This is a genomic window from Ancylobacter sp. 3268 (assembly GCF_031456575.1).
In the GTDB taxonomy this organism is placed as follows: domain Bacteria; phylum Pseudomonadota; class Alphaproteobacteria; order Rhizobiales; family Xanthobacteraceae; genus Ancylobacter.
Genome location: NZ_JAVDUX010000022.1, coordinates 1 through 57,295, shown reverse-complemented (window position 1 = coordinate 57,295; position 57,295 = coordinate 1). Strand labels below are relative to the sequence as shown.

General features: G+C 63.3%; 50 protein-coding genes and 4 pseudogenes (1 of these 54 cut by a window edge). 24 read left to right on the top strand and 30 right to left on the bottom strand.

The window, feature by feature from the left end:
• The 7 genes from J2X65_RS24135 to J2X65_RS24105 all read right to left on the bottom strand — a co-directional run.
• Positions 1 to 861, bottom strand: partial view of an Ldh family oxidoreductase gene (locus tag J2X65_RS24135; RefSeq protein ID WP_310207091.1) — the 5' portion only. 195 nt of this gene lie to the left of the window's left edge; 861 of the gene's 1,056 nt are visible here — the first part of the coding sequence; its start codon is at positions 859 to 861; its stop codon lies beyond the left edge, outside the window.
• An 8-nt stretch (positions 862 to 869) separates the two neighbouring features.
• Positions 870 to 2,366, bottom strand: a complete 1,497-nt coding sequence (locus J2X65_RS24130) for a tripartite tricarboxylate transporter permease (RefSeq protein ID WP_310207089.1) — start codon at positions 2,364 to 2,366, stop codon at positions 870 to 872.
• Between the two features lie 6 nt (positions 2,367 to 2,372).
• Positions 2,373 to 2,864, bottom strand: coding sequence for a tripartite tricarboxylate transporter TctB family protein (locus J2X65_RS24125; RefSeq protein WP_310207086.1), 492 nt, complete (start codon positions 2,862 to 2,864; stop codon positions 2,373 to 2,375).
• A gap of 21 nt (positions 2,865 to 2,885) precedes the next feature.
• Complete coding sequence (locus J2X65_RS24120) at positions 2,886 to 3,863, bottom strand: tripartite tricarboxylate transporter substrate-binding protein (protein ID WP_310207083.1); 978 nt, start codon at positions 3,861 to 3,863, stop codon at positions 2,886 to 2,888.
• Between the two features lie 84 nt (positions 3,864 to 3,947).
• A complete protein-coding gene (locus tag J2X65_RS24115; protein ID WP_310207079.1) occupies positions 3,948 to 4,364 on the bottom strand; it encodes a cupin domain-containing protein in 417 nt (138 codons plus the stop codon).
• A 1-nt stretch (position 4,365) separates the two neighbouring features.
• Entirely contained in the window at positions 4,366 to 5,742 is a 1,377-nt protein-coding gene (locus tag J2X65_RS24110; protein ID WP_310207077.1) for an NAD-dependent succinate-semialdehyde dehydrogenase, read from the bottom strand.
• Positions 5,743 to 5,771: 29 nt separating this feature from the next.
• Entirely contained in the window at positions 5,772 to 6,857 is a 1,086-nt protein-coding gene (locus J2X65_RS24105; protein WP_404977791.1) for an isocitrate/isopropylmalate dehydrogenase family protein, read from the bottom strand.
• Between the two features lie 146 nt (positions 6,858 to 7,003).
• Here J2X65_RS24105 and J2X65_RS24100 point away from each other — a divergent pair, with 146 nt between their 5' ends.
• On the top strand, positions 7,004 to 7,939 hold the full coding sequence (locus J2X65_RS24100) for a GntR family transcriptional regulator (protein WP_310207073.1): 936 nt from the start codon (positions 7,004 to 7,006) through the stop codon (positions 7,937 to 7,939).
• A 120-nt stretch (positions 7,940 to 8,059) separates the two neighbouring features.
• Here J2X65_RS24100 and J2X65_RS24095 read toward each other — a convergent pair whose 3' ends face one another.
• Positions 8,060 to 8,962, bottom strand: a complete 903-nt coding sequence (locus tag J2X65_RS24095) for an AraC family transcriptional regulator (RefSeq protein WP_310207069.1) — start codon at positions 8,960 to 8,962, stop codon at positions 8,060 to 8,062.
• Positions 8,963 to 9,297: 335 nt separating this feature from the next.
• Here J2X65_RS24095 and J2X65_RS24090 point away from each other — a divergent pair, with 335 nt between their 5' ends.
• Positions 9,298 to 10,719 carry an aminotransferase class III-fold pyridoxal phosphate-dependent enzyme gene (locus tag J2X65_RS24090; protein ID WP_310207066.1) on the top strand — a complete coding sequence of 474 codons (1,422 nt, stop codon included), beginning with the start codon at positions 9,298 to 9,300 and terminating at the stop codon, positions 10,717 to 10,719.
• Between the two features lie 10 nt (positions 10,720 to 10,729).
• On the opposite strand, the gene J2X65_RS24085 is transcribed toward J2X65_RS24090, so the two are convergent.
• Positions 10,730 to 11,176: a helix-turn-helix domain-containing protein gene (locus J2X65_RS24085; RefSeq protein WP_310207063.1), complete on the bottom strand. Its 447-nt coding sequence runs from the start codon at positions 11,174 to 11,176 to the stop codon at positions 10,730 to 10,732.
• Between the two features lie 68 nt (positions 11,177 to 11,244).
• On the opposite strand from J2X65_RS24085, the gene J2X65_RS24080 reads away from it, so the two are divergent.
• Entirely contained in the window at positions 11,245 to 12,189 is a 945-nt protein-coding gene (locus tag J2X65_RS24080) for an aromatic alcohol reductase (RefSeq protein WP_310207058.1), read from the top strand.
• A gap of 369 nt (positions 12,190 to 12,558) precedes the next feature.
• On the opposite strand, the gene J2X65_RS24075 is transcribed toward J2X65_RS24080, so the two are convergent.
• On the bottom strand, positions 12,559 to 13,587 hold the full coding sequence (locus J2X65_RS24075) for an IS110 family transposase (protein ID WP_310207055.1): 1,029 nt from the start codon (positions 13,585 to 13,587) through the stop codon (positions 12,559 to 12,561).
• 148 nt (positions 13,588 to 13,735) lie between these two features.
• Between J2X65_RS24075 and J2X65_RS24070 the strand changes: the two are divergent.
• A pseudogene (locus tag J2X65_RS24070) lies at positions 13,736 to 13,834 on the top strand (LysR family transcriptional regulator); the annotation flags it as partial.
• 66 nt (positions 13,835 to 13,900) lie between these two features.
• Complete coding sequence (locus J2X65_RS24065; protein WP_310207053.1) at positions 13,901 to 14,536, top strand: LysR substrate-binding domain-containing protein; 636 nt, start codon at positions 13,901 to 13,903, stop codon at positions 14,534 to 14,536.
• 275 nt (positions 14,537 to 14,811) lie between these two features.
• Here the strand turns inward: J2X65_RS24065 and J2X65_RS24060 are convergent, their stop codons facing one another.
• The gene (locus J2X65_RS24060; protein WP_310207049.1) at positions 14,812 to 15,672 is read right to left on the bottom strand and encodes a LysR family transcriptional regulator; all 861 of its coding nucleotides are present in this window, start codon (positions 15,670 to 15,672) and stop codon (positions 14,812 to 14,814) included.
• 167 nt (positions 15,673 to 15,839) lie between these two features.
• Here J2X65_RS24060 and J2X65_RS24055 point away from each other — a divergent pair, with 167 nt between their 5' ends.
• The 3 genes from J2X65_RS24055 to J2X65_RS24045 all read left to right on the top strand — a co-directional run bounded on the left by J2X65_RS24055 (position 15,840) and on the right by J2X65_RS24045 (position 18,199).
• A complete protein-coding gene (locus tag J2X65_RS24055) occupies positions 15,840 to 16,664 on the top strand; it encodes an oxidoreductase (protein WP_310207045.1) in 825 nt (274 codons plus the stop codon).
• A 50-nt stretch (positions 16,665 to 16,714) separates the two neighbouring features.
• Positions 16,715 to 17,563, top strand: a complete 849-nt coding sequence (locus J2X65_RS24050; RefSeq protein WP_310207042.1) for an alpha/beta hydrolase — start codon at positions 16,715 to 16,717, stop codon at positions 17,561 to 17,563.
• Between the two features lie 105 nt (positions 17,564 to 17,668).
• The gene (locus J2X65_RS24045) at positions 17,669 to 18,199 is read left to right on the top strand and encodes a VOC family protein (RefSeq protein ID WP_310207039.1); all 531 of its coding nucleotides are present in this window, start codon (positions 17,669 to 17,671) and stop codon (positions 18,197 to 18,199) included.
• Positions 18,200 to 18,514: 315 nt separating this feature from the next.
• On the opposite strand, the gene J2X65_RS24040 is transcribed toward J2X65_RS24045, so the two are convergent.
• A complete protein-coding gene (locus J2X65_RS24040) occupies positions 18,515 to 18,889 on the bottom strand; it encodes a VOC family protein (RefSeq protein ID WP_310207036.1) in 375 nt (124 codons plus the stop codon).
• Positions 18,890 to 18,996: 107 nt separating this feature from the next.
• Between J2X65_RS24040 and J2X65_RS24035 the strand changes: the two genes are divergently transcribed.
• From J2X65_RS24035 to J2X65_RS24020, 4 genes and pseudogenes are all read left to right on the top strand, one after another.
• Complete coding sequence (locus J2X65_RS24035; RefSeq protein ID WP_310207032.1) at positions 18,997 to 19,551, top strand: TetR/AcrR family transcriptional regulator; 555 nt, start codon at positions 18,997 to 18,999, stop codon at positions 19,549 to 19,551.
• Positions 19,552 to 19,562: 11 nt separating this feature from the next.
• A pseudogene (locus J2X65_RS24030) lies at positions 19,563 to 19,838 on the top strand (IS3 family transposase); the annotation flags it as partial.
• A gap of 69 nt (positions 19,839 to 19,907) precedes the next feature.
• Positions 19,908 to 20,894 (top strand): amidohydrolase family protein, encoded by a 987-nt coding sequence (locus tag J2X65_RS24025; RefSeq protein ID WP_310207029.1) that lies wholly within the window; start codon positions 19,908 to 19,910, stop codon positions 20,892 to 20,894.
• Positions 20,895 to 21,340: 446 nt separating this feature from the next.
• Positions 21,341 to 21,705, top strand: a pseudogene (locus tag J2X65_RS24020) (thiamine pyrophosphate-dependent enzyme); the annotation flags it as partial.
• 429 nt (positions 21,706 to 22,134) lie between these two features.
• Here the strand turns inward: J2X65_RS24020 and J2X65_RS24015 are convergent.
• Entirely contained in the window at positions 22,135 to 23,028 is an 894-nt protein-coding gene (locus J2X65_RS24015) for a LysR substrate-binding domain-containing protein (protein WP_310207027.1), read from the bottom strand.
• 104 nt (positions 23,029 to 23,132) lie between these two features.
• Between J2X65_RS24015 and J2X65_RS24010 the strand changes: the two genes are divergently transcribed.
• From J2X65_RS24010 to J2X65_RS24000, 3 genes are read left to right on the top strand one after another with little or no spacing between them, the layout of a single operon-like run.
• A complete protein-coding gene (locus tag J2X65_RS24010; protein WP_310207024.1) occupies positions 23,133 to 24,002 on the top strand; it encodes an NmrA/HSCARG family protein in 870 nt (289 codons plus the stop codon).
• Between the two features lie 35 nt (positions 24,003 to 24,037).
• Positions 24,038 to 24,511 (top strand): AtaL-like protein, encoded by a 474-nt coding sequence (locus J2X65_RS24005; RefSeq protein ID WP_310207021.1) that lies wholly within the window; start codon positions 24,038 to 24,040, stop codon positions 24,509 to 24,511.
• 32 nt (positions 24,512 to 24,543) lie between these two features.
• A complete protein-coding gene (locus tag J2X65_RS24000) occupies positions 24,544 to 25,611 on the top strand; it encodes an alkene reductase (RefSeq protein ID WP_310207019.1) in 1,068 nt (355 codons plus the stop codon).
• Between the two features lie 298 nt (positions 25,612 to 25,909).
• Here J2X65_RS24000 and J2X65_RS23995 read toward each other — a convergent pair whose 3' ends face one another.
• Positions 25,910 to 26,302, bottom strand: coding sequence for a helix-turn-helix domain-containing protein (locus tag J2X65_RS23995; protein ID WP_310204654.1), 393 nt, complete (start codon positions 26,300 to 26,302; stop codon positions 25,910 to 25,912).
• Positions 26,303 to 26,383: 81 nt separating this feature from the next.
• On the opposite strand from J2X65_RS23995, the gene J2X65_RS23990 reads away from it, so the two are divergent.
• Positions 26,384 to 27,115 (top strand): SDR family oxidoreductase, encoded by a 732-nt coding sequence (locus J2X65_RS23990; RefSeq protein ID WP_310207016.1) that lies wholly within the window; start codon positions 26,384 to 26,386, stop codon positions 27,113 to 27,115.
• A 396-nt stretch (positions 27,116 to 27,511) separates the two neighbouring features.
• On the opposite strand, the gene J2X65_RS23985 is transcribed toward J2X65_RS23990, so the two are convergent.
• From J2X65_RS23985 to J2X65_RS23935, 11 genes are all read right to left on the bottom strand, one after another.
• The gene (locus J2X65_RS23985; RefSeq protein ID WP_310207013.1) at positions 27,512 to 28,711 is read right to left on the bottom strand and encodes a lipase family protein; all 1,200 of its coding nucleotides are present in this window, start codon (positions 28,709 to 28,711) and stop codon (positions 27,512 to 27,514) included.
• 198 nt (positions 28,712 to 28,909) lie between these two features.
• Complete coding sequence (locus J2X65_RS23980) at positions 28,910 to 30,163, bottom strand: HlyD family secretion protein (protein WP_310207010.1); 1,254 nt, start codon at positions 30,161 to 30,163, stop codon at positions 28,910 to 28,912.
• 10 nt (positions 30,164 to 30,173) lie between these two features.
• Positions 30,174 to 30,368, bottom strand: coding sequence for a DUF1656 domain-containing protein (locus J2X65_RS23975; RefSeq protein WP_310207007.1), 195 nt, complete (start codon positions 30,366 to 30,368; stop codon positions 30,174 to 30,176).
• A 5-nt stretch (positions 30,369 to 30,373) separates the two neighbouring features.
• On the bottom strand, positions 30,374 to 32,008 hold the full coding sequence (locus J2X65_RS23970) for an FUSC family protein (protein WP_310207005.1): 1,635 nt from the start codon (positions 32,006 to 32,008) through the stop codon (positions 30,374 to 30,376).
• Positions 32,009 to 32,746: 738 nt separating this feature from the next.
• Positions 32,747 to 33,778: a cytochrome d ubiquinol oxidase subunit II gene (locus J2X65_RS23965; protein WP_310207002.1), complete on the bottom strand. Its 1,032-nt coding sequence runs from the start codon at positions 33,776 to 33,778 to the stop codon at positions 32,747 to 32,749.
• Positions 33,775 to 35,196, bottom strand: coding sequence for a cytochrome ubiquinol oxidase subunit I (locus J2X65_RS23960; protein ID WP_310206999.1), 1,422 nt, complete (start codon positions 35,194 to 35,196; stop codon positions 33,775 to 33,777). Before J2X65_RS23960 ends, J2X65_RS23965 begins: the two co-directional genes overlap by 4 nt.
• 1 nt (position 35,197) lies before the next feature.
• Positions 35,198 to 37,498, bottom strand: coding sequence for an FdhF/YdeP family oxidoreductase (locus J2X65_RS23955; protein ID WP_310206996.1), 2,301 nt, complete (start codon positions 37,496 to 37,498; stop codon positions 35,198 to 35,200).
• Between the two features lie 43 nt (positions 37,499 to 37,541).
• The gene (locus tag J2X65_RS23950) at positions 37,542 to 38,789 is read right to left on the bottom strand and encodes a cupin domain-containing protein (RefSeq protein WP_310206993.1); all 1,248 of its coding nucleotides are present in this window, start codon (positions 38,787 to 38,789) and stop codon (positions 37,542 to 37,544) included.
• A gap of 505 nt (positions 38,790 to 39,294) precedes the next feature.
• Positions 39,295 to 40,500, bottom strand: a complete 1,206-nt coding sequence (locus J2X65_RS23945) for an alpha/beta fold hydrolase (protein ID WP_310206990.1) — start codon at positions 40,498 to 40,500, stop codon at positions 39,295 to 39,297.
• Between the two features lie 136 nt (positions 40,501 to 40,636).
• Positions 40,637 to 41,488, bottom strand: a complete 852-nt coding sequence (locus J2X65_RS23940) for an MBL fold metallo-hydrolase (protein WP_310206987.1) — start codon at positions 41,486 to 41,488, stop codon at positions 40,637 to 40,639.
• Positions 41,489 to 41,542: 54 nt separating this feature from the next.
• The gene (locus J2X65_RS23935; RefSeq protein ID WP_310206985.1) at positions 41,543 to 42,136 is read right to left on the bottom strand and encodes a carboxymuconolactone decarboxylase family protein; all 594 of its coding nucleotides are present in this window, start codon (positions 42,134 to 42,136) and stop codon (positions 41,543 to 41,545) included.
• Between the two features lie 368 nt (positions 42,137 to 42,504).
• On the opposite strand from J2X65_RS23935, the pseudogene J2X65_RS23930 reads away from it, so the two are divergent.
• Together J2X65_RS23930 and J2X65_RS23925 are read left to right on the top strand one after the other, a co-directional pair.
• A pseudogene (locus tag J2X65_RS23930) lies at positions 42,505 to 42,708 on the top strand (LysR family transcriptional regulator); the annotation flags it as partial.
• Positions 42,709 to 42,747: 39 nt separating this feature from the next.
• Entirely contained in the window at positions 42,748 to 43,407 is a 660-nt protein-coding gene (locus tag J2X65_RS23925; protein ID WP_310207138.1) for a LysR substrate-binding domain-containing protein, read from the top strand.
• 74 nt (positions 43,408 to 43,481) lie between these two features.
• Here J2X65_RS23925 and J2X65_RS23920 read toward each other — a convergent pair whose 3' ends face one another.
• From J2X65_RS23920 to J2X65_RS23910, 3 genes are read right to left on the bottom strand one after another with little or no spacing between them, the layout of a single operon-like run.
• Positions 43,482 to 43,694 carry a 4-oxalocrotonate tautomerase family protein gene (locus tag J2X65_RS23920; protein WP_310206982.1) on the bottom strand — a complete coding sequence of 71 codons (213 nt, stop codon included), beginning with the start codon at positions 43,692 to 43,694 and terminating at the stop codon, positions 43,482 to 43,484.
• 28 nt (positions 43,695 to 43,722) lie between these two features.
• Entirely contained in the window at positions 43,723 to 44,625 is a 903-nt protein-coding gene (locus tag J2X65_RS23915) for an SDR family oxidoreductase (protein ID WP_310206979.1), read from the bottom strand.
• 9 nt (positions 44,626 to 44,634) lie between these two features.
• Positions 44,635 to 45,372: an SDR family oxidoreductase gene (locus tag J2X65_RS23910; RefSeq protein ID WP_310206977.1), complete on the bottom strand. Its 738-nt coding sequence runs from the start codon at positions 45,370 to 45,372 to the stop codon at positions 44,635 to 44,637.
• A 105-nt stretch (positions 45,373 to 45,477) separates the two neighbouring features.
• Between J2X65_RS23910 and J2X65_RS23905 the strand changes: the two genes are divergently transcribed.
• The 6 genes from J2X65_RS23905 (at position 45,478) to J2X65_RS23880 (ending at position 54,577) form a co-directional block, all read left to right on the top strand.
• Positions 45,478 to 46,428: a LysR family transcriptional regulator gene (locus J2X65_RS23905; RefSeq protein ID WP_310206974.1), complete on the top strand. Its 951-nt coding sequence runs from the start codon at positions 45,478 to 45,480 to the stop codon at positions 46,426 to 46,428.
• Positions 46,429 to 46,847: 419 nt separating this feature from the next.
• Positions 46,848 to 47,033: a hypothetical protein gene (locus J2X65_RS23900; protein WP_310206971.1), complete on the top strand. Its 186-nt coding sequence runs from the start codon at positions 46,848 to 46,850 to the stop codon at positions 47,031 to 47,033.
• Positions 47,034 to 47,251: 218 nt separating this feature from the next.
• On the top strand, positions 47,252 to 48,211 hold the full coding sequence (locus tag J2X65_RS23895) for a DUF3991 and toprim domain-containing protein (protein WP_310206969.1): 960 nt from the start codon (positions 47,252 to 47,254) through the stop codon (positions 48,209 to 48,211).
• Between the two features lie 142 nt (positions 48,212 to 48,353).
• Positions 48,354 to 48,965: a DUF1419 domain-containing protein gene (locus J2X65_RS23890; protein WP_310206966.1), complete on the top strand. Its 612-nt coding sequence runs from the start codon at positions 48,354 to 48,356 to the stop codon at positions 48,963 to 48,965.
• A gap of 10 nt (positions 48,966 to 48,975) precedes the next feature.
• Complete coding sequence (locus J2X65_RS23885; RefSeq protein WP_310206964.1) at positions 48,976 to 49,374, top strand: DUF3085 domain-containing protein; 399 nt, start codon at positions 48,976 to 48,978, stop codon at positions 49,372 to 49,374.
• Between the two features lie 100 nt (positions 49,375 to 49,474).
• Complete coding sequence (locus J2X65_RS23880) at positions 49,475 to 54,577, top strand: lactate dehydrogenase (protein ID WP_310206962.1); 5,103 nt, start codon at positions 49,475 to 49,477, stop codon at positions 54,575 to 54,577.
• Positions 54,578 to 54,652: 75 nt separating this feature from the next.
• On the opposite strand, the gene J2X65_RS23875 is transcribed toward J2X65_RS23880, so the two are convergent.
• Positions 54,653 to 55,096 carry a hypothetical protein gene (locus J2X65_RS23875; protein WP_310206959.1) on the bottom strand — a complete coding sequence of 148 codons (444 nt, stop codon included), beginning with the start codon at positions 55,094 to 55,096 and terminating at the stop codon, positions 54,653 to 54,655.
• A 121-nt stretch (positions 55,097 to 55,217) separates the two neighbouring features.
• Entirely contained in the window at positions 55,218 to 57,092 is a 1,875-nt protein-coding gene (locus tag J2X65_RS23870; protein ID WP_310206956.1) for an ATP-binding protein, read from the bottom strand.
• Positions 57,093 to 57,295: the final 203 nt, after the last annotated feature.

Below are 57,295 nucleotides of genomic sequence, written 5' to 3'. Positions count from 1 at the left end.
GCGCTCGCCGAAGGCCTCCAACGACTGGAACGCCGCGATGTTGAGCGCGATGATGAAATGGCCGGTGCCGCCGCGCTTTTCCGCCTGATACGGGCCAGTGACGGCGGTGCCGAACGCACTGCCGCTGAGCACGCCGGAGAGCATGTCCATCATCACCGCGATGGCATAGCCCTTGTGCTCGGCCATCGGCAGGGTCACGCCTGCGAGCGCCTCCTCGGGGTCCGTTGTGGGTTCGCCCGCCGCGTTGATGGCCCACCCTTGCGGGATCGCCAGCTTCTTCTGGCGGGCGAGGTAGATCTTGCCGCGGGCCACCCCGGTATTGGCGATGTCGAGCACCATCGGGGCGTGCTGGCCAGCAGGGGCGGCCCAGGACCAGGGATTGGTGCCGACCGTCTTCACGCGTCCGCCCCACGGCGCCATGGCCGGGCTGGCATTGGTCGACAGGAAACCGACGCAGCCCTCTCGTGCCGCCTCCAGCGTGAAGTACATCGCCGTGCCGAAGTGATTTGAGTTGCGCAGGGCAACGGCGCCGACGCCGTGAAGTCTGGCGCGCCGGATCGCATCCTTCATGCCGAAAGCCGTGACGACCTGACCCATGGCGTCCCGGCCGTCGACGACGGCGACCGCGCCGGCATCGACGACAAGCTCCGGCCGGGCGTCGGTCTTCACCACCCCCGATTTCAGCCGCGCCACATACCATGGCAGCCGCATCACGCCGTGGGACTGGTGGCCCCAGAGATCAGCTTGAACCAAGGTGTCAGCGCAGAGTTCGGCGTCCGCCCGGTTCAGGCCGGCCGCCCCGTAGATCGCCGTCGAGAAGTCGAGAAGCTCGGCGGCCTTGATGGTGTGGGAATTGGGCATGGCAGGTCTCAAGCCGTGATGTGTTTCGCCCGGCGCCGGCGCAGCAGCACGGGCACGACGACGAGGAGAAGGGCGGTCAGCAGCAATCCCAGCGAGATCGGATGGGTGACGAAGACCGAGAGGTCGCCCTGGCTGATCGCCAGCGCCCGGCGGAACTGCTGCTCCGCCATCGGGCCGAGGATCAGGCCGACGATGCAGGGCGCGACGGGAATGTCGAGCACGCGCATGCCGAAGCCGATCAGCCCGATGACCCAGAGGATCACGAGGTCGACCAGATTGTTGTTGAGCGTGTAGGCGCCCATGGTCGCGAAGATCAGGATGCCGGCATAGAGCCAGGGACGCGGGATCGCGAGCAGTTTCACCCACACGCCGGCCATGGGCAGGTTGAGCACCAGCAGCAGGACGTTGCCGATATAGAGGCTGGCGATCAGGCCCCAGACGAGGCTTGAGTTGTTTTCGAACAGCAGGGGGCCGGGCTGAAGGCCATATTGCTGGAAGGCGGCGAGCATGATGGCGGCGGTGGCCGAGGTCGGCAGGCCGAGCGACAGCAGCGGCGCCAGCACGCCGGCGGCCGAAGCGTTGTTGGCCGCCTCGGGGCCGGCGACGGCCTCGATCGCGCCGTGGCCGAACTCTTCCGGGTGCTTGGAGAGCCGCTTTTCGGTCAGATAGGACAGGAAGGTCGGAATCTCGCTGCCGCCGGCAGGCAATGCCCCGATGGGAAAGCCGATCAGCGTGCCGCGCAGCCATGGCTTCCACGAGCGTGCCCAGTCCTCCCGGCTCATCCATTTGGAGCCCTTGAGATCGTACAACTCCTCAGGCTCGTAACGATGCCGCGCGGCGTTGTAGAGCGTCTCGCCGACCGCGAAGAGGCCGACCGCCACCACGACCACGTCAATGCCATCGAGCAGTTCGGGCACGCCGAGCGCGAAGCGCGCCTGCCCGGTTTGCAGGTCGATGCCCACGAGGCCGAGCGCGAGCCCGAAGAACAGGCTGGCGAGCCCACGCGGCAGGGAGTCGCCCAGCACCGCGGTGACGGTCGTCAACGCCAGCACCATGAGGGCGAAATATTCCGCGGGTCCGAAAGCGAGCGCGACGCGTACCATCAGCGGGGCGACGAAAGTCAGCGCGACCGTCGCGATGGTGCCGGCGACGAAGGACCCGATCGCCGCGGTCGCCAGCGCCTGCGCGCCGCGCCCCTTGCGCGCCATGGCATGGCCGTCGAGCGCCGTGACGATGGACGCGCTTTCGCCGGGCGTGTTCAGCAGGATCGAGGTGGTCGATCCGCCATACATCGCCCCGTAGAAAATGCCGGCGAACATGATGAAGGCGCTGGTGGGATCGAGATTGTAGGTGACGGGCAGCAGCAGCGCGACGGTAAGCGCCGGACCGATGCCGGGCAGGACGCCGATCGCGGTGCCGAGCGTCACGCCGATCGCCGACCACATGAGGTTGTAAGGCGTAAGCGCCACGGAGAAGCCGTGGAGCAGGGCGCTGAGCGTATCCATGATGATCTACTTCCGAATGGCGTCGAGCAGCGGCTCGAAAAGCGAGCCAATAGGAAGCTCAAGATCGAGACCCAGGTCGAACACCAGAAGGGTGAGCGCCGTCAGCGCCACTCCGATCAGGATGTTCGCGAGATAGCGGCGGCTGCCGAAGGCGCGCGCCGTCATGACGAACAGCAGCGTGCCCGCAACGATCCAGCCGAGCGTTTCCAGCAACACGATCTGCAGCAGCAGGCCGCTCGCCACCAGCGAGAAGGCGGGCCAGTCGATCTCGATGCCTTCGGCGTCGACCGGTCCGGTGGTGACGGCCTCAAGCTGGAGCCAGAGGCCGACCAGGATCAGTCCCGCGGCGATCAGGCCGGGGAACAGGCGGGGGCCAACCGTCGTCGCGGCCCCCACCACGGGCATCGTCCAGGTTTCAAAGGCGATGAAGACGCCGAGCGCCAGTACCGCCAGGCCGAAGGCGACTTCACCAAGCCGCAGGCCCTTGTCCGTCGTCATCGCCTGCACTCCTTGATCGGACTACTGGGTGAGGCCGACGTCTTTGAGCGCCGTCGCCACGCGGACCTGCTCCTGCTTCAGGAAGCTCGCGAACTCGGCGGGCGGAAGGTAGGTGTCGACCCAGCCGCGCTTCTGCAGTACCGCCTTCCATTCCTCGGTCTTGACCATCGCAGCGATCATCTCGGCGAGCGACTTCTTCTCCTCCTCCGAGGTGGACGCATGAACCGCGAGGCCGCGCCAGTTCATGATGGCGAGATCGACCCCGCCTTCCTTCAGCGTGGGGACATTGACGCCCGGCGTGCGCTCGCCTGACGAGATCGCGAGGGCGCGGAGCTTGCCCGCCTCGATCTGGCTGCGGAACTCCTCGAAACCGCTGATGCCCACGGTGGCATGGCCGCCAAGCGTGGAGGCGAGCACTTCGCCGCCGCCGGCATGGACAACGTAGTTGACCTTGGTCGGGTCGACACCCACGGCCTTGGCGATCAGGCCCACCATCACATGGTCTATGCCGCCGATGGAACCGCCCGCCCACGACACCGCCTGCGGATTGGCCTTCAGCTTGGCGACGAGATCCGCAAGCGTCTTGATGTCCGAACTTTCGGGAACAACGATGACGTTGGCTTCGCTCATCAGGCGCGCAAGCGGCACCACCTGATCGAGATTCACCGCCGACTTGGTGGTGATGATGCCGCCGACCAGCGCGAAGCCGAACACCAGAATGCTCGGCGCGCGCTTGCGGCTGGTGATGAACTGCGACAGGCCGACCGTGCCGCCGCCGCCGGCGACGTTCTGGACCTGAACGCCGGAGGCCAGCTTCTTCTCCTGAAGCACGGCCTGAATGCTGCGCGCGAGCTGGTCGTAGCCGCTGCCGGGGGCGCTGGGCGCGAGCAGCTCGAGCCCTTTCACCTCATCGGCGAGAAGTGGCGGCATGCCGATGGTCAGCGTCGAGACGGCGGCAGCGGTGAGAAAAGTGAACTGGCGGCGATCGAGAATGGTCATTGTTCCCTCCCAGGGAATATGTATTTGTTCAGATTGGCGTTTTGTTAGTTGGGAGGCCGGTTGGACCGGCCTCTTTCAGCGCGCCTATTTGGCGTCGTGTTCCGCGTCGATGGCGCGGGTATCGCCGGTCGCGGCGATGGTGCGGGTCGCGTCCACGGATGCGTAGGTCCAGAAGATCTTCATCGGCTCGGTTGCCGAGGCGTTGCGGAAATTGTGCGGCACGTTGGCCGCGATCCAGGTAGTCTCCTGCGGACCGAGATGGTGCTCGACGCCGTCGAGCGTGGCGATGGCATGGCCTTCCAGCACCATCACGCTCTCTTCGCAGTTGTGGGTGTGGATCGGGATCGAGGCGCCGCCTTCGAAAGCGGTGATGCCGTTGATCAGGCTGGTCGAGCCGATGCGGCGTGTGACGAGCGGCACGGTGCGTGCGCCGCCGCCGCGCTCGCGGGGCTTGATCTCGGAGGGACGCAGCACCGCGCCGGTCGGATGAGCATCGGTCATTTCAGGCTGCCTTCACGGGACCGACCCAGAGGGTCTTGAGGTTCACAAATTCGCGGATGCCGTACGAGCCGAGCTCCCGGCCATAGCCGGACCGCTTGATGCCGCCGAAGGGCAGGCGGGGATCGGACGCGACCATGCCGTTGATGAAGACGGCGCCGGCGTCGATGCGTCGCGCAAGACGTTGCGCCTTCTCGACATCGCCGGTCCAGAGCGCCGCGCCGAGGCCGAACTCGGTGTCGTTGGCGAGGCGGATCGCTTCGTCCGGTCCGTCGACGCGGATGATGGCGGCGACCGGGCCGAAGGTTTCCTCACGGAAAGCCGCCATCTCCGGCGTGACATTGTCGAGGACGGTGGCCGGATAATAGAAGCCGGGACCCTCGACGATCTGGCCGCCCATCCTGAGGGTGGCGCCGGCGGTGACGCTGCGCTCGACCTGATCGTGAAGCGTGGCGCGCAGATTGGCGCGCGCCATCGGGCCGATGGACACGCCCTGCTGCAGCGGATCGCCCATCCTGAGCGCCGCGGCATGGCGGCAGAGCGCCTCGACGAAGCTGTCCGCCACCGCCTTGTCGACGATGAAGCGCTTGGCGTTCACGCAGCTCTGCCCGACATTCACATAACGCGCCTTCACCGCCATGGCGGCGGCGGCCTCGACGTCGGCGTCGGCGAGCACGATGAAGGGATCGGAGCCGCCGAGTTCCAGCACCTGCTTCTTCAAAGCCTTGCCGGCCTGCGCCGCGACGATCGCGCCGACTTCGGTCGAGCCGGTCAAGGTGACGGCGGCGATGCGGTCATCCGCGATGAGGCCCGCGACGGATCCCGGCTCGATGAGCAGCGTACGGAACAAACCCTTGGGGCAACCCGCCTCGCGCATGACCTCTTCGATGGCCAGCGCGCAGCGCGGCACATTATTGGCATGCTTGAGGATGGCGCCGTTTCCCGCCGCCAGCGCCGGCGCCGCGAAACGGAAGAACTGCCAGAACGGGTAGTTCCACGGCATGATCGCCAGCACGACGCCGAGCGGGTCGAACACGACGGCGCTGTGAGAGGCGGACGAGGCGATGATCTCATCGGCGAGGAAGACCGGCGCTTCATCGGCGTAGAAGTCGCAGTTCCACGCGCACTTCTCGATCTCGCCTTCCGCCTCGACCAGCGGCTTGCCCATCTCCTCGGTGATCATCCGGGAATAGGTGGACTTGTTTGCCCGCAGCACGCTCGCCATGCGTCGCAACAGACCGACGCGTTCGAGAATGGGCACCTGCCGCCATGCCGCCTGTGCGGTCGCGGCGCCGGCCAGCGCGTCTTCCACGTCCTGCGCGGTGTGGAGCGGATAGCGCGCCAGCTCAGTGCCATCGGCGGGGTTGATCGATACGAGCATTTTGGAACCGTCAGTTTGAGCGTTGGAACTCAGGCGGCCTGTCCAGCGGCCGACGAGCGCGCAATGGCCGCGCAGACGGCATCGGTGAAGGCTTCCGTGGAAAGCGCGCCGCCAAGATCGGCGGTACGCGTCGCCGGATTGGTCAGGACTTTGCCGACCGCCTGTTCGAAGGCCGCCGCAGCGTCGATCAGCGCCGTGTCGCCATCGCGGCGCCCGCGCCAGTCCAGCAGCATGGCTGCGGAGAGCATGAGCGAGGTCGGGTTGGCGATGCCGCGGCCGGCAATGTCCGGCGCCGATCCGTGCTGCGCCTGCGCCACGCAGATGCCGTCGCCGACGCTGATCGAGCCGCCAAGGCCGAGGCTGCCGCAAAGCTCCGAGGCCTCATCCGACAGGATGTCGCCGAACATGTTGGTGGTGACGATGAGGTCGAAGCGGTCCGGCGTGCGGATGAGGTGAGCGGCGGTGGCGTCGACGATCAGTTCTTCGAGCGCGACGTCCGGATAGTCCGCCGCGACCTTGCGTACTTCCCGCAGGAACAGGCCGTCGGAAAGCTTCAATACGTTCGCCTTGTGAACCGCCGTGACTTTCTTCCGCCGCCCACGGGCCAGCTCGAACGCGGCGCGGGCGACCTGCCCGGAAGCGCGTGCGGTGATCTTGCGCACCGAGAGCGCCATGTTCTCGTCCGGCATGAACTCGCCGGTGCCGGCCACCATGTTGCGGTCGGAGTAGAACCCCTCGGTATTCTCGCGCACGATGATGAGGTCCATCGGCCGCCGAAGAATGCTGAGATCGCTGAGGGAGCGGCAGGGGCGGATATTCGCGAACAGCTCGAAGCGGGTGCGCAGTTCGCCGGAAGGGTTTATGCCGCCTTCCTGCCGCGACGGGTACTCGTAGTGCGAGACCGGGCCGAGAAGGACACCGTCAGCCGCGCGGACACCTTCCAGTACAGCTTCCGGCAGCGTCGTGCCCTGCTCGCGCAGCGACTTCAGGCCGATGTCGGCCTCAGTCCAGCGGATGTCGATACTGCAACAATCGTTCAGCACATTGAGCGCGCGAAGTGTCGCGGCCGTGATCTCCGGGCCGATTCCATCACCCGGCAAAACGAGCAGCTGCACGGTCATTCCTCCCAAACGGAATGGTTTTTTATGTTGTTGAAATACCCAATAGAGCCAAGTTTGGTACTTTGCAAGCCACAAATACCAAATTGGATTTGTGTCGCCGACGGTCTGTGTCAAAAGGAACTTCGAGGGATTCCATGCCGATGCAGATCACGCCTCTGACCCAGCAACTGGCGGCACAGATCGCCGAGCACATTCGCGCCGAGCGTCTGGAAGAGGGCTCGCAGCTCACCGAGCGCGGGCTGGGAGAGTTGTTCAAGGTCTCGCGCTCGCCGGTGCGGGCCGCGCTCAAATTGCTGGAGAAGTCGGGGATCGTGCGCCCCGGCGAGCGCGGTGGCTTCGTGATCGCCCGGCTCGACGCGGAGACCTTCCGCAATCTCGATCACGTTCCAAACTATGACGACGACCAGATCTATCTCGATATCGCGGACGACCGCGTCTCAGGCCGGTTGCCCGACCGCGTGACAGAGAATGAACTGCTGCGGCGCTACAAGCTCACGCGGGCGCGTCTGACCCACATTCTGCGCCGCATGGCGAATGAGGGATGGATCGAGCGGCTTCCCGGCCATGGCTGGGAATTCCTTCCGGTGCTGACCTCGCTCCAAGCCTATGAGGACAGCTACCGATTCCGGCTACTGATCGAGCCGGCGGCCATCCTTGAGCCGCGATTCCTTCTCAACCGCCCGATACTGGAGCATTGCCGCGACCAGCAGCGATGGCTGGTCGACGGCGCGATCTATGAAGTGTCGGACGCCCGACTGTTCGAGCTCAATAGCGGGCTGCACGAAGCCATTGTCGAATGCAGCCGCAACAGTTTCTTCATCGACGCGCTCAAGCGGATCGACCGGCTCCGCCGCCTCATCGATTATCGGCAGATGCTCGATCGTGACAGCGCACGCGGTCGATGCCAGGAGCATCTCATGCTGATCGACCTGCTGCTGGCCGGCAAGCGAGAGGAGGCGGCGGCGTTTATGAAGCAGCATCTCGAAGAGCTCAGCACGCTGAAGGTGCGTGCCCGCAATACGCGTCCGAACTCGGAAAAGCGCATGGCGGTACGAAGCGGGTCGATCTCGTCCTAGGCCGATCAGCAGTAAGCGCCGTGATCTGACCCCAAAAACTGGAGCCACCGTTCCGCTCTCGGTCCCGCTGCGGACGTCATAGCGTCCGCTGTCCTCTTGTCAGAGTCCAGGTTCAGGTCATCACGTCGCCTCGTCACCTTCACTCGATTGGTCCTGCGTACGGGCGCAGGAGCGCACGCTGCGAGGTGAGGTGCCGTATCGCCTGCGAAAACTCCGCTCGAAGGTGCTGAGGTCGTTGAAGCCCCATCGAAACGCCACCTCTGTGATGCTGCGCGGGGAAAGCGTCGTCAACTCGCCATAGCACCGCTCAAGCCGCCGGTCGCGGATCCAGTTCCAGAACGTCTGTCCCGTTTCTTGGAATACGCGATGCAGCGTTCGAACTGACATGCCGGCTTCCGCGGCAACCTTGGCCGGGGTGAGCTCGGGATCGTCGAGCGACAGGGTGGCGATCGCTTTCAGATTCTCCAGCGTCCGGCCCCGGCCTCCATCCGCGAAGGGCTCGTCCGCTGCGGTTCCAAGCTGGACGATCAATTCGGCCAGGCTGCGTTGCAGAGCGACGCCATCGGCCATGGACAGGTGCGGATGTGAACGGAAGACAGCCTGGATGAGCGAAACCACGCAGGCGCCTATGCCGGACGCACCCGTAAAAACGCGATCGAGCGCGACAACCCGGCCGGCGGCCAGCGCCTCGACCAGCATCCATGGAACGTGAATGCCGATGGTTTTGCTGCCGGGCGAGGACGCGTGGTATTCGAGAAGCTCTTCCGAACGCAGAAAAACGAGATCTCCGGGGCCGACCGCGTGGTGATACTCGTCACTGACGATGGTGAGATGCCCCTCGACGATATATTCCAGGGAGTGCCCTGCTTTCCCGCACTTCTGATGTATTGAATAGCGGTGAAGCGGCGAATTGCATTGGTGGACGGAACAGCTCAGTCGGCCAAGTTCGAAGGCCATCGAGTAGGCGTCCAGAAGTTCAGCCTCCTTGATGTCGGCGATGACGTGTCGGTTCGGGGTGATCAAACTGTAGTAGGCGCCGAGTGCGGCGGCGTATTGTGATCAACGCCCGCTTTCCGGCATGCCTTGGGTGGTAAAGTCGAGCATTCGTGCGCCGCTGCAGAAGTGGAAGACCTAAGCATTCCATAGTGCCTTCCCTCTAACAACCCGAAGTCCGGCCTGCGGCGATCGTGGCACCGAACGCCGCAAACGGTGTCGCGCATTGCGGAGATCCTGGTGCGCCTCACACGCTAGGGTGCTTGCGAAGCAATGATCGCCGAACGCGGCCGGCTCCGAACCTCCGCGCCCGAACGGTTCGGAGGCATCGAGGCCGGCGGGCTGCCCGCATGCAGGAATTTGCCATGATGATTGGGACCGCAAGCCATCCAGCCAGCGCCTTCGTGGCACCGCGTGATCGTGTCGCCCGGATCAATGAGCGGGAGATCAACGTCTTCCGGCAGCGGACCCGCGCGTCGAACGCGCTGCGGGAACGCGCGCTTTCGGTCATGCCGACTGCGGTGCCAAGTTCATGGATGGCAGGCTACTATTCGCACCCCCAGCTGTTTGCCGATCACGGCGTCGGCGCCAGCTTCTTCGACGCTGATGGCAATCGCTATGTCGACATGAACGTCTCGGACCTGTCGATGACGGTGGGTTTTGGCGTACCGGAGATCGAGGAGGCACTCGCCCGCCAGTATCGCAAAGGCGCTCATTTCCTGCTGCCGACCGAAGACGCAATCGCCGTTGCTGAGCTGCTGTCGGCATTGACCGGCCCGCCGGCGTGGCAGTTCACCGTTTCCGCCTCAGGCGCCAATACCGACATCATGCGCATAGCCCGTCACATGACCGGCCGCCGCAAGCTGCTGGTCTTCGAAGGCAAATATCACGGCCATCTCGAGGAAACGCTCGTCTTGGCTCAGGACGGCGTCAACATCCCGGAATATCAGGGCCTGTCGGGACGGCGCGCCGAGGACACGATCATTCTGCCGTTCAACGATCTGGACGCCGTCCGGCGCGTGCTGGTGGAACGTGAGGTCGCGCTGGCGCTCACGGAGCCGGCGATGACGAACTGTACGCTGGTGATGCCGGATCCGGGCTATCTCGAAGGCTTGCGCCGGCTCACACGCGAGACGGGCACGATGCTGTGCATCGACGAAGCCCACACCTTCTCCTTCGCCTATGGCGGCCTCACCCGGGAGTGGCAGCTCGAAAGCGACTTCATGACTTTGGGCAAGGGGTTCGGTTCCGGCGTTGCCTTTGCGGGCTATGGCATGACACGCGACGTGGCGGATCATGTCGAGCGGCATCTCGACATCCTCCATCGCCGATCCGGCATCGGGCTCGGAGGCACGCTCTATGGTAGCGCTCTGGCCATGGCGGTCGCGCGCGTCATGCTGGAGCGCGTGCTCACGGTCTCCGCCCATGACCGGATATCGACGCTCGGAGCGCGCATGGCGGACGGGATCGACGCCATCTGCCGCGACCTAGGCTTACCATGCAGGGCGTTTCGCCTCGGGCCGCGGTCCGGGCTCTGCCTGTCACCGGATCTACCGCGCAACGACATCCAGGCGCGCGCCTCGATGGATCTCGACATGCTCGATGCGCGACGGGTTTTCATGGCCAACCGGGGATACTGGGACTGTATCGTCAGCGCCGGCCCACAGGCCTCCTTTGCTCATACGGCCGAGAACATCGACGGTTACGTCGCGGTGATGGCGGAGTTCATGCACGAACTCGTCCGTGGCGAACAGACGTCGCGCGAAGCCAACAGGACCAGCAACTGAGCCGGGCACGTCAGGCTCGTTTCGGCTTCTCGCCGATGTGCTTTTGGTCGAACGCCTCTCGCGCCGCTCGAAAGCCGTCCACGTTCTCGACGATCCATGTCCAGAGCGGGACCATTCGGACCAGGAGTTCCAGCCCGGTCTCGGACAGCGCATATTCGACGTGCGGGACGGCCTCTTCAAAGTCGTGGCGGATCACCAGCCCGTCACGCTCCAGGTGACGAAGCGTTCGCGTCAGCATTCGTTGCGTGACGCCATGCATCCGCCGCCCGATCTCTGCGTGTCGCAGCTGGCCATAGACGCCAAGCGTGTGAATGACGCCGAGCGACCAGCGATTGCCGGCATGCGCCAGCACCTCGCGCCGCACCCCGTCGTCGTCATCCCTGAGGCCGTCGCAGACGGTCTGGGAATATTTCAGGACGTCGTCCCGGCTTAGCGATCTGACTGCGGTATCACCCATGTACCCTTCTTTCGCACTCGTCGATGAGTTGCCAGATGAACCCGGCAACCAATTGAGCGAGTCAGACTATGAACGATGCCGTCTCCACCGTGAAATCACGGAACATCCTCGTACTGGGCGCCGGCGAGCTCGGGATGCCGGTCCTGCGCAATCTCGCGCGTCGGGCCAACGGCATCGACGGGGCCAAGATCAGCGTCCTGTTGCGCCAAAGCGCCATTATGTCCGGTGACCCCGCCAAGCAGCGCGACGTCTCCGAAATTCGCACGGCGGGTATAGAGATCGTTCTCGGAGATCTCGTCAGCGACTCGATCGACGATCTGGCCGCTCTGTTCTCACGCTACGACACGGTGATCGGCTGCGCGGGCTATGCGGCGGGTATCGACACGCCGATGAAGCTCGCCAGGGCGGCGCTGCAATCCGGCATCCCGCGCTACTTCCCGTGGCAGTTCGGCGTCGATTTCGAAGCGATCGGCCGCGGTGGTCCGCAGGACATCTTCGATGCGCAGCTCGATGTCCGCGAACTGCTGCGTTCGCAGGACGAGACCGAGTGGGTCGTCATCTCCACCGGCATGTTCATGAGCTATCTGTTCGAACCGGAGTTTGGCGTCGTCGATTTGGAGAACAGCGAGGTCAACGCGCTCGGCAGCCTCGACAACGCCGTGACGCTGACCACGCCCGACGACATCGGTATGCTGACCGCCGAAATCGTGTTTTTCGAGCCGACGATTCGCAACGAGATCGTCTTCCTCGCCGGCGACACCGTCACCTATGGCGAAGTCGCGGACAAGCTGGAGGCGGCACTGGGGCGCCGCTTCAAGCGGTCGGTGTGGAGCGTACCCTTTCTGATGGACGAGTTGGCGAGCGATCCAAAGAACATGATGCGCAAGTATCGTGCCGCCTTCGCGATCGGTCGCGGTATGTCTTGGCCGAAGGCGGGCACGTTCAACGAGCGCCGGGGCATCCCGGTGACCGACGTCGCGGCTCTGATCGATGCCGATCTGCGAGCCGGCTAGCGCAGCGATTAGTCCTCGAGCGGGGGCCATGGTGAGCCGCTCGAAGTGGCACCGATGCACGAGGGGCGAAGCGATGCGTTCAAACGTCCGTTTGTTGTTCTCGCGCCAAGTTCCGCTTCTCTAATCGGGCAGTTGGGTCAAGCTCGGATTGAACTTCTGTGCCGGGGTCTCGTTCACGCGGGTCACGCTTCTCTTCGCAGTCTGGTGGCTTCTTCTGTCGAGCGAAGCCGCTGCACGCATGCATCGGATTGGGTCTGGAGAGCCTCGCTTTTGGACGCGCTTGAGGGCGCAGCAGAACTTTGCGGCTTCATCCATCCCGTCGTCCGCGTGGGACGATCCCGGCCAGGATCGGTGAGAGCTGTGGTCAGTTCATGCTGCAGCCTCCGATCCCAAGCGGAAGTCGGTACCATCGGCCCACATGCGATGGAGCACGACAGCGATCTTGCGCGCGACCGCCACAATGGCGCGCCGACGACCCTTCGTCTTCATCAGCCCCACACCCCAAGCCTTCAGACGCGACCAAGTGATCGAGCGCATCAGCATGGCGTTCGCGGCCGCGTAGAGCGTCGCCCGGACGTCGGCGTCACCGGCATGCGAGATCCGGCCTGGGTTGTCCGTCTCGCCAGACTGGAAGCGTCGAGGCGTCAGCCCGAAGTGAGCCCCGACCGTCCTCGAACTCTTGAAGCGGGCAGGATCGTCCACGGCGGCCTTGAAGCTGAGGGCGGTGATCTCGCCGACGCCCGGCACGGTCATGAAGCGCCGGCAGATCGCGTCTTCGCGGGCGGCCCGCTTCACCCGCCGATCGAGCTCGATGAAAGTCTCGAACAGCATCGCTCGCGCCTCCAACATCGGGAGAAGCGCATGGCTGAGCGCAGGATCGGACTCGATCGTCTCGCGTACTGCGGCGTCGAAAGCCCCTCGGGAGAGCCGCAGAGGCAGGACGACGCCAAAGATCCGCAACAGGCCGCGGATCTCGTTCTCGAGGTCGATGCACTTGCGCTGCATCACCTTGCGGCTGGTCAGCAGCGCTCGCATGTGGTGGCTCTCGACGCTCTTCACATGCACCCGGCTGTACCATCCTGACCTGAGGATCTGGGCGATGCCGCGGGCGTCATGCTTGTCCGTCTTGTTACGCATGGCTGAAAGCGCCGCCGCGACCTGACGCGCCTCCATGCAGACGACATCGTAGCCAGCCTCGACCAGCCCGTAGGTGATCGGCTGCGTCAGCGCCCCGGCCTCAAACCCGACCTGGTGGATCGGCTGACCAAAACCCGCGAGGCAAGGAAGAACATTGGGCGCATCGGAGCGCACCGAGCGCTCGAAGCAAATCTTCCCGTCATGGTCGATGATACAGACCGCCACCGAGCGCAGCGATACATCCAGCGCAGCGTAGAACATAACGTCTCCCTTCGTCTCGAACCTGTCGAGACACTACTGGGAGCTTGCCCCCTCACGGGTCCGCCCGATTACGCATGCTATTGGCGCACATTGGCATGAATTCACTCACGTAACTTTCCGGAAATTATGAGCAGAAAAGGAGCTCGGCGTCACGCACGGCGCGGTCAGCCGGCAGATCAGGCTGCTGGAGGAATGGCTCGGTCCACCGGCCCTGTTCCGGCGCCTGAGCCACGGGGTTGTCCTAACGGCGGAGGGGCGCGCGCTGCTCGCTGAAATCCAGCCCGCGCTTGAGCGCATCGCCGAGGCGGCTGCGTTGCACGGTCGCAAAGCCAGCGGCACCGTGGTGCTCAGGGTCAACGCGCTCGCCACCTTCAGCCTGCGCTGGCTGGTGCCGAAACTCGGCCTGCTACGGGAGGCCCATCCCGAAATCGAGATCGAGCTGACGACCGGCAACGAGCCGGTGGATGGGCTGGCCGATGACTACGACCTGATCATCCGCGGCGGACCGGACGCCTTCCACGGCTTCGAGGCGCGTCTGCTGCTGCCGGAAAGGCGGCTCCCCGCCTGCAGCCCCGCGCTATTGCGACGCCAGCCGCTCAACGAGGTGGAGGACCTCGCGCGCCACACGCTTCTGCATGTCGCCAGCATGCCGCGGCTCTGGCGCGACTGGCTGGCGAAGGCCGGGCATGGCTCGCTTGAGCCGACGGCCACGCTGACGCTGGACCACTTCTACCTCTCGATCCAGGCCGCCGTGGACGGCCTCGGCGTGGTGATGGCGCCGTCCGCCCTGATCGAGGACGACCTACGCGCGGGTCGGCTGATGACACCCTTTCCGCACATCTCGCTACCCTCGCGCAGCTATTTCGCCTATACGCCACTCGATTCGCCGCTGCGCGCCGCCAGCGAGCGAGTATGCACGTGGATCGAAGGCTTCGACGGTGCGTCGTGAGCTGGCACGTTGGAACGACACTCACCTGCGACAAAGATGGCCACGCGTGCACATCGACTGCCGACCCATGAAAGTGCTCCACGTGGATCACCACTGGCGAGCGTTGTCTCGTCAGCATGTCGGAGCTTACCTGAAAGCTGGGTAGGCTTAACAGGTATCGCGACGTCCATTCCTCTCTCGGGGACAGGTGGTGCCGGCACAAGGCCGAGCGCGGTCGAAGCCAGCGCCGATCTTGGAGTTACTCCGGGCACCGTAAGTCATTTCCGGTCCGCATATCATGCCATCGCGTCCACCAGATGGTCCGCCACCGTCGAGATGAACGCGCGAAGACGCTTAAGACCCCGTAGGTCCCGGTGGTATCCCATCCAGATGTCTCGCGCCGGCGGCGGCGTCGGCAGGTCCAGTCTGCGGATGCCCGGGATTTGATTGCCGACCACGCGGGGCAGCACGGCGATGCCGATGCCTTGCCTGCACATGCGCCCCTGAACGTTGCGGTTGTTTGATCGCAGGACCGGTCTCGCGTTGGGGAAACTCTCGATGAGCCAAGCGATGTCAGGGAAATGGCCTGTGGATGTTTCATGTGTGATCAGCCGGAAACCGGTCCCGTCGCCAAATTTGGGATCAACTGCCTCCTCGGCGATGTAGACGCCGTATTCGAGCCTGAAGAGCCGCCGCTGAACGACATCGGCAGTGTCGAACGGAACGATACGAAAAGCGACGTCGGCCTCCCGTTGGGCAAGGCTGACCCGGCGCGTGCCGGTCAGGATCTCGACGTCGACATTGGGGTAGGCTTTCGAGAAATCCGCCAGGATAGGAGGCAGGACATAGGCTCCGAACCAGTCCGCCGATGAAATTCGCAGACTGCCTTTGAGATTCTGCTCCTGCCCCGCAAGCCGGCGTTCCATGGCTAGCGCGCCTTCTTCCATCTGCTCGGCCAGCGCGATGATCCCGTGGCCCTCCTCGGTCAGGACAAGACCGTCCGCCGTGCGCTGGAAGAGCGTGTGACCGATTGCCTGCTCAAATGCACGAAGGCGCCTGCCGACGGTCGGATGGCTTGTCCGAAGAGAACGAGCCGCGCTGCCGAGCGTGCCGGATCGCGCAACAGCGAGGAAGATCCTGACGTCACTCCATTCCATCGCGAACCCCGCACAAAACTGAACGACGAGAATACATTTCTGTCGCTTAAAGAACAAATCTAAGCACCTAGATTCCCGCTGTCGTCTAGGGCGCGTCCTTCAGGGGATTGCGCCACCCTCATGAGGGACGGCTTGGCGTCGTCTGCAAGCAAACCGGAGAAGAAGCAATGAAAACCTGGCTCATCACAGGCTGCTCAAGCGGCTTCGGCCGGCGGCTCGCACTCGCTGCAGCACAGCGCGGCGACCGGGTTATAGCGACCGCCCGCAATGTCAGAACGATCGAGAAGATGGCCGAGCCTTTCGGCGGCCGCATGATCACTTTGCCACTCGACGTGACCGATGCGGCGGCAGCTCAGGCAGTGGTCGCGAAGGCGGTCGAGACTTTTGGCGGCTTTGACGTGCTCGTGAACAATGCCGGCTACGCACTGTTCGGCGCGATCGAGGAAGGCACGCCCGAAGAATATCGGCCGATGTTCGAGGTGAACGTCTTCGGTCTGGTCGAAACAACCAGAGCCGCGCTACCCGTCCTGCGACGTTCGGGCGGAACGATCGTCAACATGTCGTCCGGTGCGGGTATCGAGGGCCGTGGCGGCGGGGGCTATTACCACGCCGCCAAGTTTGCCGTGGAAGGGATTTCCGAAGCGCTCGCCGGCGAGCTGAAGCCGTTCGGCATTCGCGTGCTGATCGTCGAACCCGGGCCTTTTCGCACCGATTTCCTTGGTCGATCGATCATGATGGCGGCCAACGAGATGCCGGAATATGCCGCGACGTCGCGCAGGCATTATCGTGAAACGAACGACGGCAATCAGGCGGGCGATCCCGACAAGGCGATCGCGGTGATCCTGCAGGCGATCGACGCCGAGGATGCCCCGCTGCACCTGCCGCTTGGCCCGGCAGCGCACGCGATCGCCGAACGGAAGCTGGCTGCCTTCCGCAGCGACATCGACGCCTGGCGCGACATCACGATCGCCACCGATTTCGACCAGCCCTGAGCGCTGTCCACGCGCTCTATCTGACGCCAACATCTGACTGGAAAGCGATCATGATCGCGACTTTGAACGGGTTTACCCAGCAGCTAGTGCCGGTGAATGGCATCAAGATCAACGCCGTCACCGGAGGCTCAGGTCCGCCGATCCTCTTGCTCCACGGCTGGCCGGAAACATGGTGGGAATGGCACCATGTGATGCCGCTGCTGGCCGAGCATTTCAGCGTGGTGGCTATCGATCTGCGCGGCGCAGGTTTTTCCGACTGCCCGCAGGGCGGTTATGACAAGGCGACGATGGCGCGCGACGCGCACGAAGTCATGGTTGCGCTCGGGCATGGACGCTATGCCGTGTGCGGACACGACATCGGCGGCATGGTGGCGTTGCCCCAGGCGGCACTTTATCGAGATGCTGTCACGCATCTTGCTGTCCTCGACGTTCCACTTCCTGGCTGGACGCAATGGGAGTCGACGACAGCAAGGATCTGGCACTTCAGTTTTCATATGAACCGGGACCTACCCGAGCGCCTGATCCATGGCCGTGAATATGACTATGTTTCGGCCTTCATGGCTGAGCGGTTCTACGATCACAGCACTTTCAATCCGGCGGACATCGCGGTCTACGCGAAAGCGATGGCACTTCCCGGCCGCACCCGTGGCGGCATGGAATGGTATCGAGCCCTCGCGGCCGACCACGCCGCCGCGCTCGAGTATAAGAAGCAACCTCTCAAGATACCCGTGCTTGGCATGGGTGGCGACCAGCGCTTCGGTGCGCAGATGATACCGATGCTCAAGGAGTTTGCCACCAACGTGACGGGCGGCTCGATTGCGCTGTGCAGCCACTATGTCGCTGACGAGCGGCCGAATGAACTCGCAGCCACTCTGATCGATTTCCTCAAGGCCAATTGAAACTCTGCGCCCGCGCCGTCGTGGGCCGGGCGGATCACGAGCTTGCGGGCGAGTTGCGCCCGCACCCGTAGCGTTCGATCAATCAAACAAGAAAGGAAGACTATCATGACCGCACCTATCATTCGCGGCGTCAATCATATCGGCATCACGGTGCCCGACATCGAAGCGGCAAAATCGTTCCTAGTGGAAGCTTTCGGCGGCCAGGTGATCTATCAGTCCTTCGGACCGCAGGACCCTCCGCGACAGGGGCCCGAATTCGAGCAGGCCACCGGCGCTTTTCTCGGAACGGTCGTCCGCGCGCAGGCCATGGTCAAAATTGGAACCGGGCCTGACATCGAGCTCTTTGAAATGCACGGACCCGAACAAGCGCAGCCCGTTCGAGCGAGCGACTTCGGCATTACGCACTTCGGTGTCTACACCGACGACATCGACGCATCGGTAGAGCGCTTCGAAAAGGCCGGAGGTACCGCTCTTACCGCACCGCGCGCTATTCCCTACGCAACCGAAAAAGGTCCTGGAAACAAAGTCTGCTATTGCCGCATGCCATGGGGCACGACGATGGAATTCATCAGCACGCCGGACCGCATGGCTTATCATGACCAGACGGATCTGCGCAGGTGGCAGGACGAGGACTGAGCAGGACAAAAACGCCGGCTGCCGCTATTGGTATTAGTACCGAAACAGCGCGACTATTATCTGAAACAATTGCTGACTATCGGTAGAAGGACGCGCTGCACAAGCGCGAGGCCCGAAACCGGCGGTTCCTCCAACTCGCAGAAGTTCCGTTTCGCCATGTCCGACGGACCGTTTCGGGAAGGTGCAATCGGGAACCGGTTCTGGGAAGGCGGCTCAACCCAGAGGGTCGGAAGGGCGAGCGAGCCTAGCGGCCCTGCTGAACCTTCCCAATCGTCAAGGCGTGAGGAGGGTTGCGTTCACGGCTTTGCCGCCCGATCACGGCTTCTTAATCGGCCTGAAGAAGTTTATCGGGTTGTTGTCGGGGTCGCGGAACAGCATCGACCGGTTGCCCCAGGGCATATCTTTGGGCTGCTGCAGCCAGTCCGTCACGAAGGGATCGATCCGCGCGCGCTCGGCATCGACGTCATCAACTTCGAACTCGAGGATCGCGGATTTATTCGCGCCTGCGGACCATTCCCCGCCATGCATGAAGCTGGCGGCCTTGCTGCTGGCAATTGCGAGGATGGCACCCCCCGGATGCAGCTCGACATAGCTGTCATCGCCCCTGCGCTGTACGCCCAGGATGTTTTCGTAGAAGCTCGCGAGGCTTGGGACATCCTCGGTAACGAGGCGCGCGTAGGCAAATTTCACGAGTGAGACCTTTCAGGCTTGCGGTTTACCTTCAGATATAGGTACAGAACGATGCCGTACCTGTAGAACGATACCGTATCGTTCTGTACTCGTCAATGGAGGTCCGTATGGTTCAAATCTTGGACAAAAGGGTGGAGCGCTCTAAGGCGTCGGTGTTGGCCGAAACCTATCGGCAGTTAACGCAGAGTGGACTGAGCGGCGTCAGCATCGACGAAGTGTCGCGCGCCTCGGGGGTGTCAAAAACAACGATCTATCGACATTGGCCCTCGCGCTCTGCGCTGCTGATCGACGCCTGTTCCAGGCTTGGCGGCGCGTATCCGCCACCCGACACGGGTGCTGTGCGAGCGGATCTCCAAGTGCTGCTGACAAATCTCGCTAAGCAACTTCAGATTGCCGCATGGGCCTCGGTCTATCCGTCTATAATTGATGCCGCGGAACGCGATCCGGAAATCGCTGCCATGCAGTGCGGCTTGCATGAGACGTTTATGGCGCCGTTCCACCTCGTCGTCGAAAGGGCAAAGGATAGGGGCGAGGTCGAACGCGACCGCTCCGCGGCCGACCTTATCGCGGCGGCGGTGGGCCCGCTCTTCTATCGCCGCTGGTTTTCCAAAGAGCCTATCAATGCCGACTTTGTGGATGCGATTATCGACACTGCTATCTGAGCAGTTGTTTGCGCGTTAAGCCCGACGCCTTGCTTCACCACTCCGACCCGGGCAGCCAATATACGAGCGAGAAGTTCCAGAAGTTGGTGGCCGAGAATGGCGTCACTTGTTCGAGGAGCCGGTCCGGCAATGTCTGGGACAATGCGGCCATGGAGATCTTCTTCTCGTCGCTCAAAACCCAACGGATCGGGGGCAAGGTCTACCGCACGCGCAATGAGGCACGGTCCGACGTGTTCGACCACATCGAGAGGTTCTACAACGCAGTCCGCGGAGCGACATCATGTTAGAGGAGGGGCCGGCTCACTCCTCATTGTCGCTCAAATAGGCGGGCGATCGAATGAAGAGGGAATGACGCAATGCGCCTCGTCGCAATTGAAGAGCATATGCTCCCGCAAATGGTGAAAGAGGCCTGGAGCGCAGCCCAGCCGCCACATGATCCGGTCTCCGCCTTTGCCGATGGCGGCGATAATGCGCCCCGCCTTGCGGATCTCGGCAAAGGGCGATTGGCGCTCATGGATGAGCAGGGCGTCGACGTTCAAGTGCTTTCGCTAACGACGCCGGGCCTTCACAATCTTGCACCGGGCTTGGCGGTGGACATGGCGCGGCGTGTCAATGACCTCATTGCCGAGACTTGCAGCCGGTACCCCAACCGCTTCCAAGGGTTTGCGGCCCTCCCGACCCCGGACCCTCACATGGCCCCGGAAGAGTTGGAGCGCGCCGTACTGCAGTTGGGCCTCAAGGGCGCATTGCTCTGCGGACGCACCCGCGAGCGCCACCTCGATCATCCCGCTTTGCGGCCAATGCTCTTTAAGGCCGTCGAGCTCGGCGTCCCTCTCTTTATCCACCCGCAAACCCCGCTCGCGGCGGTTCGCGAGGCCAATTATTCCGGAATCAGCGAGCAGGCTGACCTCGCGCTCTCGGCCTTCGGCCTTGGCTGGCATTATGAGGCGGGCCTGCAATGGGTGAGGCTGGCAGCGGCCGGGGTGTTTGACGAACTGCCGAGTCTCCAGATCATTCTAGGCCACTGGGGCGAAGTCGTGCTGTTCTACTTGGAGCGGATGTCGCCAGTGTTCGAACGGACATTGAGGCTCAACCGCACCCTCTCGGACTATGCACGCAATAATCTCTACCTCACCGGCAGCGGCATGTGGAGCGAGGCCTACTTGCTTCGATGCCTCGAAATCGTTGGCCCCGATCGCCTGCTCTTTTCCACCGACTTTCCCTATCAGTACCGCCCTGGCGGCGCGGCGCGGCGCTTCCTCATCGACGCGCCGCTTAACGAGCATGCGAAGCGAGGCTTCGCGCATGGCAATTGGGAACGGCTCACCGGGCAGGGCGCGTAGCGGTGCGCGGCGAGCCGCTTCCTGTCACCCATTGCAGCCGTACGGCAAAAACGGCGTGCGAATTGCGCGGCATATCGTCTGGATATTGCCGGCCCAGCCTGACAAGGCCAACTCATAAATGACCCAATCGCTCGAACCCTCACTCACCGCGACGAGTTTCTCAAAGTCGATATCCGCGTCGGCACTGTGGTTGATGTTGCCGACCCACCCGAGCTTCAACCGGCGTACAAGCTGAGCTCCGACTTCGGTCCGAACTGGAGCGCGAGTATGTCCGTCGTGGCTGGGTGAGTTCATCCAGGAACGGCAGTCACAACCCACCCACGAAAGGTGAAGGGTGCGTAGAATAAGGCAACCTCGCCGAAGCCCACATCGCGTAGCAACGCCTCTTCTTCACCAAATGCGACAAGCGGAAGGCGGTCGATCATCAGCCGGGCTGTAGCGGCGGAAAGCTCCCCATTAAAGTGGTGATCTTCGACAACGGCGTGCTCGGACTTCGTCGCGCTGGAGATGAAGGCGGCCGGCTTCCTCGGGCTCGACACTGACCTCGAGAATCCCGATTTCGCGGCAATGGCCCGGGCCATGGGGTTTCTGAGCGTGCGCGTGGACGATCCCGGCAATCTGCCCGTCGCCGTCACGCAGGTGTTGGCTCATGACGGGCCGGCCGTGCTCGACGTCGTCACCCGCCAAGCAGGAACTCTCCATGCCGCCGACCATTGGCCTCGAGTAGGCCAAGGGTTTCGGCCTCTGGATGATCCGTGCGGTGATGAGCGGTCGCGGTGACGAGGTGCTCGACCTCGCCAAGCAGGAACTTTCTGCCGCGCTGACGGGCGCGGAGGGGGGCGAAGCGGGACGTCCGCCTCTGCCGCCTGCACGTTCTCCATCTGGCCGGGATCTCCCGAACATCGGGCCGGTACGGTCGGGATCGCGGCCGTGTCTCGGGCGAGGGGCGCCCAGGTGATGAGCCAACGTCGCGTCGGCCATCGGCAAGCCCGAGCGGGCGGCTCGCAGTGCCCGAGGCCGGTGGATGCGCACCACCTGCCCCAGTGCGCGGGCGACGCAGCCGCCGAATGGATAGCCGGCTTCCTGGTCGCGCCGCAGCTCCTTCCCGGTGAAGGGCCGTTCGACCAGCGCGTCGAGGCTGGCGGCCTCGGGCGCATCGGCGCCAAATCATCGTGGCGGCTCTCATCATGTCTGCTTGGGAAACCACCACCAACTTCCGACTTGTGTCGCGGTTGAAGCGTCAGCCTCCCACATAGGCGGCGAGTTCGTCGGAGGTTCCTTCCGGGAATGCATCTTTAAGGTACCCAAGAAATGCCGATACCCGAGCGCTGAGCAGCCGCCGTGTCGGATAGAGAGCCCAGAGCGCAGTCTCCCCTCCCTCCACATCGCCCCAATGTATGAGCCTGCCGGCGGCGATGTCCCCACGGACCACGGAAAGCGGCAGCCGCGCCGCGCCTACGCCCATGCGCACCGCATCGCGCAACATCATGTTGGACGACATGGCAAGCACAGGCAGAACGGCAAGCTCGACGGCCCCGGTGGGCGTCACCACCTTCCACGGGTCGGCCTGGCCGATGGTCCCCCGCACCACTACGGGGACAGCAGTCCCGTCCGCCGGCCAAGTCACGCCGGGTGCAGCGACGACGACCTGCCGATCACGCAGGAAGGCCCGTCCGACAAGGCTGGCATCAGGCTGCGGATTGACGCGGATGACCAGATCATAAGCCTCCTCAATCATATCGACAGCCCGATCCTCGACGATGATCTCGACCTGAACCTCCGGGTATTTCAGCACGAAGCCGGCCGCAAGCTTGCCCAATGCCGCTTGCGCGAACAGCAACGGCGCGCTGATCCGAAGCCTGCCGCGGGGGCTGCGTCCGCCTGAAGCGATCGCTGCCGCCGTCTCGTCTAGCTCCGTGAGCAACTGGCCCGTTCTTTCGAACAGGGCCCGCCCTTCCTCGGTGAGTTTCAACGTTCGCGCCCCCCGCTCGAACAGCCGCAGATTGAGCCTCGCTTCCAATTCGGCCACGCGGCGCGACAGCGTCGCCTTAGGGCGACCGGTTGCACGCGCGGCCTTTCCGAACCCCCCGTGGCGGGCAACCAGATTGAAATCGGCCAGCGTGAGAAGATCCACGTGTTCCACCAGCGAGACAGTGTGTCCAGATATAGCGGCTATCGAGAAGAAAGTGGATCACTAAATTGGCGTCTATCGACTTGACCCAAACAGGAGTGACCCCCATGACCATCCTCGTTACCGGTGCGACCGGCCGTGTCGGCCGCCATGTCGTCCACCAGCTCGTGCAACGCGGCGCGACGGTTCGTGTCCTTACCCGCGACGCATCCAAGGCCAATGTCCCGGCCGGCGTCGAAGTCGCGCAGGGCGACCTGCTCGACATCGATGCGCTGCGGAGCGCCTTTGACGGTGTGCGCACGCTGTTCTTGCTCAACGCCGTCACCGGCGACGAATTTACCCAAGCGCTCATCACGCTGAACATCGCCCGCGAAGCCGGCGTCGAGCGGGTGGTCTATCTGTCGGTGTTCGACGCCGATCGCGCGGTGAACGTGCCGCATTTCGCGGTGAAGTTCGGCGCCGAGCGCATGCTCGGGCAGATGGGCTTCAGCGCCACGATCCTGCGCCCATCCTACTTCATCGACAATGAGGTCATGATCAAGGACGTCGTCTTCGATCACGGGGTCTATCCTATGCCGATCGGCGGCAAGGGCGTCGCGATGGTCGACGCCCGCGACATCGCCGAGGTCGCCGCGATCGAACTGATCCGTCGCGACCAAGCTGCGGGCAGACTGCCGGTCGACACCATAGATCTGGTCGGTCCCGACACTCTGACGGGTCAGGGCATCGCGGCAATCTGGTCCGAAGTCCTTGGCCGTCCCATCGTCTATGGCGGCGACGACCCCAGCGGCTTCGAGCAGAACATGGCGCAGTTCATGCCCAAATGGACGGCCTACGAGATGCGCCTGATGGCCGAGCGCTATGTTAGCGACGGCATGATCCCGAACGCCGGCGATGTCGAGCGTCTGACCAGCCTGCTCGGTCGCCCGCTCCATTCGTACCGGGACTTCGCCGCCGAACTCGCGCGCGGGGCCTGAGGCGGCGCAATCCCGCGATTCCAAGGAAAACCGTCATGATCTATTCGACCGCAACCGTGCCGGTGAACCCCACCGGCGAAACCAAGCTGACCTGCGAACAGGTTTGGAAGGGCCTGGAGCTGAAGGCCCGTGATGCCCGGCTGTTCTTGCCCGCAGGCCTCTGCACCCGCTGCGATGTGACCGAGGAAAGCGCGACCCATTTCGTGCGCGAAGCGACCATCGCCGGCGCGGATCTGCGCGAGATCATCACGCTCGAGCCCCGGCGCAAGGTGACCTTCTTGCAAGCCACCGGCCCGCGAGAAGGCGCCATCGTCAACGAACTGTTCGAGGACGAGGGCGGCGAGCTCCACCTCAGGTTCTATTGCTACCTCGGGCTACGAGACAAGCAGCCGAATGGACCCGAGGAGCAGGCCGAACAGGCGCGGTTCGACAGCGACACGGGCTACAAGGCCGCATTGCTGTCGACGCTCAAGCGCACCCGCGAATTGCTGGCCGAAGGTCGGCTCTGACCCTCAATATCACAAATGCAAGGAGACGAACCATGAGCGATGTCTGGTCGCCCATTAGGATCGGCAGCTTGAAGCTGCCGCATCGCCTCGCCATGGCGCCGATGACCCGTAGCCGGGCCAAACCCGACGGCACCCCAGGTGATCTTGCGCCCGAATATTACGCCCAGCGCGCCACGATGGGCCTCCTCATCACCGAGGGCACGCAGCCGTCCGATGACGGGCAAGGCTATCTCGCCACACCCGGCATCTACACCGAGGCGCACGTCGCCGGTTGGCGCAAGGTGACCGATGCAGTCCACGCCGCAGGTGGCCGCCTGTTCATCCAGCTCATGCATGTCGGCCGACGGTCACATCCGGACAACACGCCACATCATCGCCAGCCGGTCGCGCCCTCGGCCATCGCTCCCGGCGAGGGCATGTTCACGATGAACGGCATGCAGCCCATCCCGGAACCGCGCGAACTGACGACTGACGAGGTCAAGCAGACTGTGGCCGACTTCGCCACCGCGGCGAGACGTGCCATTGAAGCCGGCGCGGACGGGGTGGAAGTGCATGGCGCGAATGGCTATCTGGTCCACCAGTTCCTTGCGCCGGACGCCAATCACCGCACCGACGACTATGGCGGTTCGATCAAAAACCGCGCGCGTTTCGCGATTGACGTCGTGCAAGCCATCGCTGACGCCATCGGCCCGGAGAGGACCGCACTCCGCCTTTCCCCCGGCATCTCCACGGGCGGCATCTCGGAAGGCCGGGGCAATGACGATCTCTATCGCCATCTGGCGGCCGAGTTCGCCGGAATGGGCCTCTCCTATCTCCATGTCCTCTATGTCCGCCAGGACCCGCTGCTGGAGGAGCTTCGTAGGAAATTCGGCGGCGTGCTGGTTCTCAACCGCCCCGGTCGCAAACGCGAACAGGTGGGCGCGGATCTCGCGACGGGACTTGCCGACATCGAGGCTCTCGGTGTCATGGCGCTCGCCAATCCAGATCTCGTGCATCGCCTCAAGACGAACGGGCCGCTCAACGAGGTCCGTCCAGCACTCTTTTACGCAGGCGGCGGCGCGGAGGGCTATACTGACTACCCGGCACTTGTCGCGGGTTGAGGTGGCGGCGGGGCGTTTCCTCCAAGGACGCGAAACGCCAGCTCAGAAGCCGGCAGTCGGCCCACTCGCCGAGACGAACCGCGACGTCGATAACCCTGCTCGACGATGTCGAGGTAATGATCATCTAAGCGGATGTGGACGATGACCTTCGGATGAAGCCGGCATCATGGTTCCTGCGTTTGCACATGTCCTGATCTCCTCGTCAATGGAAACCAGCTGACGTCAAAGCGTAGCACCCGTCATTGTCCGATTACTGGGGAGTAGCTCAGCAGCGCCAGCAGCGATTATAGCGACAGCGTCAGCGATGCTTTCCCGCGTTGTCATAGCGTAGCGTGGCCGCTTCGACCTTGTCGCCATTGGCCGCGGCCCATGAACACAGTGCTTCGAAAGGCTCCCGCAGCGAATGGCCGAGCGGCGTGATCGCATATTCCACGCCAATCGGCTGCGTCGGCAATACGGTTCTCGTCACAAGGCCGTTCCGCTCAAGCCTCTTCAAAGCGTCGGCCAGGGCCTTGTGCGTGATCCCGTCGAGACGCCGCTTGATCTCGTTGAAGCGCGAGGGTTTTGGACAGATCACCGTCAGTATCAGAATTGTCCATTTGTCGGCGATCTTGTCCAGCACCGGACGAACCCGCGCCATCTCGCCAAGGGCGCAACGAGAGAGTGCTTCGAGGTCGGTATACTCGTCCATATCTAGGCTACTTCAGGTGCGTAATTGATATCAGATATCCACTGTATATCATCCCGAGACCATCAATGGAAAGGATCTACGATGGCTCGAATGAGTGACAAGGTTGCGCTGGTGGTCGGCGGCGCCAAGGGCATAGGCTTGGCAATTGCCGAGCGGCTGTCCGCCGAAGGGGCGAAGGTGTTCCTCACCAGTCGTAGAAGTGACGATGCCGACAAGGCGGCGAAGGCTATCGGTGACGACGCGGTCGGCATTGCCGCCGATGCCAGTGTCCCCGAAGATATGGTGGAGGCTGTCAAAAAAGTGCGCAAAGCATCCGGCCGTATTGACGCGCTGGTATTGAATGCAGGCCTCTCGGAGCCAGCGCAAATAGCCGAAATAACGCCGGACCACTTCGACCGCCACTTCGGCGTCAACGTCCGCGGGATGGTTTTCAGTCTGCAGGCGGCTCTCCCCGCAATGACAGGAGGTGGGTCGGTCGTCCTCGTCGGATCCATTGCCGATAACGCGGGTTATTCTTCGTACGGAACCTATGCCGCCACCAAATCAGCGGTCCGTTCCTATGCCCGCACCTGGACGGCAGAGCTTGCGCCCAAAGGTATACGCGTCAACGTCGTCGCGCCCGGTCCAACCGATACGGAAATGATGGCTGCGGTGCCGGAGGACATGCGTGCGGCGCTTGTCGCTCCGATCCCGATGGGACGAATGGCGCGACCTTCAGAAGTGGCTGCCGCCGCCTTGTTCTTGTTGAGCGATGACGCGAGCTACATCGCCGGTGCCGAATTGTGCGTCGATGGTGGCCTGCGGCAGATCTAAGGTTACGTCAAAACGCTGTACCCGCCCTGCGCAGATCGGGTACAGCAAAACGCACCGTCGTTGAAAGGAGTGTTTCTCCGCCTTCACGTCACTACGGGTCGGCGGGAAGATTAGCGGCTCTGGATGCTCAGGCGTTGATCGGTGCCGAGAGATGGGTGTGGAGCTGCGCCACGTGCCGCCGGCGTGTGCATGGCTTGGCGCGCGGGCGGATGTCCGGCGCGATCTGAACGGCAACGTCTGGCGGGCGGCACCTGGCTGCTTGGGTTGACATCCGGCCCGCTCCCGCAATCGTCTAACCAAATAGTTCAAGCCCGATTACTAGGGATGGAGGGCCATCTGTGAATTAAGCTTTGCGTGTAGTGAATTGGGGCGGTTCCAGATAGCATTCTTCATTCACTATTTGCATGTAGTAGGGAGCGATCGATTTGAAAACCGAGCATCGAGCCACTCCACTGCCTGCTCGGAGCTCGCCATCGCTGCCCCGCCATGAGTAGTTAGTGGAAACTCCCGATAGATCACGTCCGTATTAGCTTGACAGAGCCGACGCACATAGTCGCGCGTTATATCGGTTTTTACATACACATCGAGCTGACCCTGAGCCATAAAGACGGGGACGCGCAGTATCGGAACTGAGTTGCGCGCTATAAGCCGCTGCCACTCTTCCTGCTTGGCGGCATTGTCCTTGAGAAAACCCTCATTCTGGAACGCCAGCGACTCGAGCCCGAGAGCGATATCCTCTGTGAAGTTCAAACTACAGGCTTTCGCGATCCGCCGTACGGTGGCCGCCGCACGGCTATTCAATATCGCGGTAAGGGGTGCGTTGTAAGCCTTGCTCCAGGACCACGCCACATACGAAGCGATGACGTCCCCGCCGATGGTGCCGATGTCTGCCTTCATGAGCGGGAGCAGTTCCGTAGGTGCCGAGACGGCAGCCACGCCGACAAGGAGCATGTCGGGAGCGTAGCCACGTCCGACTGCTCCGGCGAAGAGGGAAGCATGACCTCCTTGTGAGAAGCCCCAAGTCGCATATCGGCTTGCGACCCGGACCCCTGGAATCTGTCGAATTGCACGGGCCGCATCGATCATCGCTCGCGCCTCACCGACACCCTCAAGATAACCGGTGCGGCCATCCTCCCCTAGGCCCTGATAGTCGGTGGCGACGACAAGGTATTTCTTTGCCAACAAGCCCTTCAACCCAGCGATATTCTCGAAGCCCTCTTCCGGATGGAAGGATGGGGCGCAACTCGAAGCAATTCCAGTGGTACCGTGCCCCCAGGAGACGATCGGCCTTGGACCATCGCTTCCCGTAAGGCTAGGTATCGCGACGAGGCCAGAAATGAGAATGCTGCCGGAATGCCCGCGCGAGCGGTAGATAATGCGGTAGGCTGCAGCAGCGCCCGGTGGCGGTGGGACACTTTGGATCCGGGCCAAGGTGCCAGGCTTTCCGGCAATCTCTGCCTTTGATGCTCGGTAAAAGGCCGACGCGCTCGCAACCTCGGCTCTCGCGCCCATCATCGGAAATCCGATGAGGAGTACTGTGCCCAGAACGAGGGAATAGAGGCCCTCCTTCGCCGCACGCCACGCTGGGATCGACATACTCGACCTCATTTGTTCCGAGATATCCTTAAAGAAATTGCTTCGTCAACGACTCGTTATATTGTATATACTATCAGTATATTAAGATTAATTGAAACAAAAGTAAAAGTTAAGTCGGAAATTATTTCCGAATACCGAGAAAATATACAATATATGAGAGAGTCATTATTTTCGTATTGAACGCTTTTTTATTGATAGCTATTGTCCAGTCGGAACGGTCGGCGGCGACCTGAGGCCGGGCGCTAGGCCAGGTTCCAGGTTGCTGGCGGGGGGCAGTGAGGAATCTACCGGCACTGGAATCCTCTCCTCCGCCGGCGGGGCGGCCGTGGCAGCGATGCATCCGGGCCGGGGCGGGGGCGGGCCGTAGAAGATCTCCGACAAAAGGCTCAACGCGCGGGCAGAGATACCCGTGAACTCGGCCGGACGATCCGGGAGCGACGGCAGGATGCTCACCGTCGCCGTCAGACCGGAGACTAGTGGCACTCCCGGTGGCACATGGTCGATGGCTACACGCACCGGCACGCGCTGGGCGAGGCGCACCCAGGTATAGATCGGGTTGACGTTGGGCAGTCCCTGCGTGCCAACTTCGGCGTTGGACACGCTGATGCCGCGCGTCATGGTCTCGACATGCCCGGTGATCGGCGCGGAATAGCCCATCAACTTGGCCTCGGCGTAGTCGCCAATGCATATCTTGGCCATCTTGGTCTCTTCGAAATAGCCGTCGATCCAGAAGCTGTTCGAGTCGATGACCGAGATGTTTGTGATGCCGGTTTGAGCGTAGTCGCCGACGCGCAGCAGGAGGTTGGTGACGTAGCCGTCAACGGGGCTCAGTACCTTGGTGCGCTTCAAGTTCACCTCGGCCTGCGCGAATTGTTGGCCCGCCGCGTCGAAGGCGGCCTTCGCCTGCGCGGCGTTGCCGGCATAGATCTGCTGCTCCTCCGGGGTGGTCGCGATGGGCGAGAGATTCTGCCGACGCTGCGACTCTGCCTGCTTCACCTCGAGGTCGGCGGCGCGCTGGTCCATCAGGGCCTTGGCGGCGCGCTGGCTCACCTCGAAGTCGAAGGCATCGATGATGTAGAGCACGTCGCCGGCCCGGACGAACTGGTTGTCGGAGACCTTGACGTCAACGATCTGGCCGGAGATCTGCGGAGCGACATTGGCCACCTGCACGCGAACCGCACCGTCGCGCGTCCATGGTGTCAATACGTAATACTGCCACGCGACGAGCGCCGTCGAGAGGGCAATTACCACGATGGCCACGGTGAGGAGATGCGGGCCGGCTGATCGGAGAAAATGGCCGAGGCGGCGGGGCGTAGCTGCCGTCGGCGGCGTCACCAAACCGGCTGGGTGCTCCTCCGTCCCGGCACGCGCGGCCGGCGCGTTGCCGCTGGGCGGTTCGTGGGCGGGATTCTCGCGCAGCTGCAGTTGCACCTCCGGCTGGCGCGCGTCCATGGCTGTACCCTCAAGCAAATTGGATGAGCAGGCTGAAGATCGTGACGTAGAGACCGAGTTCCGCTAGCGCGGGATTGCTGACCAAGCGGGTGAACCCAACGGCGCGCAGCAGGGTGCGCAGCACCAGAATGATGACGAGCGCGACCACCGCATAGGAAACCGCAGGGGCGATCAGCACACCGCCGATAATGAGCTCCGAGAACATGGCGGTCAGGGCTCCCGCTTCGTGCCAGGCCGATCGACGCACAGCCGCATCCACGCGGCACGGTCGAAGCAGGCGAGGGCTCCTGCGACGGCTGTCTGATTCTGCGGCGCCGAACCACCGGCCGTCATCATCTCGCCAATGCGCGCCGCATCGCGGAATGCCGCTTCCTCAGGCGTCAGGCGCCTGGCGGCGCCCGCCTCCAGCGCTTCGAGATCGCGGCGCGCGAATCTCTCCAGCCAAAGGATGCGCCGCTCGCCGGACAACGGCGGCAACACGATCTGGATCGCGAACAGGAGGAGCGTGGCCAGGACGAGGAAAAGGCAGGAGATAAGGAAGGCCTGCGGGTCGTAGCTCTGTGGATTGCTCGGCTGCAGCAGCAGCACGATGAAGACGACGTTGAGCCGGCCGACACCCGCAAGAAGCGGATTGGGGCCGGTCATCAGCAGCGCAGATCCCATGACGAACGGCGCCAGAGCGAGCGCTAGCAGCGGAAAGGCGCTAACGCCGCCTAGCACGACGAATTTCAGCAGTCCGCCGAAGAAGCAGGAGATCGGAGCAGCGATCACCGAGACCCGGGTGGTCACGGCCGGATCGGACATGGTCGCACTCAAGCTGATCGGGATCACCGCCAGCGCCAAGGCCGCATCCGCCGCGGGCCAACCCGCGATGACAAAGAAGATCGCGGCCAGGGTGAAGTAGATGGCCGCCCGAGCCCCTTTTGCCAAGGCGATCCGCTGTGAGCGATAGACCGGGGCTTGCCGTTCGTGCACGGGGCGCCTTCCAGCGCGCAGGCTCGAGAGATTTTCGTGAACCTCGGCATTCTTGCGCAGCAATTCGTCCGTGATCTTCGGGGCGCAGGGCGAGTTCGACGGTAGATCGGCCAGCACGCGCGCCGTCGCGACCATGGCTACGAGATTGACCATGGCGGTGCGGGCGGCCGCGCTGCGCGCCGGCCCGGCACTCGATTCCGTAGTGAGGCCGGTGATTTCGGAGCGTAGGAGCGTAAGCTCGCGCAGGAGACCGGCCGCCATTGTCGACGGCTGTGGCTCACCTTCCGCGCAACGCTCCGCATAGCCAGTGATTCGACGGTGCAGATCGGACAGCTTTGCCAGCACCTGCGGATAATAGTCTGGTGCCGCGAAGAGGTCGTTGACGAACGCGACGGCGAGGATGCCGACGACGATCGCGGCCCCGCGCCCGGTGACGGCATCGAAGACGTCCTGGGGATCGTCGAGATGTTCGAGCACGACGAGCGCCACGGTGATGACGCCAATCCCTGCCATGTAAGCTCGGTTGCCGTCGAGCAGCGCGGCCATGTATATGCAGGCCCCGATCCATACTGCGATGGCCGCCAGCAGCAGAACCTGCGTTTGGGCGAACAGGCCGACGATGGTGATGGAGGCGGCGCAGCCAATCACCGTGCCCAACAGCCTGAAAACGGCTTTTTCCATGGTTTGACCGCGCGTGGGGATGGCAACGATCGCCACGGTGAGCGCGGCGGAGTAGGCCGTGTCGAGCTGCAGCCAAAAGCTGACATAGAGAGCGCCGACGAGAGCGAGCCACATTCTTAGCGCAAAGGTCCAAGCACTGGCGGGAATGCCGGCCAAGGCGAGCGGCTGTGTGTCGGTGACAGCTGGCACGGTGCTAACTTCGGATCGGGGCGGCGGAACTCGCCTGAACGAGGTTCATCACTTCACGCCGCGCCCATTGCAGGGCAATCTCAAATGGTCAGTCATCGTGCTGGCATCCATTTGGAATATGCGGCACCTAGAATCGGATCTAATCTTCTGCCTGTTCGAGGAGTTGCCAGATAAGTTTAGCGCTTTCCTTAATTTTTTCCGCGGAATAAATAATCTCTGAGATAGGGAAATGTATTGACTGTCCGTTTTGATTAATCGCTTCCGCCTGTAACAGGATAGCTGTGATCGCATTGGCAACTGAACGCCTCCTGTGCGGCTGCAACATTGCAGTAGGTGAATTATTCTCTTCACTGAACATTGAATTCAGGCCGAGTTCACTATGTCGATCGCTAGATTTCCGACGCTTCGTCGGCCTCTATGGTTGTCATTGTCGTCTGATCTACCTACCGGAAATATGTTCGGATAAGCCACTCAATGAAATGTGCCGGTTTCAACCCATGACGATGGACGCGGATCGGCATCAATACGTGAGCGACCAGATCGAAAGAATTAAGTTGGGGTTGCCTGCTAGCATAAGTGGCTGAAGTGAATCCCGTAAGATCGAAATATGAAATCGATTTATTCATCGGTGCATATAAGCTAATTTCCCGCGATAAGACTTCCACTTCGGATAGCCTCGATGTGGCTACGGTGGCTACGCGTTGCCACCGCCGGCCCAAACGACCACCAAGTTGCGCTTCAGTGCCCGCCGCCATAGCCGCCTCCCAGACGCACCGTCTTGCCGCGGAACACCCAGTAGGCATGCGCCTGATAGGCAAGGACGATGGGCAGGATGATCACCAGCCCGACGGCGATGAAGGCCAGCGATTGCGGGTCGGAAGTGCCGTCCCACACCGTGAGATGGCGCGGCACCACATAGGGCCACAGGCTGACCACGAGGCCGATCAGGCCGAGCGCGAACAGCGCGATGCCGAGGATGAAGGTGCGCGCCTCGGGCCTACCCCAGATGCCGCGCCAGGCGGCGAGGATGACGGCGAGCGTCACCAGCGGCACCGGCGCAAGGAAGGCGATGTTCGGCCAGGCGAACCAGCGCGCCGCCACTTCCGGCACGGTGAGCGCGCTCCAGGCGCTGACCAGCGCCATCATCGCGCCGGTGAGGATCAGCGCCGCATGGGCGATCTCGCGGGCGAAGACCTGCGTCGCCCCGTCCGTCTTCCAGATCAGCCAGCCTGCGCCGAGCAGGGCGTAGCCGCCGACGAGGCCGGCGCCGCACAGCACGCCGAGTATGCTGAGGAAGCTGAACGGCCCGCCCGAGAACATCCCCTCCGTCACCGGCACGCCATTGATCAGCCCGCCGAGGATGAAGCCCTGGCAAAAGGTCGCGAAGATGGAGCCGGCGGAGAAGGCGATATCCCAGACGAGGCGGAACGTCGTCGCCTGCAGGCGGAAGCCGAAGGCGACGCCGCGGAAGATCAGCGCGAACAGCATGAACATGATCGGCAGGTAGAAGGCCGGCAGCAGGATGTAGTAGCCGGCGGGAAAGGCCGCGATGAGCAGGGTGCCGCCCATCACCAACCAGGTCTCGTTGCCGTCCCAGACCGGCTCGATCGAGGCCATCATCAGGTCGCGGTCCTCATCGCGCGGGGCGACCAGGAAGATGATGCCGACGCCGAGGTCGAGCCCGTCGGCCAGCACATAGACGGTGACGCAGAAGGCGGCGAGCGCCCCGAAAAAGAGCGGCACATATTCCGCCTGCATGAGCTCGGTCATGACGTCGCTCCCGACTGCTGGGCGCCGATGGCCGACGCGGGGACATTGCTGCTGTCGAACAGGCCCGCATTGGCGCGGTCGATGCCGGGACGCTCCAGCACCGGCGGCGAGGTGTCGACCGGCCCCTTCAGGGCCACGCGGCCGGCGAACCAGATGAAGGCCAGCATCAGCACGTTGTAGACGACGAAGAAGATGATGAGGCTCGTCGTCACCGCGCCCGCCGTCACCGGCGCCACGGCGTCCGCCGTGCGCAGATGGCCGTAGATGACCCAGGGCTGGCGCCCGGCCTCGGTGGTGGTCCAGCCGGCGAGCACGGCCAGGAAGCCGAGCGGCGTCACCGCCATAGCTTGCAGCTGGAACCAGCGCGTCTCGAACAGTTTTCCGCGCAACCGCAGCACGAAGCCGGTAACAGCCGTCGCCAGCAGGATCATGGCGATGCCCACCATGATGCGGAAGGCAAAGAACACGACGGGCACGTTGGGCTGGTCGGAAGGCGGCACCGCCTTGAGACCCTGCACCTCGCCGTCCCAGCTATGGGTCAGATAGAGACTGGCGAGATGCGGGATCTCAATGGCGTAGAGGTTGCGTTGCTCGTCCTGGTCCGGCCAGGCGATCACGGTCATCGCCGGTCCCTTGGTGGTGTCCCACAGGCCTTCCATCGCCGCGAGCTTGGTCGGTTGGTGCACGAGCGTGTTGCGCCCGTGCAGATCGCCGATGAAGGCCTGCGTCGGCGCCAGAACCAGCGCCAGCCACATCGCCATAGAGAACGCCTTGCGGCTCGCCGCCAGATGCTGCCCGCGCCACATGTGGAAGGCCGAGACGCCGGCCACGACGAAGGAGCCGGTGAGGAAGCTCGCGCACACCATATGGGCGAGGCGATAGGGGAAGGAGGCGGTGAAGATCGCCCGCCACCAGTCGACCACGTGGAAGATGCCGTCGGCATCCGCCACCGCACCGGCCGGCGTCTGCATCCAGCTATTGGCGGCGATGATCCAGGTGGCGCTGAACACGGCGCCGGAGGAGACCATCAGGCAGGCGAAGAAATGCGCGCCCCTGGACACGCGCCCCTCGCCGAACAGCATGATGCCGATAAAGCCGGCCTCCAGAAAGAAGGCGGTCAGCGTCTCGTACATGAACATCGGGCCGAGCACGTTGGCCACCGAGCGCGAATAGCCCGCCCAGTTGGTGCCGATCTCGTAGCTGAGCACGATGCCGGTGATCACGCCCATGCCGAAGCCGAGGGCGAAGATCTTCAGCCAGAAGCGCATCAGGTCGCGGTAGATCACCTGCCCGGTGCGCCACCACTGGGCGCTGAGGATGGTGATGAACCAGGCGATGCCGATGGTGAAGGTCGGCCACAAGATGTGGAAGCCGATGGTGAAGGCGAACTGGAGCCGGGCGAGGTCGACCGCGTCCATGTCAGTGCGCTCTCTGTTCGGCAACCACCTTTACGAGGCGGACCGGCACGCCCTTGGAGGCGGGGGTGAAGCTCTGCGGGTCGTGCGCGTAAAGCGGCACCAGGGGATTGGCCTCCGGGTAGTAGGCGGCGCAGCTGCCGCCCGGAAAGGTGTAGGGCACCACCTTGAAGGCGCGGATCGCCCGCTCGATGCCGTCATCCGACAAAGTGACGATGTCGACCCGGTCGTCGGCCTTGAGCCCGCGCCGGGCCATCTCGTCCTCGTTTAGGAAGATCACGTCGCGCTGGCCGTAGACGCCGCGATAGCGGTCGGAGAGCGAGTAGAGCGTGGTGTTGTACTGGTCGTGGCTGCGGATGGTGGTGAGCCAGAGCATGTCCGGCTCGTCAGGGCGCGGGTCCTCGCCGAGCTTGTCATAGACGAGGAAGTTGGCCTTGCCCGAGGGCGTTGCCCAGATTCGCTCGCGCGCCAGCGAGGTGAGGTGGAAGCCGCCCGGCACCTTGATACGGGCATTGTAGCCGTCGAAGATCGGGAACACCGCCTCGATGTCGTCGCGGATCAGGTCGTAATCGCCGATCAGCCGGTCCCAGTCGACGACCGAGCGTGCGCCGAGCGTCGCCTTGGCGATGCCGGCGATGATGGCCGGTTCGCTCTTCAGGTGCTCGGAGGCGGGCGTCGCGCGGCCGGTCGAGGCGTGGACCATCGACATGGAGTCCTCCACCGTCACCGATTGCGGTCCGCCCGCCTGCATGTCGAGCTCGGTGCGGCCGAGGCAGGGCAGGATCAACGCGTCGCGGCCATGCACGAGGTGCGAGCGGTTCAGCTTGGTCGAGATGTGGACGGTGAGGTCGAGCTTGCGCATGGCCTCGCGGGTGAGCTGCCAGTCCGGCACCGCGGCGGCGATGTTGCCGCCGAGCCCCACGAACACCTTCACCTCGCCGCGCACCATGGCTTCCAGTCCGGTGACGACGTTGTGGCCGTGCTTGCGCGGCGGCTCGAAGCCGAAGCGCGCCTTCAGCCGGTCGAGGAACTCGGCCGTCGGCACCTCGGTGATGCCGACCGTGCGGTCCCCCTGCACGTTGGAATGGCCGCGCACCGGGCACAGGCCCGCGCCGTCGCGCCCGATATTGCCGCGCAGCAGGGCGAGATTGGCGAGTTGCTGGACGTTCTGCGTGCCGTGGCGGTGCTGGGTGACGCCCATGCCGAAGACGAGGATGGCACGTTCGGCCTTGGCGTAGGCCTGCGCCGCGATCTCGATCTCGGCCCGCGGCAGGCCGGAGATCTCTTCGATATCCGTCCATTGCGTCGCGTCGAGATCGGCGATCAGCGCCTCGATGCCGGTCGTGTGGCCGCGGATGAAGTCCCAGTCGAGCACCGGTCCGCGATCCTCGGCGCGGGCGCGGCGGTCGGCTTCGACGAGCCATTTCATCATGCCCTTGAGCAGGGCGACGTCGCCGCCGACCCTGACCGGAAACAGCCGGCCGGAAATCGGGGTGGAGGTGAGCGTCGCCATCTCGACCGGGTTCTGCGGCGCCTGGAAGCGCTCCAGTGCCCGCTCGCGGAACGGGTTGAACGACATAATGGTGCAGCCGCGCCGCGAGGCATTGCGGAGGTCGGTCATCATGCGCGGAGAGTTGGTGCCCGGGTTCTGGCCGAAGATGAGGATGGCGTCGGTCTTCTCGAAATCCTCCAGCAGCACCGTGCCCTTGCCGACGCCGAGCGACTGCGGCAAGCCGACGCTGGTGGCCTCGTGGCACATGTTGGAGCAGTCGGGGAAATTGTTGGTGCCGTATTCGCGGGCGAAGAGCTGGTAGAGAAAGGCCGCCTCGTTCGAGGCCCGGCCGGAGGTGTAGAAATCCGCCATGTTCGGATCGGGCAGGGCGTTAAGGTGCCGGCCGACGATCGAGAAGGCCTCGTCCCAGCTCACCGGCACATAGGTGTCGGTGAAGGCGTCGTAGCGCAGGGGATGGGTGAGGCGCCCGACCATCTCCAGGTCGTAGTCGCTCCACATGGCGAGCTCGCCGACTCTGTGCTGGGCGAAGAACTCGGGCGTGCAGCGCTTGACCGTCGACTCCCAGGCGACTGCCTTGCCGCCATTCTCGCAATATTCGAAGGCCGAGGTGTGCTTGGGGTCGGCCCAGCCGCAGCCGGGACAATCGAAGCCGCTCGGTTGGTTTATGCGTGCTAGCAGCGCCATACCTGATACCGCGACACCTTGCTCAGCTAGCGCCATGCCCATCGCCTTCAGCGCGCCCCAGCCGCCGGCAGGCTGGTGATACGGCCTAATTGTCTTGGCGATACCCATGGTTCTCTCCTGTCGCTCGTGGTTACGGCATGGTTCGGAAGGCTCAGGCGGGCTGGATGCCAGCCTGGCCCTTCGGGAACCGCGAGATCACCGCTGGATCGATGTTGAGATGCTGAGCGACCAGCTCTGGCGGCGCGTGGGTCAGCCAGTCGGAGAGGTCGACCTCCTGGTATTCCGGCGCCTTGAAGATCGCGAGGACCTGCACGTCCTCGTCACCGGTGTTGACGATGTAGTGGCCCTGGCTCTTGGGCACGACGCCGAGATCGCCCGCCTGGAAGTCGATGGTCAGGGCGCGGGGGCCGGTGTTGAACACCGTCATGCGGCCCTTGCCCTTGATCCAGTACTGCCACTCATCGGCGTTGGGGTGCCAGTGCATGCGCCTCAGCGCACCCGGCTTGATGGTCTCGAGTGCCGCCGCGATGGTGTTGGAGGCCTTGAAGGTGCGGCTGTCGGCGAGCTGGATCTGGCCGCCGGCATTCTGCTTGATTGGCTTCGAGCCGCCGAGCGAGAAGGTGAAGGGCTCGGCGGGGGCGCCGGCGCCGGCCACGGCGGCAAGGTCGACGGAGAGGGCCGGGGGCTCCTGGCCCTGGAAGATCCAGAGGTCGTGCAGCGGGATGTTCTTGAAGGTCTCCGCCGGCACGCCGAAATTCTGCGCTAGCACCTCCGGCGGCGTATGCGCGAACCAGTCGGTCAGCAGCAGGGTGTTGTATTCGGACTGGTAGGCGTCATCGAAGACCAGCAGGAATTCGGCGCCTTCCGGACCCATGCCCTGCAGTGAATGCGGGCAGCCGGCGGGGAAGAACCAAAGATCACCCGGACCAACATCGGCGAAATAGGGATGGCCGAACTGGTCGAGCACGGTGATGCGGCACTGGCCGTTGGTCATCAGCGCCCATTCGCCGGCGAGGTGCCAGTGCATCTCGCGTATGCCGCCCGGGCCGAGCCGCATGTTGACGCCCGACACCTCCTTGGCGGCGGGGAACTCGGCGTTGGTGATCTGCCGCGCCCAGCCGCCATTCTGGATGCGCTTGGGCATGACGTTGAAGGACGACCAGAACATCGGCGAGTTGCCGACATCGGTGGGCGGCGCGTTCTGGAACGCGGGAATCTGCGCTTCGAGGGTGGGATTGCTCGGGCCCGGATTGGCATTGGCGGCAGGGGTCGAGTTGATCGCGCCTTCCGCCGGCTCGTCGGGATTACCGAAAGTGGCGGCATTGGTCGCGCCGCTCGCGACGACAGCACCGCCAAGGGCGCTAAGCGCCAGCATCGACCGCCGGGATAAGTCATCCATGATAGTTCTCCTATTGCAGCGGAGGAAAAGCTCTAACGGTTGTGCGGATGCTCGAGGTCAGCTGTAGGCTGAAGAGGTTGCTGAGCAGCCGAGGCATGGCATTGCCTCTCCTATGATTAGAGAGCTGCTGTCGCGCTTCCCAATAAAATCCCTACCTCGACTTTCGAATCGTCAAGTAAATGTTCCTCTTCAAGCGGGCTAGAATAATAAAAATTATAAATACTGTCAAATAACAGATCTATCTAGAATGCGTGGCCCATGAGGAGATCTGTCGAAAGCGGGGTGCCTTTGCCGAAGTTCTAAGGTTTGGTTTGGCAAAAAAGCAGCTTCGTCTCACATGCGTGTGGCGATACATCTTCCAAAAAAGGCCTCGCTCTAATGAGCAGATCGATCAGGCCGGTACGCTGGAAGTGCTGCAGAATTTCCAGCGTACCGGCCGATCGAGCTGGAGCGGGGTCATTCTCCGAAGACACATGGAGGCCTGCCGCCAGATGACGTGTTGGCTTCAGGCCGGCTCGCGCCCGAGGGTTTCGGCGATCCAGTTGAAGACGACCTCGTCCTTGTAGGCGAGCGCGCCTGACTGGCAGTGGTTCTCGGCGCCGTCTTCGGCCGTGAAGCGCGCGTATGCCTTGGGAACCTTCAGTTCTTCGAATACCTGCTGCGGCTGTCCTTCGAAGAAGATGTCATCTGCGGCCTCCATGACCAAGCACGGGCAGCGGATCTTGTCGGTGATTCCGGCAACCGTGTAAGCCTTGGTCTGGTCGATAAGGTCGGCGATCCCGGAAACGCCGAACGTCCAAGTGCCCTGGGTCACGGTCCAGCGGAGGGCGGTGTTGGCTGCCATCTTCTCTTGGACGATCCGCTCACATTTCGCACGATCCCCGGAGTCGTAAGCCTCCATCGCTTCCTTCGGAAGCAGCTTCCGCAGAGTTTCGTGGAAGTCGTAAACGCCATCAAAAAATACCGCGGCGCGGAAGCGATGTTCGAACGCTGCGGCGCGCGCCGCGAGATATCCGCCGAAGCTCATGCCGATCAACACGAGATTGTCGGGATCGACGTCCGGCCGCGTCAGCGCGTAATCGACGGCGGGACTGACCACCTTTTCCCAATCGGGGCGGAACGGAAGCTTCTGCTCGCGGAGTGGCGCGCCCTGTCCGGGACCATCCCAGGTGAGGCAATTGTAGCCGCGCATAGTCGCCGGAGCACCACCGTAATAGAAGAGCTCCTCGACACTGGAATCATAGCCGCCATGGAAGATGATGGTGGGGCGGGGGGTGTTGGAGGTGTCAGGCTTGTAGAAGTAGCCGGGAAGTGTAGTGCCCTCATAGGGAATCTGAACCGGCTCCCAAGTGGGCCCGATCAGCTTCGCCGCCTTGGCATAGGCCTGCTGGGAGGCGCGCGATGCCGACAGGATGCGAGGATCCTTCGGGTCGACGTGAACATAGAACTCCGCCATACGGAAGTACGTCGAGGCGCGGAGAAAGCCGCCGCGGGCACTCACCTTGTGCCCGGCGGCAAGGTCGGCTTCGGCGCGCGCAAGAACACGTTGGGCGCGCCGGTTCCAAGCGGTGAACCAACTCTCGAAATCCCCCTCGACGACTTCGCGGGCAGTCGCGATCATCTCTCCGAGATCAGAGCCGCCGTAATACATGAATCCGAGATTCCGAACGAACTCGAACGCGAAACTGTCGTCCTTGAAAGCGACTTTCACAACTCGTCTCCGTATTTTGGATAAACTTATACAAATGCGTCGCACCGCAATCCGCTGCTTGCGCGCCATATCTGCACGGCTGCTAAGTCAGGCCGGCCGGGACCCAGACATTCCGGCAGGCTGGACCATAAAACACCTATTCTCGGGATCCGGCGGCCATCGCCATGATATCGGCACTGATCGGGTCGGGGCGGCCCTTGCCCGCCGTCCAATGCTCGAACTCGGCTTGGTCATGCGTGCAGAACATTGCGATCTCCTCGCCATGCTCCTGCTTCAGGCGGCGAAGATGGCCGAGGCTCGCGAGGCGGGCAGGCGCAGAGGCCTGAAAGGCAATCTCGAGCGGGAGCGCGGGCGCCAGCGGGGAAAAGTGAACCCCGTGGTCGAAATAGGAGTCGCCGGCATGCAACGTCCAGCGCGCCTCCTCGCGATAGGCAACGCCGCAATGTCCGAGGGTATGACCCGGCAACATCACCAGCTTGGCATCGAGATCTCCGGGCAACCGCAAGCTGCGGGCCTCCAGTCCGAACCAAACCTCCCCGGTACGGTCATACGTCTTGAACCTGGTCGTATGCGGGAGCTGGTAGGGCTTGTAGGGACCCCGCGGGCGCGTGCCGTCAAAGCTTTCCAGCTCCTCGTGGCAAACATGGACCGTCGCGTTCGGAAAGTCGTGCACGCCGCCCGCGTGATCGCTATCCAGATGGGTCAGAATGATGTCGGTCACGTCACTCGCCGCGATCCCGCGGGATTCCAGCCGGGACAGCGCCGTTAGCCGCCGGTCGACGACGGGCGCGAGGCGCCACAGCGCATCCTCGCCAAGCAGGGCTCCTGGTTCTTCCATCTCGCGCACGCCGAAGCCGGTATCCAGCAGGATGATGCGGTCGCTGAGATGAAAGATCACGCAGTGACACGGCATCGCCGCCGTTGGTGTATGGGCAAGGGGGCCCATTATGGCGAAGGTTGTATGCTCGATATCAAGCACGCTGGACATAATGATCCTCGTGAATGCTGTAATGGTCGCGGTGCGAGGTCTGGGCGATGAGTGCTACTCAGGCGCAGGAATCTCGAAGGCGTTGAGCAGCGCACATGTCAGAAGATACATGCCGACGAGATAGACGAGATCGACCAGTCCTTTTGGGCCGAATGCCGCCTCCGCATCCCGGTACAAGACCTCGTCGACCCGGCGCTCTTCGGTAAGCTGACGGGCAAAACGGTGCGCCAGAAGGCCCTGGTCGGACAATCCGTCGGGGGTTCTCCCTGCGACTAGGTCTTCGATTACGCGCTCTGGCACGCCGACGGTACGAGCCACCGCCGCGTGGGCGTAGAGTTCGTATGGGGAGTGCCACAGGGCCCCGACGGTGAGAATGACGATCTCGTGCACCGGCTTCGACAGGCTGGTGTGATGCCCGTCTGCCTGCATCCATTTCAGGAACCCCGGCGTAATTCCCGGACTGTAGAGGTAAGGGTTGAACGGTCCGATCAACCGGCCGTCATCCGTCGCTCCCCGAAAGCCGTTGCTTTGGGCCCAGGTGACAAGTGTATCAGACAGCGTGCGGTAGAGTTCGCGCTGTTCTCCCTGCAAAGCTGCCGGATCGAGCAATGGAAGGCGACCGCCGAGTCTTTCAGGATTAGAGAGCATGTCTGTACACCTGGAGCTGTTGACTTCTGAGAGCGCGAAAAGAAGATCAATTAGCGAGTGAAGGTGAATAGATGGGAATTGCATCAATGTATAGAAATATAATAGATATGTATATATATTAGATCTTGTCTGATTAACCGCGAAATAACGTTATTAATAATTGTTTTTACGATGACAATCGGCATATATATCGTCTATGATCCATCATAATCATAAAACATGATCGTGGTAGCTTAGTGATTGGAGTGGATGTTGGAAACCGCCAAAATCGAAATCGTGCTATTCAGTGATGAATACGTGGGGGCTGTCGGCTCAGGGGAACTGCGCCTGACTTCGCTCGATTCATCGCTCTAGCCTGAGTGGGTGCCATGTCTGAATGCACCGCTGCCAACGGCGGGCCACTGGAATGGTCGCTGCTACGATCCTTTCTTGCTGTAGTAGAGGCGGGATCCTTGTCTGCGGCTTCCACGCAGATTGCGGTTTCGCAGCCAACGCTTAGCCGACATATTCGCCAACTCGAGACGCAGTTTGGCACGAAGCTCTTCATGCGGACCGTAAGGGGACTCGAGCCAACTAGGGCAGCTCTTCGGCTTGTAGATGATGCACGGAGTATGGCGGCAGCAGCGGATGCGCTGGCGGAGAAAGCTTTTGGTCGATCCCAGGAGCTTTCGGGCACCGTGCGCCTTACCAGTTCTGTGATGGTCGCCAATATGTGGCTGCCGCCTATTCTTGCTGAGCTGCGAGTAGAAGAGCCGGATATTCAGATCGAGCTCGTGGCATCGGACCTCAATCAAAATCTGCTCCGCCGCGATGCGGATATTGCTATCCGCATGGTGGACCCGACGCAGGATGCATTGATCGCCCGTAAGCTAGGAGAGGCGCCCCTTGGGCTATATGGCGCGAAATCGTATCTCGCTCGCCGTGGTTATCCGAGGACAATTCAAGAGTTACTCAATCACGACCTCATTGGCTTTGACCGTAGTGATGTTATACTGAATCTCTATGCCGCTGCCGGCCACCCAGTTACTCGCGAGGCGTTTCCACTTCGATGCGACGACCAGATGGTCGGCTGGGGACTGCTTCTTGCTGGCGCAGGCTTAGGATTCGCTCAAGTAATGCTTGCGGAGCGAGAGAGGACCCTTGAACGCCTGGAATTCGACTTAATTCGGCCGATGTCGGTATGGTTGGTGGTGCATGAGGATGTTCGCAGCAATGTGCATATCCGGCGGGTCGCCGACTTTTTGGCAGCATCTATCAAACGGTTGCTTTGAGGTAGAAAACGGCTGTGCAGGCCCGGGCGTGTCGAGATGGTCCACGCCCCGGCCCACAGACAGGGGGCTCCTCGTCAGTCCTTGGCGCGATATTCCTCCGGGATTGTAAACACCTCATCGGCGCGAGCGTAGCCGCCGTCTTTGACCTCCTCGATCAATACCATGGTGTGCGCGCGTGCCGCTTCGGTGAAATATTCGGCGAGCATGTCGGTGGTGCGATGGACGATTTCCTCCTTTTGCGCGCGCGTAAGGGCGGCTTCCGGAACTTTGAAGTTTGCGAATGGCATAACTCTCTCCTTAGGTGGGAAGCTTGATTCAGACGACTCTGGGCCGCGGATGGAGCAATTCGGGATGGCCGATGCGCGCCAGGAACTGCTCGCGGACGCGGTCGATCACCGCATAGCTGACGGCGGCGCCGTCACTTGCGGGATCGACATGGATGCGCAGGGGGCGTGTGCCGGGCGGCGATGCGACGACGCTGACCACCGCACGGCCGACCTCGGCCGGATCCGCCCAATCCGGCACCGTCGCCGCCAGTGCGTCCTTGATCTCTTCGGCAAAGCGGGGCGGATAGGCCTGCGTGTAGGCGTCCGCCGTCCCTTGATCCTCGGGGGCCCCCGCATGAGCAAAGTGGTTGGTGCCGGTCGTGAACGCTCCGGGCACGACGATGGACGTCTCGATGCCAAACGGCGCCAGCTCCTTGGCATAGCAGACCGCCAGTGCGTCCATCGCTGCCTTTGCAGCAAAGTACGGACCTAAAAATGGGGGTACACCTCCCGCGGCGCTGCTACTGCCCACCCAGACCAGAAGGCCCTCACGGGCGGCGCGCATGTGAGGCAGAACCGCACGGTTCACCCGTTGGGCACCGAGGACGTTGATATCGTAGAGCTCAGCCAACTGCTCGGAGGTGAAGGCCTCGCTCGGCCCCCAGGTCATGTGGCCGGCATTGTGGACAAGCACGTCGATGCGGCCATGTTCTGCGATAATCGCTTTCACCGCAGCTTCGATCGACGCATCGTCTTGCACGTCGAGTTCGACCGTTCGCAGATCGACCCCATGATTACGCGCGAATGAGCCGCCATCGGCAACTGCCGCGGCGTTCCTGCCCGTCGTGCCGCGCATTGAAGCATAGGCGACGTGGCCCGCACTGGCGAAATCACGAGCGATCATCCGGCCAAAGCCGCTGGATGCGCCGGTAACGAGAACAATCTTGCTCATGTTGCGTACTCAGCAGACGCCGCCATTGATGCGGATGACCTGACCGTTCACCCAAGCGCTGTCGGAGCTTGCGAGAAAAGAAACGACGCGGGCGATGTCCTCAGGCTCGCCGATGCGACCGGCGGGGTTCATCTTTGCGATGGCTGTGACCTGCTGATCCGTCTTGTCGGCGAGGAACAGCTCCGTCTCGACTGGGCCCGGTGCGACGGCGTTGACGGTGATGTGACGCGGACCCAGCTCCTTGGCCAGAATGTGGGTCATCGCCTCGACGGCACCCTTGGTCGCCGCGTAGGCGGCGTAGGTCGGCTGGTAGAGCCCGACGACGCTCGACGAGAAATTGACGATCCGTCCACCGTTGCGCAGGCGTTTGGCCGCCTCGCGCATGCCGTGGAACGCGCCAGTGAGGTTAATTGCGACCGTCTGCTGCCAGAGCTCGTCGCTGGTCTCGGAGAGCGGCGCGAGCTTCATGATGCCGGCATTATTGACAAGAACATCCACGCCGCCGAATGCCTGTTCGGCCGCGTCGAACAGGGCGGAAACTGAAGCCCTGTCGGCGACGTCGGCCCGAACGGCAATGGCCGAGCCACCGGCCGCGACGATGCCCGCGACCACTTCCGCGGCAGGCCCAGCGCCGCTGGAGTAGTTGACGACAACTGACAACCCATCTGCGGCGAGACGCTGCGCGATGGCAGCTCCAATGCCCTTCGACGAGCCAGTGACGATCGCAACCTTTGCGGTAGAAGCCATGGGGTGCCTCCTCAAGATCATGCATTCATAACCGACTAAGGCATTATACTTTCCATAGATATTTGATATGCACGCATATCAGCCTCATCGATATGGATTGGTGGAATGGATCTGCATGGATTTGACTTGAACCTGCTGGTCGCCTTTGAGGCACTGATGGCGGAACGCAGTGTGACCAAGGCGGCCAAGCGGATTGGCAGGACCCAACCGGCAATGAGCGCCTCACTTACGCGCCTCAGGATGCTCTTCGGCGACGAGTTGTTTGTCCGCGGTCGGGATGGGCTGCAGCCGACACCGCGAGCGATGGACGTGGCCAAACCGATCGCCCGCGCCCTCCGCGATATCCGGCAGACCCTGGGCGTCGTAGAAGAGTTCGACCCGTCGACATCGACCCTGTCCTTCAACATCGCCATGCAGGAGCACGCCGCCTTCAAGTTGATGCCGGGCCTGCTGCGTTGCCTGCGCGAAAGCGCGCCCGCCATCAAGCTGCACGTGGCTGCCTATCGCGCGCGGGATGAAGCGATCACGCTCTTGGACAGCGGAGAAGCGGATATCGCCGTTGGTGTGCCGACGCGAAGCGCTCCGGGGCGGATCTTCGTGCAGCCCCTGTTTGAGGAGGCGTTCGTGTGCGTTTTGCGCAAGGGCCACCCGGCGGCGGGCCGGCCGCTCGATCTCGACGCGTTTCTTTCTCTTGAACACTTATTGGTGTCTCCGGAGGGGGATCGGTTCGGTCACACCGACACGGTGCTCGCCAAAGAGGGGCTGTCGCGCTCGCTCAGCGTAACGATCAGCCAGATGTATCCCGCTCCCGCTCTGGTGGCCGCGTCGGATTTGATTGCGACACTGATGCTGGGCGTCGTTGAAGGCAGCGGATTTCGCGACAAGCTGAAGGTATTAAAGCCGCCCATCGAACTGGCGCCATGCCCTTATGTTATGAGTTGGCATCGCCGCAACGACGCTCACCCAGCTCAGAGATGGCTGCGTGAGCGCCTAAAGCAACTTCCGATTAGTGCGGAAGAAAGCTGCTGTATCCAATCTGAGATAGTCTTGACATAGTTGATTATGGGGCCGATGCACGGAGCTCCACCCGTTGAAAAACACATCGTAGGTCCGCGACGCGGGCGCTGTTAATCCATTTCGACGGGATGGATGGCCAGAGGCTATCTGGACCTGCAACCGGCGCGTTTTAGCCGGACCGCTTATGCGGTGCGGAACATTGCATGGCAGATGCGCGGCTGTGCGCCCGGCGAGAGGGTTCGTTTGGAGAGGCGCTGACCAAGGGACGTAACCCAATCCCGCTCTTCTGCGATGTCTCCTGGTCCGGTTCCGGATCTTCCACGATCAACCCGCTGCGGGGTCGGCTACGTGAACGTGCCGCCACTGCGGCTTCGCCTTCGCGGTGATCGCGACCGGCCCCGGCCCATTGGGGGAGCCATCGAGCGGGAATTGACCCGCTCCCCGATGGAGCCTTCATCATGTCGAACGACCTTTCCCTTGCCCAGAACGCCGCCTTGCAGCTCTCCCGCACCCTGATGGTCCTAGTTTCACTGTTCGAGGTCGACGGCGCCTACGGCGTCCTGCCGGCCGACGAGCTCGACGGCGACGATGTCACCGTGCTTTTCGAGTACGATCCGTTCCTGGGCGGGCGGCCGGTTCATTGAACCGGTCTTCCGCCCTGCTTGTGCCGCTTGCGAGCCGGCACCCGCAAGGGAAGCTTCGCCGCGGGCCGGCTTGGTCGCGACGGGGTTCATCAATTCGTCTGTTGCCGGCCCGCACCCTTGCAGGCTTGGCTCTTCGCGCCCGGTGGGAGCGGTCCGGCGAGATGCGCCGGACAGAAGACGCAGGAAAGGCCGGACGGAGATCGTCCGGGAAGAGTGAGATGGAGACGAGCGAGGTCGAGTATCTGAAGGAGCGAGTCACCTGCGGCGCCGTGCTGGAGAAGGCGGGTTTCGCGGTCGATGTGAAGGAGAGCACGCGCCGCGCGGTGAAGTACCGGCGCGGCGACGACATCATCATCGTGATCCATGACGGCAAGGGCTGGTTCGACCCCTTGTCGGATGCCAAGGGCGACGTGTTCTCGCTGATCCGCCATCTCGACGGCGACAGCTTCACGGATGCGCTCGCCACAGCCGCCGAACTGGTGGGCTTCACGCCGCTCGAGCCGGCATGGACGAGGCACGCGCGGGAACACGAACCGGTCGCCTCTCTTTCCGAACGCTGGCGCGCCCGTCGCACGCTCTGGTCGGGCTCGGCGACCTGGCGTTATCTCCGTGATGAGCGCGCGCTGCCGGAGATGGTTATCCGCGCCGCCATCCAACAGGACCGGCTGCGCGAGGGGCCGCGTGGCAGTGTATGGGCAGCGCATGTCGATGATGCGGGTGTCGTCACCGGCTGGGAGGAGCGTGGCCCGGAGTGGCGCGGATTCTCGACCGGCGGGTCGAAGGTGCTTTTCCGGCTGGGTGCGCCGGAAGGTGTGCGCCTCTGCGTGACCGAGGCGGCGATCGACGCCATGAGCCTCGCGGCGATGGAGGGATTGCGGGAGGGCAGCCTCTATCTCAGCACGGGTGGTGGCTGGTCGCCGGTGACGGAGGCGGCGGTGCGGGCACTGGCCATGCGTCCCGGTGCGCAGCTCATCGCCGCGACCGATGCCAATGTCCAGGGCGAGGCCTTCGCCACGCGCCTGCGCGTCATCGCAGAGGAGGCGGGCTGCGACTGGCTGAGGCTGAGGCCGCCGGCCGAGGACTGGAACGAGGTCCTGAAGGTGAAAGTGAAAGAGGAGCGGGAACGGAGGGTGGAGAGACGAGGCCTGCCGCATGCCCGCCGGCCGCGTCAAGGGTGACGCTTCGCCCGGCTTTGCCGGCCTTGACCCGCCCGGACGGTGAGGCGGCGGTGGAGGTGGGGTCAGGAAGGGCTGAAGAGAGGATGGCGATCCCGTGGAGGGAGCCGCGCTCCGGCCCGGACGAGGCCGAAGGAGCCCGCTCATGACCCTCTTCGCTCCTCCCATCCGCAAGGTCTATCAGGGCGTCGCCGACCGGCGGCAGATGTTCCGGATGTTTGACCGCCATGCGCAGCGCCCGAACCGCTGGCAGGCCAATGATGATGGCGCGCTCTATCGCGGCGAATGGTTCGAGATCGGCCGCGCCGAGCACGACCACATGTTCGAGATCCTGCCGCCGCTGTGGATGCGCGGCGACATGTTCGCCCTGCGCGAGTTCCTCACCGGATCAATCACCAGCGTCTTCCTCGAGCTGTCGATCAACGGTCGGCTCCGTCACTTTCACGGCTATTGCGACCTTGCCGCGAAAGGCTCGCCCGATCGTATGCGCGCCGCGATCGTCGAGCGGGAAACCCGGCCGGTTCGGGCGATGACGCCGGAAGAGCGGCTCGAGCACATCTGGAGCGCCACCCATGACGATTATCGCGGCTATGCCGGCGAGCGCTGGCCGCGCTGCCTGCATGGCAAGCGCACCGTACTCTGTTATGAGGGCCGGCGCGGCACCGCGCTGAAGCTGCTGGAGCACCTCACCGAGGCCGAGATATCGGCGAAGCTGCCGGTGCATCTGCGCTACCTCCCCGACGCGCTCGCGGCTTGAGGGGGCGCACATGTTCACCTTTCCACTGGTCGACGTTCGCGCCGTCATCACGCGCGGGCGGATCGATGCCGCCGCCAATGGCGGCTTCCGCAATCCCTATTACGGCCTTCGCCCCGGTGAGGGCGAAAAGCCGGGCCTCTGGCTGGTCGGCGACGAGGGCGTCTATCTGCTCTCGAATGGCAGGCTCGCTGAGGGGCAGCGCCCGCTCGTCGTCTATGCCGAGGAGTGCGATCTGAAGACCAACGCGGACTGCTGGCATTACAAGCGCCAGCATTTCGGGGCGGATGACGGGATCGAGTTCCTCGATGCGGCCGAGCTCGACCGGCTGATGGCCGCCTCGGCCGACGCCACGCATCTGCGGATCGTGATGGACGATGCCGCGCTGTCGCTCACGCTGATCCGCCGCTGAGGCGGGTTCCGACCCTTCTCCCTTTTCACATCCTCGCGTCCAACCCGTCCGCCTCTCCGGCGGACGATGACGCGCGCCTTGACGACAGGAGCTCTCCACCATGGCGCATGACGATCCCTTCACGCTCAACCTGTTCGGCAACACCGCCCTGTCCTGCGGCCTGAGCCTCGGTGTCACGGCGTTCGCCGGAGACTTCGAGGCCGATCCCGGTGATGACGATCCCGATCCGACCACGCCGGCGCCGGCCCGGGCACCGGCTTCGGCCGGGCCGATCGCTCGCGTGAAGCCGTCGTCGGAGCGTGGCGTCAATTTCCATCTCGACGGCGATCGCGGTCTGGCACGCGGTTGGAAAGCGCGCGCCCGCGACAACATCGCGGCGATCCGGCTGGCAGCCGAGATCGAGGCCGATGCGCGTCCGGCGACGCGGACGGAGCAGGAGACGCTGGTCCGCTTCACCGGCTTCGGCGCATCCGACCTCGCCAACGGCGTGTTCCGCCGGCCCGGCGAAGCGATGTTCCGCGCCGGCTGGGAGGAGATCGGAGCGGAACTTCAGGACGCCGTCGACGATGCGGGATATGCCTCGCTCGCCCGTTGCACGCAGTACGCCCACTTCACCCCGGAGTTCATCATCCGGGCGATCTGGGCGGGGCTCCAGCGTCTCGGCTGGCGCAGCGGCAGGGTGCTGGAGCCAGGCATCGGCACGGGCTTGTTTCCGGCACTGATGCCGGAAGGCCTGCGCGCGGTCTCCCATGTCACCGGCATCGAGCTCGATCCGGTGACGGCGCGTATCGCCCGACTGTTGCAGCCCCGCGCCCGCATCGTGACGGGCGACTTCGCGCGCACCGAGCTGCCGGCGAGCTTCGACCTCGCCCTCGGCAATCCGCCCTTCTCCGACCGTACGGTGCGCTCGGACCGGGCCTATCGGTCGCTGGCCTTACGCCTGCACGACTACTTCATCGCCCGCTCCATCGACCTGCTGAAGCCTGGCGCGCTCGCAGCCTTCGTCACCTCGCACGGCACGATGGACAAGGCCGACGCCACGGCGCGGGAACATATCGCGAAGTCGGCCGACCTGATCGCGGCGATCCGCCTGCCCGAAGGCAGCTTCCGCACTGAGGCCGGCACCGATGTGGTGGTCGATATCCTCTTCTTCCGGAAGCGAAAGGTCGGGGAGCCGGAGGGCGACCAGAGCTGGCTCGACCTCGACGAGGTCCGCGCCGCTGATGGCGAGGAAGCTCCGATCCGCGTGAATCGCTGGTTCGCTCGGCACCCGGACCTCGTGCTCGGCACTCATGCCATGACGTCAGGCCCCTTCGGCGAGATTTACACCTGCCAGCCGCGCGAGGGCGAGGAACTGGCGACAGTGCTGGACACCGCCATCTCCCTTCTTCCGGAAGCCCTCTATGACGGCGAGCCGACGTCGATCGATGTCGACGACGCCGCTGAAGACGCTGACATTGACCTGTCTGCCAGTCGACATGTCCGCGAAGGCAGCTATGTCTTCGACCCGGTGCGCGGGCTCATGCAGGTGATCGACGGAGCGTCCGTCGCCGTCACGGTGAGGAAAGGCCGATCCGGCGACGGGGTGCCTGAAAAACACATCCGCATCATCCGCAAGCTGATCCCGATCCGCGATGCCGTGCGGGAGGTGTTGAAGGCCCAGGAGCTCGACCAGCCGTGGAAGGATGCGCAGGTGCGGCTGCGCATCGCCTGGTCGAGTTTCGTGCGGGACTTCGGTCCGATCAACCACACCACGGTGTCGATCGCCGAGGACGAGGAGACCGGCGAGGTCCGCGAGACCCATCGTCGGCCTAATCTTCAGCCCTTCCTGGACGATCCCGATTGCTGGCTGGTCGCCTCGATCGAGAATTACGACCTCGACACCGATACGGCGAAGCCAGGTCCGATCTTCTCGGAGCGCGTGATCGCGCCTCCGGCGTCGCCCGTCATCACCTCGGCAGCGGATGCGCTCGCCGTGGTGCTGAACGAGCGTGGTCATGTCGATCTCGATCATATTGCCGAGCTTCTGCATGCCGATGGTGACGCCGTCGTCGCGGAGCTCGGCGATGCCATCTTCCGTGATCCCGAGACCGGCTCATGGCAGACGGCGGACGCCTATCTCTCCGGCCCGGTGCGCGACAGGCTGAAAGCGGCGGAGGCCGCCGCCGCGCTCGACCCAAGCTTCGCGCGCAATGTCCGCGCCCTTGTCGAGGTGCAGCCGGCGGACCTGCGTCCCTCCGACATCACCGCCCGTCTCGGCGCGCCGTGGATTCCGGCATCGGATGTCGTCGCCTTCGTGAAGGAGGCCATGGGCGCGGATATCCGCATCCACCACATGCCGGAGCTTGCCTCGTGGACCGTGGAGGCCCGACAACTCGGCTGGCTCGCCGCCGGTACCTCGGAATGGGGCACGGAACGCCGTCATGCCGGCGAGCTTCTGGCGGACGCACTGAACAGCCGCGTGCCGCAGATCTTCGACATCGTCAGGGATGGGGACAGCGAGCGGCGCGTGCTCAATGTCGTCGACACCGAGGCGGCGAAGGAGAAGCTCGCCAAGATCAAGACCGCCTTCCAGAGCTGGGTCTGGTCCGATCCTGATCGCACCGACAGGCTGGCGCGGGTCTATAATGACCGCTTCAACAACATCGCGCCCCGCGCCTTCAATGGCGATCATCTGAAGCTTCCGGGCGCGTCGGGCGCCTTCACGCTCTATGCCCACCAGAGGCGCGGCATCTGGCGCATCATCTCGGCCGGCTCGACCTATCTCGCCCACGCCGTCGGTGCCGGGAAGACCATGACGTTCGTCGCCGCCATCATGGAGCAGCGCCGGCTCGGCCTGATCGCCAAGGCGATGTTGGTCGTGCCCGGCCATTGCCTGGCGCAGGCAGCGCGCGAGTGCCTGGCACTCTATCCCAATGCCCGCATCCTTGTCGCTGATGAGACCAACTTCATCAAGGAGAAGCGCGCCCGGTTCCTCAGCCGGGCGGCCACGGCGACCTGGGATGCGATCATCATTACGCACAGTTCCTTCCGCTTCATCGGCATCCCGTCCGCCTTCGAACAACAGATGATCCAGGACGAACTGGAGCTCTACGAGACCCTGCTGACGAAGGTGGAGAGCGAGGACCGCGTCTCGCGCAAGCGGCTCGAACGGCTGAAGCAGGGGCTGAAGGAACGATTGGAGGCGCTCGCCACCCGTAAGGACGATCTGCTCACCATCAACGAGCTCGGCGTCGACCAGATCATCGTCGATGAGGCGCAGGAGTTCCGCAAACTCTCCTTCGCCACCAACATGTCGACCCTGAAAGGTGTCGACCCCAACGGTTCACAGCGCGCCTGGGACCTCTATGTGAAATCCCGCTTCATCGAGACCAAGAACCCGGGCCGGGCACTCGTACTCGCCTCCGGCACGCCGATCACCAATTCGCTCGGCGAGATGTTCTCGGTGCAGCGCCTGATGGGCCATGCCGCGCTGACCGAGCGAGGCCTGCACGAGTTCGATGCCTGGGCGAGCACCTTTGGCGACACCACGACCGAGTTGGAGCTCCAGCCCTCCGGCAAGTACAAGCCGGTGTCGCGCTTCGCCAGCTTCGTCAACGTGCCGGAGCTGATCGCCATGTTCCGCTCCTTCGCCGATGTGGTGATGCCGGAGGACCTGCGGCGATATGTGAAGGTGCCGGCGATCGCGACCGGCCGACGCCGGATCGTCACCGCCAAGCCGACGGCGGCCTTCCGGCGCTACCAGCTCCAGCTCGACGCCCGCATCAAGGCGATCGAACAGCGCGAACGTCCGGCCGAGCCCGGTGACGACATCCTGCTCTCCGTCATCACCGACGGCCGCCATGCCGCGATCGACCTGCGTCTGGTCGACCCCGGCACTGACAACGAGCCGGAGAACAAGCTCAACGCCCTCATCGGCAACGCCCTCCGTATCTGGCGCGAGACTGCGGAGCGCACCTATCTCCAGCCGGATGGCAGGCCCTATGAGCTGCCCGGCGCCGCGCAGATGATCTTCTCCGATCTTGGAACCATCAGCGTGGAGAAGACCCGTGGCTTCTCGGCCTATCGCTGGATCCGCGACGAGCTCGTGCGGCTCGGCGTGCCGGCCGGCGAGATCGCCTTCATGCAGGACTTCAAGAAGTCCGAGGCGAAGCAGCGTCTGTTCGGCGATGTCCGTGCCGGCAAGGTCCGCTTCCTGATCGGAAGCTCCGAGACGATGGGCACCGGCGTCAATGCCCAGCTTCGCCTGAAGGCCCTGCATCATCTCGACGTGCCCTGGCTGCCGTCCCAGATCGAACAGCGCGAGGGGCGGATCGTGCGGCAGGGCAACCAGCACGATGAGATCGACATCTTCGCCTATGCCACCGAGGGTAGCCTCGACGCGACCCTATGGCAGAATAATGAGCGCAAGGCCCGCTTCATCGCGGCGGCGCTGTCGGGCGACACCTCGATCCGCAGGCTGGAAGACCTCGGCGAGGGGCAGGCGAACCAGTTCGCGATGGCCAAGGCGATTGCCTCGGGCGATCAACGGCTGATGCAGAAGGCGGGGCTGGAGGTCGACATCGCCCGGCTGGAACGCCTGCGCGCCGCGCATCAGGACGACCAGTTCGCCATCCGCCGACAGATCCGCGATGCCGAGCGCGATATCGCGCACGCGACCCGTCGCATCGAGGAGATCGGACAGGACATCGCCCGCCTCGTCCCGACCACAGGCGAGGCCTTCAGCATGACGGTGAACAGCACCGCCTTCTCCGAACGAAAGGCCGCCGGCCGCGCAGTGATGAAGGAGATCCTGACCCTGGTGCAGAACCAGCATGAGGGCGAGACCGTCCTTGCGTCCATCGGCGGGTTCGATCTCCTCCATGATGGCGAGCGCTCCGATCGCGGGGAGAGCTATCGCTACGACACCATGCTCCGGCGCGCCGGCCACGATCATGAGATCGAGCTGCCGGTGACCGTCACGCCGCTTGGCGCGATCTCTCGGCTTGAACACGCGCTCGGGGGATTCCATGACGAGCGGGAGGGCCATCGCCAGCGGCGGATCGAGGCCCAACGCCGATTGGCATCCTACCGCTCGCGCGAGGGCGGCACGTTCATCTTTGCGGAGGAACTTGCCAAGAACCGTCGGCAACTGGTGGAGGTCGGGAAGGCGCTGGCGGCAAATAACGAGGCAGATCAGGCTGTGCAAATTCAAGCGGCCTGATCTGCCGGTGACAAAACGCCGAAAGCGAACATTTTCTGAGCAGTTGGGGACCTGTCCCCCGAAGTGCTGTCGATCCTAGGAAAAAGTGCTGACGCGGACTGCTCTATAGGCTGACGAAGATCGGATCCGAGAGAGACGCGTGCGGTCTGCAGCTGCCATCGGCGCTGTCGTCGGGGCGATTTCGCCCAGAGCGAGAAGGCGCAGATCCGACGCAGAGAATGCTTGCGCGAACCGTCTCCACGCCTGACTCCAGATCAGGGCCTTTTCTGGGCACGCCCTGCCGATCGGCATGAAAGCATGCTCTGTTAGCCTGCGCGTTCTTTGCCGGGCTCGTTCTTTCCGCATATGGGATTGCGCGGCGCGTTCGATGCTGGCGGCGTCCTCGGTCAAGCCGTAAGTGATGCCGTCAAGGATGCGGTCTAGCCGCACGTCATCAGCATGGGACTGTGCGATGGCTGCTGTTAGCTGGGCGGCAGATTGAATCCGCGCGTAATCTGCCCACTGGGCTTCTGAAATCATCGTTCTCTCCATTATGGACCGCCGCTATGGCGATCTGTAAAAAAGCCCGGCTTCGAACTGGATGACATCGAGGAACGCTATGTCCTCGATGTCGAACTCGAAACCGAACAACAACAGTTTATCAGCTTTCCAGCTGCGTGGCGAATGCGTCCGACCACTCCCTGCGCATCTTGTCGAACAGCTTCGCCCGGTCGGGCTCGTTGCGCCCCATGAACGACTGCGTCCGGGCAAGCGAGAACAAGAGAAGCTGCACCCCGATCATAACGTCGGCCGCCCCCGCGAATCCCGGCGCCTCCTCGTCCCCATCGTTCTCGGGATTGGCGGCGAGCGCCGCTTCCGACAGCGGGCGGTAGACGCGGTCATAGAAGGGATGCGCGGTGTTGATGGTCAGGATCACCCGGCCAGCCTTGTATTCAACGTGATAGAACGGCCAGAATGGATCGTGGGTGTACTTGGTGAGGTAGGCTGAATTCTCGACCCGCGCGATTGCGTCGTCCTCGTTCTCGCCGTCGCGACGGACCGATGCAGCGAGTTCCCGAACTTGCTGGTGAAGCGCCTGCCGCTCATCCTCGGTGATCGGATTCGGCATCTCGATCCGCTCGGACTGAACCTCCTCTGCCTCATTGGCCTTGCGCTCCGCCGCCGAAATTCCGCTGCGGTTGTTGGCCGCCGCGCTCGTATTCTGGAACTTGCGGATGCGCTCACGCACCGTCCCGACCTCGTTGCCGATGGCCTTGGAAATCTCATCCAGGACATAGGGCTTAGGACGGACCCCCTGCTTGTTCGACGATAAGCCCATGGCCTCATCCAGATCGCCCGAGAAGTCGATCTGCACGCGGAACCAGTTCAGATCGCCGTGCCGACGCGCAATCTCCGGCATGACGCCGACGAACATCTCGCGATCGTTCCGCAAGATCGAGACGTTGTGGTCGTCATAGAGGCGCAGCGAGTTCTTGCGAACAGATCGCGGCAACTGACTCCAATCCTCGATCGGAAGCTCGTAGAGCCGGATGCTTAGATTGCCCTTCTCGCCCCCAGGCGACCGCTCGATCGGCACAGTTTTGGCGACGACCAAGCGCGACTTCGTCTCGGTGATGCCTTCGACTTGGACGTGACGGGAGTTCTGCGACCAGTAGGTGGGGTCGAAGGACTGAACGATCTTGTTGTTGACCCAGATTTTAAGACCGTTGTCGATGAACTTGCGATAGATACGGCCGATGTCCTTGATGGCGCGTTCCGCAAGCGTGCGCGCCTTGGCGGCGTCTACCCGGTCGCAATCGGGGATGAAGACAAGGGTCCCCGAAACACCGAGGGCTTCGTAAACGTCGTCTTCGGTTTCGGCGACGAGCTGCTGGTCGTCGCGGTTCGGCCAAACCATCGGCTTGCTAATGATCGAGGCGACCTCGGAAGGCAGATCATCGACTGACTCCGGGTCCTGCATCTCGATCATATTGAGGCGGGACTTGCCGACCTCGTCCACATCGAGCGTCAGCCGGTAGATATCTTTCGAGTTCTGCCAGCTGTAGACATCGAACGAAGGCGCCATGCTGAGCGCGGCTGTCTTCATGCCCATGCCGTAGCGGCCGATGCCGGTACGCTTGTCGTAGTTGAGCGAGCCTCCGAAGGACATCGCTAGCTTCAGTACGTTGGGGCTCATCCCCTTTCCGTCGTCGAGGACGGCAACGTCGATCGCGTAGTCGCCCTTCCCGCCCGACTGGCGGAAATAGATATGAACGTTGCTTGCGCCCCACTGGATGGAGTTGTCGACGATCTCGCAGAGTGCGGAGGTCGTCGAAGAATAACCCTGGTCGCGCAGGCTGCGGATGAGCGTCTGGCCGAAGAACATCGGCACCTTCGCACCGTCCTTCAGAACGCGGCTCATGACGACCTTGCCGCCACGGGGGGCGCCATCTCCCCAGGTCGCCACGTCGGCGGCGGCCTGGATGTCGGTCTCGATCGGTTCTACGCCGTCGATGTCGGAATTCTCGTTTGTCATGTCATGTCTCCTTCTGTTGGCCACCGCTGTGGCGGCCTCGACAACCATCAGGAGGTGAAAAGCGGCTAACGTTACAGGCGACGGGAAAAAGGAGGGAAGGGAGGGGAACCTCCTCGCGGATAGGCCGTCCCGGCGGCGCTGTCGCTCAACCGCGGCCTCTCGCGATCCCGGCCCGTCGTCCTGTGCAGGGCTGAAAGCCCCGC

Coding starts and splice junctions, on each gene's coding strand:
- J2X65_RS24130 (WP_310207089.1), bottom strand. CDS start 2,366: ATGGATACGCTCAGCGCCCTGCTCCACGGCTTCTCCGTGGCGCTTACG.
- J2X65_RS24125 (WP_310207086.1), bottom strand. CDS start 2,864: ATGACGACGGACAAGGGCCTGCGGCTTGGTGAAGTCGCCTTCGGCCTG.
- J2X65_RS24120 (WP_310207083.1), bottom strand. CDS start 3,863: ATGACCATTCTCGATCGCCGCCAGTTCACTTTTCTCACCGCTGCCGCC.
- J2X65_RS24115 (WP_310207079.1), bottom strand. CDS start 4,364: ATGACCGATGCTCATCCGACCGGCGCGGTGCTGCGTCCCTCCGAGATC.
- J2X65_RS24110 (WP_310207077.1), bottom strand. CDS start 5,742: ATGCTCGTATCGATCAACCCCGCCGATGGCACTGAGCTGGCGCGCTAT.
- J2X65_RS24100 (WP_310207073.1), top strand. CDS start 7,004: ATGCAGATCACGCCTCTGACCCAGCAACTGGCGGCACAGATCGCCGAG.
- J2X65_RS24090 (WP_310207066.1), top strand. CDS start 9,298: ATGATGATTGGGACCGCAAGCCATCCAGCCAGCGCCTTCGTGGCACCG.
- J2X65_RS24085 (WP_310207063.1), bottom strand. CDS start 11,176: ATGGGTGATACCGCAGTCAGATCGCTAAGCCGGGACGACGTCCTGAAA.
- J2X65_RS24080 (WP_310207058.1), top strand. CDS start 11,245: ATGAACGATGCCGTCTCCACCGTGAAATCACGGAACATCCTCGTACTG.
- J2X65_RS24075 (WP_310207055.1), bottom strand. CDS start 13,587: ATGTTCTACGCTGCGCTGGATGTATCGCTGCGCTCGGTGGCGGTCTGT.
- J2X65_RS24060 (WP_310207049.1), bottom strand. CDS start 15,672: ATGGAATGGAGTGACGTCAGGATCTTCCTCGCTGTTGCGCGATCCGGC.
- J2X65_RS24055 (WP_310207045.1), top strand. CDS start 15,840: ATGAAAACCTGGCTCATCACAGGCTGCTCAAGCGGCTTCGGCCGGCGG.
- J2X65_RS24050 (WP_310207042.1), top strand. CDS start 16,715: ATGATCGCGACTTTGAACGGGTTTACCCAGCAGCTAGTGCCGGTGAAT.
- J2X65_RS24045 (WP_310207039.1), top strand. CDS start 17,669: ATGACCGCACCTATCATTCGCGGCGTCAATCATATCGGCATCACGGTG.
- J2X65_RS24035 (WP_310207032.1), top strand. CDS start 18,997: ATGGTTCAAATCTTGGACAAAAGGGTGGAGCGCTCTAAGGCGTCGGTG.
- J2X65_RS24025 (WP_310207029.1), top strand. CDS start 19,908: ATGCGCCTCGTCGCAATTGAAGAGCATATGCTCCCGCAAATGGTGAAA.
- J2X65_RS24010 (WP_310207024.1), top strand. CDS start 23,133: ATGACCATCCTCGTTACCGGTGCGACCGGCCGTGTCGGCCGCCATGTC.
- J2X65_RS24005 (WP_310207021.1), top strand. CDS start 24,038: ATGATCTATTCGACCGCAACCGTGCCGGTGAACCCCACCGGCGAAACC.
- J2X65_RS24000 (WP_310207019.1), top strand. CDS start 24,544: ATGAGCGATGTCTGGTCGCCCATTAGGATCGGCAGCTTGAAGCTGCCG.
- J2X65_RS23995 (WP_310204654.1), bottom strand. CDS start 26,302: ATGGACGAGTATACCGACCTCGAAGCACTCTCTCGTTGCGCCCTTGGC.
- J2X65_RS23990 (WP_310207016.1), top strand. CDS start 26,384: ATGGCTCGAATGAGTGACAAGGTTGCGCTGGTGGTCGGCGGCGCCAAG.
- J2X65_RS23985 (WP_310207013.1), bottom strand. CDS start 28,711: ATGTCGATCCCAGCGTGGCGTGCGGCGAAGGAGGGCCTCTATTCCCTC.
- J2X65_RS23980 (WP_310207010.1), bottom strand. CDS start 30,163: ATGGACGCGCGCCAGCCGGAGGTGCAACTGCAGCTGCGCGAGAATCCC.
- J2X65_RS23975 (WP_310207007.1), bottom strand. CDS start 30,368: ATGTTCTCGGAGCTCATTATCGGCGGTGTGCTGATCGCCCCTGCGGTT.
- J2X65_RS23965 (WP_310207002.1), bottom strand. CDS start 33,778: ATGACCGAGCTCATGCAGGCGGAATATGTGCCGCTCTTTTTCGGGGCG.
- J2X65_RS23960 (WP_310206999.1), bottom strand. CDS start 35,196: ATGGACGCGGTCGACCTCGCCCGGCTCCAGTTCGCCTTCACCATCGGC.
- J2X65_RS23955 (WP_310206996.1), bottom strand. CDS start 37,498: ATGGGTATCGCCAAGACAATTAGGCCGTATCACCAGCCTGCCGGCGGC.
- J2X65_RS23950 (WP_310206993.1), bottom strand. CDS start 38,789: ATGGATGACTTATCCCGGCGGTCGATGCTGGCGCTTAGCGCCCTTGGC.
- J2X65_RS23940 (WP_310206987.1), bottom strand. CDS start 41,488: ATGTCCAGCGTGCTTGATATCGAGCATACAACCTTCGCCATAATGGGC.
- J2X65_RS23935 (WP_310206985.1), bottom strand. CDS start 42,136: ATGCTCTCTAATCCTGAAAGACTCGGCGGTCGCCTTCCATTGCTCGAT.
- J2X65_RS23925 (WP_310207138.1), top strand. CDS start 42,748: ATGGCGGCAGCAGCGGATGCGCTGGCGGAGAAAGCTTTTGGTCGATCC.
- J2X65_RS23920 (WP_310206982.1), bottom strand. CDS start 43,694: ATGCCATTCGCAAACTTCAAAGTTCCGGAAGCCGCCCTTACGCGCGCG.
- J2X65_RS23915 (WP_310206979.1), bottom strand. CDS start 44,625: ATGAGCAAGATTGTTCTCGTTACCGGCGCATCCAGCGGCTTTGGCCGG.
- J2X65_RS23910 (WP_310206977.1), bottom strand. CDS start 45,372: ATGGCTTCTACCGCAAAGGTTGCGATCGTCACTGGCTCGTCGAAGGGC.
- J2X65_RS23905 (WP_310206974.1), top strand. CDS start 45,478: ATGGATCTGCATGGATTTGACTTGAACCTGCTGGTCGCCTTTGAGGCA.
- J2X65_RS23900 (WP_310206971.1), top strand. CDS start 46,848: ATGTCGAACGACCTTTCCCTTGCCCAGAACGCCGCCTTGCAGCTCTCC.
- J2X65_RS23895 (WP_310206969.1), top strand. CDS start 47,252: ATGGAGACGAGCGAGGTCGAGTATCTGAAGGAGCGAGTCACCTGCGGC.
- J2X65_RS23890 (WP_310206966.1), top strand. CDS start 48,354: ATGACCCTCTTCGCTCCTCCCATCCGCAAGGTCTATCAGGGCGTCGCC.
- J2X65_RS23885 (WP_310206964.1), top strand. CDS start 48,976: ATGTTCACCTTTCCACTGGTCGACGTTCGCGCCGTCATCACGCGCGGG.
- J2X65_RS23880 (WP_310206962.1), top strand. CDS start 49,475: ATGGCGCATGACGATCCCTTCACGCTCAACCTGTTCGGCAACACCGCC.
- J2X65_RS23875 (WP_310206959.1), bottom strand. CDS start 55,096: ATGATTTCAGAAGCCCAGTGGGCAGATTACGCGCGGATTCAATCTGCC.
- J2X65_RS23870 (WP_310206956.1), bottom strand. CDS start 57,092: ATGACAAACGAGAATTCCGACATCGACGGCGTAGAACCGATCGAGACC.